The sequence below is a fragment of the Methylocaldum sp. RMAD-M genome, from assembly GCF_017832375.1.
In the GTDB taxonomy this organism is placed as follows: Bacteria; Pseudomonadota; Gammaproteobacteria; order Methylococcales; family Methylococcaceae; genus Methylocaldum.
On the sequence record NZ_JAFIBZ010000011.1, the window covers coordinates 1 to 57,671 of the forward strand.

The 57,671-nt window shown below is 60.4% G+C and carries 49 protein-coding genes (1 of these 49 running past the window's edge); 13 read left to right on the forward strand and 36 right to left on the reverse strand.

What is annotated here, in order from left to right; all coding sequences use genetic code 11:
* Window positions 1-477: 477 nt before the first annotated feature.
* From JOD69_RS12395 to JOD69_RS12425, 7 genes are all read right to left on the reverse strand, one after another.
* Window positions 478-696, reverse strand: coding sequence for an antitoxin (locus JOD69_RS12395; protein WP_245245582.1), 219 nt, complete (start codon window positions 694-696; stop codon window positions 478-480).
* 84 nt (window positions 697-780) lie between these two features.
* Complete coding sequence (locus JOD69_RS12400) at window positions 781-1,128, reverse strand: type II toxin-antitoxin system PemK/MazF family toxin (protein WP_210023957.1); 348 nt, start codon at window positions 1,126-1,128, stop codon at window positions 781-783.
* Window positions 1,118-1,348, reverse strand: coding sequence for an AbrB/MazE/SpoVT family DNA-binding domain-containing protein (locus tag JOD69_RS12405; RefSeq protein WP_210023958.1), 231 nt, complete (start codon window positions 1,346-1,348; stop codon window positions 1,118-1,120). Before JOD69_RS12405 ends, JOD69_RS12400 begins: the two co-directional genes overlap by 11 nt.
* An 884-nt stretch (window positions 1,349-2,232) precedes the next feature.
* Window positions 2,233-2,472 carry a hypothetical protein gene (locus JOD69_RS12410; RefSeq protein WP_208110016.1) on the reverse strand — a complete coding sequence of 80 codons (240 nt, stop codon included), beginning with the start codon at window positions 2,470-2,472 and terminating at the stop codon, window positions 2,233-2,235.
* Between the two features lie 302 nt (window positions 2,473-2,774).
* Window positions 2,775-2,927, reverse strand: a complete 153-nt coding sequence (locus JOD69_RS12415) for a hypothetical protein (RefSeq protein WP_210023959.1) — start codon at window positions 2,925-2,927, stop codon at window positions 2,775-2,777.
* 98 nt (window positions 2,928-3,025) lie between these two features.
* Window positions 3,026-3,349, reverse strand: coding sequence for a hypothetical protein (locus JOD69_RS12420; protein WP_210023960.1), 324 nt, complete (start codon window positions 3,347-3,349; stop codon window positions 3,026-3,028).
* A gap of 310 nt (window positions 3,350-3,659) precedes the next feature.
* Window positions 3,660-4,679: an Rpn family recombination-promoting nuclease/putative transposase gene (locus JOD69_RS12425; RefSeq protein WP_086133383.1), complete on the reverse strand. Its 1,020-nt coding sequence runs from the start codon at window positions 4,677-4,679 to the stop codon at window positions 3,660-3,662.
* Between the two features lie 1,022 nt (window positions 4,680-5,701).
* Between JOD69_RS12425 and JOD69_RS12430 the strand changes: the two genes are divergently transcribed.
* Entirely contained in the window at window positions 5,702-9,769 is a 4,068-nt protein-coding gene (locus tag JOD69_RS12430; protein WP_210023961.1) for a hypothetical protein, read from the forward strand.
* A 442-nt stretch (window positions 9,770-10,211) separates the two neighbouring features.
* Here JOD69_RS12430 and JOD69_RS12435 read toward each other — a convergent pair whose 3' ends face one another.
* Window positions 10,212-11,306, reverse strand: a complete 1,095-nt coding sequence (locus JOD69_RS12435) for an alpha/beta hydrolase (protein WP_210023962.1) — start codon at window positions 11,304-11,306, stop codon at window positions 10,212-10,214.
* 140 nt (window positions 11,307-11,446) lie between these two features.
* Here JOD69_RS12435 and JOD69_RS12440 point away from each other — a divergent pair, with 140 nt between their 5' ends.
* Window positions 11,447-13,525: a thioredoxin domain-containing protein gene (locus JOD69_RS12440; protein ID WP_210023963.1), complete on the forward strand. Its 2,079-nt coding sequence runs from the start codon at window positions 11,447-11,449 to the stop codon at window positions 13,523-13,525.
* A gap of 400 nt (window positions 13,526-13,925) precedes the next feature.
* On the forward strand, window positions 13,926-15,140 hold the full coding sequence (locus tag JOD69_RS12445; protein WP_210023964.1) for a phospholipase D-like domain-containing protein: 1,215 nt from the start codon (window positions 13,926-13,928) through the stop codon (window positions 15,138-15,140).
* A gap of 338 nt (window positions 15,141-15,478) precedes the next feature.
* Here the strand turns inward: JOD69_RS12445 and phaC are convergent, their stop codons facing one another.
* A complete protein-coding gene (gene phaC, locus JOD69_RS12450; RefSeq protein WP_077732268.1) occupies window positions 15,479-16,537 on the reverse strand; it encodes a class III poly(R)-hydroxyalkanoic acid synthase subunit PhaC in 1,059 nt (352 codons plus the stop codon).
* 18 nt (window positions 16,538-16,555) lie between these two features.
* On the reverse strand, window positions 16,556-17,824 hold the full coding sequence (phaE, locus tag JOD69_RS12455) for a class III poly(R)-hydroxyalkanoic acid synthase subunit PhaE (RefSeq protein ID WP_077732267.1): 1,269 nt from the start codon (window positions 17,822-17,824) through the stop codon (window positions 16,556-16,558).
* A gap of 386 nt (window positions 17,825-18,210) precedes the next feature.
* Here phaE and JOD69_RS12460 point away from each other — a divergent pair, with 386 nt between their 5' ends.
* The 4 genes from JOD69_RS12460 (at window position 18,211) to phaR (ending at window position 21,584) form a co-directional block, all read left to right on the forward strand.
* On the forward strand, window positions 18,211-18,759 hold the full coding sequence (locus JOD69_RS12460; RefSeq protein ID WP_077732266.1) for a phasin family protein: 549 nt from the start codon (window positions 18,211-18,213) through the stop codon (window positions 18,757-18,759).
* A gap of 116 nt (window positions 18,760-18,875) precedes the next feature.
* Window positions 18,876-20,054: an acetyl-CoA C-acetyltransferase gene (locus tag JOD69_RS12465; RefSeq protein ID WP_086133389.1), complete on the forward strand. Its 1,179-nt coding sequence runs from the start codon at window positions 18,876-18,878 to the stop codon at window positions 20,052-20,054.
* 213 nt (window positions 20,055-20,267) lie between these two features.
* Complete coding sequence (phbB, locus tag JOD69_RS12470) at window positions 20,268-21,014, forward strand: acetoacetyl-CoA reductase (protein WP_077732264.1); 747 nt, start codon at window positions 20,268-20,270, stop codon at window positions 21,012-21,014.
* Window positions 21,015-21,035: 21 nt separating this feature from the next.
* Window positions 21,036-21,584: a polyhydroxyalkanoate synthesis repressor PhaR gene (phaR, locus tag JOD69_RS12475; RefSeq protein WP_133716061.1), complete on the forward strand. Its 549-nt coding sequence runs from the start codon at window positions 21,036-21,038 to the stop codon at window positions 21,582-21,584.
* A gap of 89 nt (window positions 21,585-21,673) precedes the next feature.
* Here phaR and JOD69_RS12480 read toward each other — a convergent pair whose 3' ends face one another.
* From JOD69_RS12480 to JOD69_RS12505, 6 genes are all read right to left on the reverse strand, one after another.
* Window positions 21,674-23,038: an NAD-dependent succinate-semialdehyde dehydrogenase gene (locus JOD69_RS12480; RefSeq protein ID WP_210023965.1), complete on the reverse strand. Its 1,365-nt coding sequence runs from the start codon at window positions 23,036-23,038 to the stop codon at window positions 21,674-21,676.
* A gap of 357 nt (window positions 23,039-23,395) precedes the next feature.
* Window positions 23,396-24,523, reverse strand: a complete 1,128-nt coding sequence (locus JOD69_RS12485; protein WP_077732261.1) for a sodium ion-translocating decarboxylase subunit beta — start codon at window positions 24,521-24,523, stop codon at window positions 23,396-23,398.
* Between the two features lie 8 nt (window positions 24,524-24,531).
* Window positions 24,532-26,325 (reverse strand): sodium-extruding oxaloacetate decarboxylase subunit alpha, encoded by a 1,794-nt coding sequence (gene oadA, locus JOD69_RS12490; RefSeq protein ID WP_210023966.1) that lies wholly within the window; start codon window positions 26,323-26,325, stop codon window positions 24,532-24,534.
* Between the two features lie 30 nt (window positions 26,326-26,355).
* The gene (locus tag JOD69_RS12495) at window positions 26,356-26,604 is read right to left on the reverse strand and encodes an OadG family protein (protein WP_077732259.1); all 249 of its coding nucleotides are present in this window, start codon (window positions 26,602-26,604) and stop codon (window positions 26,356-26,358) included.
* Window positions 26,605-26,941: 337 nt separating this feature from the next.
* On the reverse strand, window positions 26,942-27,799 hold the full coding sequence (locus tag JOD69_RS12500) for a DUF2231 domain-containing protein (RefSeq protein ID WP_210023967.1): 858 nt from the start codon (window positions 27,797-27,799) through the stop codon (window positions 26,942-26,944).
* A gap of 213 nt (window positions 27,800-28,012) precedes the next feature.
* On the reverse strand, window positions 28,013-29,059 hold the full coding sequence (locus JOD69_RS12505) for a VIT1/CCC1 transporter family protein (RefSeq protein WP_210023968.1): 1,047 nt from the start codon (window positions 29,057-29,059) through the stop codon (window positions 28,013-28,015).
* Window positions 29,060-29,266: 207 nt separating this feature from the next.
* Between JOD69_RS12505 and JOD69_RS12510 the strand changes: the two genes are divergently transcribed.
* A complete protein-coding gene (locus JOD69_RS12510; RefSeq protein WP_210023969.1) occupies window positions 29,267-29,932 on the forward strand; it encodes a class I SAM-dependent methyltransferase in 666 nt (221 codons plus the stop codon).
* A gap of 166 nt (window positions 29,933-30,098) precedes the next feature.
* Here the strand turns inward: JOD69_RS12510 and hypE are convergent, their stop codons facing one another.
* The 17 genes from hypE to JOD69_RS12595 form a co-directional block, all read right to left on the reverse strand.
* Window positions 30,099-31,148 (reverse strand): hydrogenase expression/formation protein HypE, encoded by a 1,050-nt coding sequence (gene hypE / locus JOD69_RS12515; protein WP_245245583.1) that lies wholly within the window; start codon window positions 31,146-31,148, stop codon window positions 30,099-30,101.
* 4 nt (window positions 31,149-31,152) lie between these two features.
* Window positions 31,153-32,244, reverse strand: coding sequence for a hydrogenase formation protein HypD (hypD, locus tag JOD69_RS12520; protein ID WP_077732255.1), 1,092 nt, complete (start codon window positions 32,242-32,244; stop codon window positions 31,153-31,155).
* Window positions 32,231-32,479, reverse strand: coding sequence for a HypC/HybG/HupF family hydrogenase formation chaperone (locus tag JOD69_RS12525; RefSeq protein ID WP_077732254.1), 249 nt, complete (start codon window positions 32,477-32,479; stop codon window positions 32,231-32,233). Before JOD69_RS12525 ends, hypD begins: the two co-directional genes overlap by 14 nt.
* A complete protein-coding gene (hypF, locus tag JOD69_RS12530; protein ID WP_205780971.1) occupies window positions 32,470-34,776 on the reverse strand; it encodes a carbamoyltransferase HypF in 2,307 nt (768 codons plus the stop codon). The genes JOD69_RS12525 and hypF overlap by 10 nt, the downstream gene beginning before the upstream one ends.
* The gene (hypB, locus tag JOD69_RS12535) at window positions 34,773-35,645 is read right to left on the reverse strand and encodes a hydrogenase nickel incorporation protein HypB (protein ID WP_086133397.1); all 873 of its coding nucleotides are present in this window, start codon (window positions 35,643-35,645) and stop codon (window positions 34,773-34,775) included. The genes hypF and hypB overlap by 4 nt, the downstream gene beginning before the upstream one ends.
* A gap of 2 nt (window positions 35,646-35,647) precedes the next feature.
* Window positions 35,648-35,989, reverse strand: coding sequence for a hydrogenase maturation nickel metallochaperone HypA (gene hypA / locus JOD69_RS12540; protein ID WP_086133398.1), 342 nt, complete (start codon window positions 35,987-35,989; stop codon window positions 35,648-35,650).
* Window positions 35,990-36,674: 685 nt separating this feature from the next.
* A complete protein-coding gene (locus JOD69_RS12545; protein WP_210023971.1) occupies window positions 36,675-37,727 on the reverse strand; it encodes a hypothetical protein in 1,053 nt (350 codons plus the stop codon).
* Between the two features lie 422 nt (window positions 37,728-38,149).
* Window positions 38,150-39,337 (reverse strand): nickel-dependent hydrogenase large subunit, encoded by a 1,188-nt coding sequence (locus JOD69_RS12550; protein ID WP_077732675.1) that lies wholly within the window; start codon window positions 39,335-39,337, stop codon window positions 38,150-38,152.
* Between the two features lie 194 nt (window positions 39,338-39,531).
* The gene (locus tag JOD69_RS12555; protein WP_240502670.1) at window positions 39,532-39,708 is read right to left on the reverse strand and encodes a rubredoxin; all 177 of its coding nucleotides are present in this window, start codon (window positions 39,706-39,708) and stop codon (window positions 39,532-39,534) included.
* Between the two features lie 2 nt (window positions 39,709-39,710).
* On the reverse strand, window positions 39,711-40,559 hold the full coding sequence (locus tag JOD69_RS12560; RefSeq protein ID WP_168175550.1) for a hydrogenase expression/formation protein: 849 nt from the start codon (window positions 40,557-40,559) through the stop codon (window positions 39,711-39,713).
* Window positions 40,559-40,930: a hypothetical protein gene (locus JOD69_RS12565; RefSeq protein ID WP_077732677.1), complete on the reverse strand. Its 372-nt coding sequence runs from the start codon at window positions 40,928-40,930 to the stop codon at window positions 40,559-40,561. Before JOD69_RS12565 ends, JOD69_RS12560 begins: the two co-directional genes overlap by 1 nt.
* The gene (gene hypC / locus JOD69_RS12570; protein WP_346425860.1) at window positions 40,927-41,262 is read right to left on the reverse strand and encodes a HypC/HybG/HupF family hydrogenase formation chaperone; all 336 of its coding nucleotides are present in this window, start codon (window positions 41,260-41,262) and stop codon (window positions 40,927-40,929) included. The genes JOD69_RS12565 and hypC overlap by 4 nt, the downstream gene beginning before the upstream one ends.
* On the reverse strand, window positions 41,231-41,833 hold the full coding sequence (locus tag JOD69_RS12575) for a HyaD/HybD family hydrogenase maturation endopeptidase (protein ID WP_077732679.1): 603 nt from the start codon (window positions 41,831-41,833) through the stop codon (window positions 41,231-41,233). Before JOD69_RS12575 ends, hypC begins: the two co-directional genes overlap by 32 nt.
* A complete protein-coding gene (cybH, locus tag JOD69_RS12580; RefSeq protein WP_077732680.1) occupies window positions 41,830-42,516 on the reverse strand; it encodes a Ni/Fe-hydrogenase, b-type cytochrome subunit in 687 nt (228 codons plus the stop codon). Before cybH ends, JOD69_RS12575 begins: the two co-directional genes overlap by 4 nt.
* A 10-nt stretch (window positions 42,517-42,526) precedes the next feature.
* Window positions 42,527-43,114 (reverse strand): HupE/UreJ family protein, encoded by a 588-nt coding sequence (locus JOD69_RS12585; RefSeq protein ID WP_077732681.1) that lies wholly within the window; start codon window positions 43,112-43,114, stop codon window positions 42,527-42,529.
* Between the two features lie 15 nt (window positions 43,115-43,129).
* Window positions 43,130-44,923 (reverse strand): nickel-dependent hydrogenase large subunit, encoded by a 1,794-nt coding sequence (locus JOD69_RS12590; RefSeq protein ID WP_086133953.1) that lies wholly within the window; start codon window positions 44,921-44,923, stop codon window positions 43,130-43,132.
* Window positions 44,920-46,020, reverse strand: coding sequence for a hydrogenase small subunit (locus tag JOD69_RS12595; protein ID WP_086133952.1), 1,101 nt, complete (start codon window positions 46,018-46,020; stop codon window positions 44,920-44,922). Before JOD69_RS12595 ends, JOD69_RS12590 begins: the two co-directional genes overlap by 4 nt.
* A 290-nt stretch (window positions 46,021-46,310) precedes the next feature.
* Here JOD69_RS12595 and JOD69_RS12600 point away from each other — a divergent pair, with 290 nt between their 5' ends.
* The 4 genes from JOD69_RS12600 (at window position 46,311) to JOD69_RS25070 (ending at window position 53,210) form a co-directional block, all read left to right on the forward strand.
* The gene (locus tag JOD69_RS12600) at window positions 46,311-47,438 is read left to right on the forward strand and encodes a DNA repair exonuclease (RefSeq protein ID WP_077732684.1); all 1,128 of its coding nucleotides are present in this window, start codon (window positions 46,311-46,313) and stop codon (window positions 47,436-47,438) included.
* Window positions 47,435-50,089: an AAA family ATPase gene (locus tag JOD69_RS12605; RefSeq protein ID WP_077732685.1), complete on the forward strand. Its 2,655-nt coding sequence runs from the start codon at window positions 47,435-47,437 to the stop codon at window positions 50,087-50,089. The genes JOD69_RS12600 and JOD69_RS12605 overlap by 4 nt, the downstream gene beginning before the upstream one ends.
* A gap of 275 nt (window positions 50,090-50,364) precedes the next feature.
* Window positions 50,365-52,491 (forward strand): hypothetical protein, encoded by a 2,127-nt coding sequence (locus JOD69_RS12610; protein ID WP_086133951.1) that lies wholly within the window; start codon window positions 50,365-50,367, stop codon window positions 52,489-52,491.
* Window positions 52,488-53,210 carry a DUF3142 domain-containing protein gene (locus JOD69_RS25070; protein WP_168183789.1) on the forward strand — a complete coding sequence of 241 codons (723 nt, stop codon included), beginning with the start codon at window positions 52,488-52,490 and terminating at the stop codon, window positions 53,208-53,210. Before JOD69_RS12610 ends, JOD69_RS25070 begins: the two co-directional genes overlap by 4 nt.
* A 42-nt stretch (window positions 53,211-53,252) precedes the next feature.
* Here the strand turns inward: JOD69_RS25070 and JOD69_RS12620 are convergent, their stop codons facing one another.
* Both JOD69_RS12620 and JOD69_RS12625 read right to left on the reverse strand, forming a co-directional pair.
* A complete protein-coding gene (locus JOD69_RS12620) occupies window positions 53,253-54,329 on the reverse strand; it encodes a hypothetical protein (RefSeq protein WP_086133949.1) in 1,077 nt (358 codons plus the stop codon).
* 327 nt (window positions 54,330-54,656) lie between these two features.
* Window positions 54,657-55,727: a glycosyltransferase family 1 protein gene (locus JOD69_RS12625; RefSeq protein WP_240506924.1), complete on the reverse strand. Its 1,071-nt coding sequence runs from the start codon at window positions 55,725-55,727 to the stop codon at window positions 54,657-54,659.
* A 116-nt stretch (window positions 55,728-55,843) separates the two neighbouring features.
* On the opposite strand from JOD69_RS12625, the gene JOD69_RS12630 reads away from it, so the two are divergent.
* A complete protein-coding gene (locus JOD69_RS12630) occupies window positions 55,844-57,211 on the forward strand; it encodes an MFS transporter (RefSeq protein WP_086133948.1) in 1,368 nt (455 codons plus the stop codon).
* Window positions 57,212-57,237: 26 nt separating this feature from the next.
* Here JOD69_RS12630 and JOD69_RS12635 read toward each other — a convergent pair whose 3' ends face one another.
* A protein-coding gene (locus JOD69_RS12635) for an alpha/beta fold hydrolase (protein ID WP_240506921.1) crosses the window boundary here: on the reverse strand, window positions 57,238-57,671 show its 3' end. Its footprint extends 781 nt past the window's final position; 434 of the gene's 1,215 nt are visible here — the last part of the coding sequence; the start codon falls outside the window, past its right edge; it ends in the stop codon at window positions 57,238-57,240.

Genomic DNA, 57,671 nt, shown 5'->3' on the forward strand with positions numbered 1-57,671 from the left:
ACCGTGCTGGCCCGCATCGCCGAGCATCCCGTCAATCGAATCGACGAGTTCCTACCCTGGAACCTGGCCGATCAGGTGACGGAACTGACCCAGCCCATCGCGGCTTGACGCCGTCAACACGGTAAGGCTCGGACGCTTACGCTGCAACGGCACGGCGCGGGCGAGCACCTAAAACCTCTGGCGCTGCCGGAAATCGATGTGGATCTCACGGAGGTGCTGGATTGACCGTAGGGTCGGCTGTCTCAAGCGATGTGTTGATGGGCATGCTGGCGCTTCGCCCATCCTACTACTGTCTCAATTTTTTAGGCGGATCGAGGCCGTCAAGTCTTCGTCGGCAAGGGATTGCCGACCTACGATCTTCCTTCTCGACACGAACAGGTAAACCGGGGTGAAAAACGCTCTAATCCAATGCCCGGTTGAGCGAGACGGCGGGCTCGACAAGGCGTCCGGTGACGTATTTGTGAAGTATGCTGGCCATCAGTGTCTGATTGGGATTCCCTCTTCCGCGGCCTTCCCCTGAACGTCTTCGAGATCACGGGACGAGACACGTATATTGACGCGCTTGTCCGTGGCAAGCGAAGCGAAGGTAGTCGATGCATGGCGCGCGATTTCCTCCGTGAGATTGGGCACGGATCGCCACTCTTCCCTTTCGAAGGAAGCCAGAATTTCTTCTTCGAGTTTACTTTCCTGATTCATTTCAGAAGAGTTGAAGGCAGCTCCGCTGTTCCGGCGCCACGATGCTCTTTGGTTCGCTGTTCTGAATAAAAAGTGGGTGTCCCTTTATTTTGCTGTCTGCGGCAGCAGTCGGCGCAACGACTCGACGACCCGGTCGCGATCATGCGGGGCGAGTTTTCCCGCTTTTCGTATAACCAGTCGCTCGTCGAGCGTAAAAAGCTTCATTCGCACCAGGGAGGCCGAGGGCAAACCCGCACTGTCCAAATCGGCAATTTCCACATCCAGCGGCCATTCCGAATTCTTCGCGCTGGTAATCATGGCCATTGCGGCCTGGCCGACTTGCGCATTGAATCCACCTCCATCGGATAACACCAGTGCCGGCCTCCGTTTGGTAGTCGAGCGGTCGGTAAAGGGAAAAGGCACTACCACGACATCAAAAGCCTCAAAGGTCACGATAGGCCTCTTCGTCCGCCTCCGACATCCATTCGCCCAATGTCCCTTCAAGCGCTCGCGCAAAAGCAATATCGACCGGGCTGGCTTTACGCAAACGCACCTCATCCCCGTCAATATCGAACGCAACAATATCCCCCGCGCGCAAGTGCATGACCTTGCGGACGGCTTCCGGAATCGTGGCCTGATACTTGGAAGTCAGTTTGCTGGTTTCAATCCGCATGAATGTAAGCTCCGACGTGCAGTAATACGGTAATACTGGCCCGAAGGGAGGCGGATGTCAAGCTGAGCACGCGGAGTCTCGAAGGCGCATCCCTGTTTCCGGCACCACGATGCTCTTCGCGTCACGGTTCTGGAGGGGTGTCCATTCTTTGTTCGGAGGTGCTTTAAACGCCGTCGTGCTGGCGAGATTCCGCTGGCCAAAAGCCCGCGTTGCTCAGCCATGGATTGAAACCCGTCCCGAGGAACTGTTAGACGCCGTTTTCCATCGATCCCTTGCGTTGAGGAGGTCCAATCGTTATGGAAATCGTCATTCGCGTCTTGCCCGGAGACGATTTCTTTCTGGAACTCTGGTTCGATAAGCGCCACGCCACATCAGCAGTTCTCATTTTGAAGAGTATGGAAAATCAATGACTCGACTAAAGCTCAGAGTGGCGGCCTCCATCGATCAGCACCAATCCGTCATGTCGGCATGACGAGCCAAAACCATGTCAATCTTCTACTAACGCTTGATTATAAATGGAAGTCCAAAATGAGAATTGCCGCCGCCTCTTGCGCGCCTAAGTTTGGCCTATTCCGTTCCTATGGAGGATCGTCATGAATACCAATGCGGAGTCGTTTCCGCGCCGTCACCGGATCACCGTCGAGGACTACCATCGCATGGGCGAAGCCGGCATTTTTTCCGAGGATGACCGGGTGGAGCTCATCTAGGGGGGAATCATAGATATGGCGCCGATTGGTAGCAGGCATGCAAATACCGTAGACGAATTTATTCAACTGATCGCAAGACAATTACCCAAAAATGGACGTCTACGTGTGCAAAACTCCGTATCACTCAACGATGGGAGTGAGCCTCAGCCGGATATCGCAACTGTGGCCAATCGCAAGTTAGTCGGTGCGTGCTTTCCTGGCGACCTGGGCTGAACGACGCGTTGGGCTCGGTGGCGTTTCGACAAGGCGCCCCGTGACGTACTTGTGAAGTACGCTGGCCATCAGTATCTGATAGGGGATTCCTTCTTCCGCGGCCTTTGCTTGAATATCTTCGAGATCACGGGATGAGATGCGTATATTGACGCGCTTGTCCTTGGCAAGCGAAGCGGAAGCTATCGATGCATAGAGGGTTTTCATACCTACTGTGCGGGCACGCTCGAGTAGGTCGGGAATCCCTTCCAATCGCAAACGGTCGCTTTAGTCGCGACCCTTCCAATCGCAAACGGTCATCCGGGGAGCACCCGGACGACCCTTCCAATCGCAAACGGGCCTTTAATCGGCCCCTTCCAATCGCAAACGGCGTCTTCGGGAAGGGCGTGGCCGGCGCTCCCGGCCAGGCCGTTTGCGATTGGAGCGCCGAAGCCGCCCTTCCCGACGGTGCAGTTGGGCCAACGGGTTCGTCGGCAAAGGATTGCCGACCTACGAATGCTTGAATCAATTCACCCGAGCCGAAGGCGCCGACGACGTCCGCCAAGCCTGTTTTGCGATACGAGCGAGATGAAAACGCCCTCCATGAGATTGGGCACGGATCGCCACTCTTCCCTTTCGAAGGAAGCCAGAATCTCTTCTTCGAGTTTGCTTTCTTTATCCATTTCAAATGTCCTCTGTCAGATATTTGCGGGTCGCTTTCTGATGCACGCGTTCTGCCAAGTCGCAACGACTGGGCAGGGGTATCTCCGAGGATGAAGTCTTACTTTCGAGGGTGAATGCTGCAGGTTAATCCGTCGACGGTGGGCGTAATATCGCGGGGTTCCACCGGACGGAGAAAGCCGGGCGAGACAGTCCAACGATGGCCATCGTCGGTCACCACGGTTACGCTTTTCTTATTGTAGCGTACCAGCGTTCCCGTAATACGGCGAAAGTCGTCGGTATCGAAGCAGACGCGGGCGCCGATCGAGAACTTCAGCATGGTGGCGTGCGCCCGCATCTGCTGGAGAAAGCGCAGGCGCTCGACGATCCGGCGGTTGAGGTCGATGAGTTCGGCCTCGGTGAACTGATCAATGTCTATGGTCATGGAGGGTTACGGGATTCGGTGTGAAGCGACGGTTCTGAGGTTTGGGGTTGCCACCACCAGGGTAATCATTCGTCGAGTTGCCGATGAGGCCCGTAGGCAACCGGATCAGGATATCCCTCATATCGGCTCTGCAGAAAATTACGCTTAGGGAAACTCTGGACAAGCTGATGCCGTTGCCGTTGCCGTTGCCGTTGCCGTTCATGGTTCGACAGGCCCACTACAAACGGAATCAACGCTTTACCGTTCGTCCTGAACCCGTCGAAGGACCTGAGCAGAACTTCCTCAAAAATACGGAGCAAAACATGACCGCTCAACGCAAAGCTTCGTCCGGCGTTGTTGCGAACAACACCTGTTCCGACCAGCGCAGCAGGGTATCGCCGTCGGCCTGCTCGATGAGTCGACGATGTTTCTTGCTGAGTGGACCGAATTTGCGGGTCATCAGACGAAGCAACAATTCAGCCTGTCCTTCCTGCCTGCCTTCTTGTCTTCCTTCCTGTCTGCCTTCCTGTCTGCCTTCTTGTCTTCCTTCCTGTCTTCCAATAAACAATCCTTGCTGCCGACCTTGTTCGATGTAACGGTCTATAAAAGTGGGCATATAGTCCTCCAGGTTGGCAATGTCGGTGAGCAATTCGCGAATGTCGTTTTCTTCCAATATTGGATTCGCTTGCACATAGTAGCGCAATACTACTTCCAACATTTCAAGAGTGGTATCTCGATTCAGGATTTCCCGAACTAGGGGAAGAATGCCTGCCAGCGCCTGCTTCGGATTCGGGTCGAAGATGTGCTTGAGAGCGAGGAGCACCAGGCGGCTCAGCACCGCGTCGCGGACTTTCGCCGGTTCCGGCAGGGTAAGGTCGCACAGCTCGTAGTGGAAATCCGGCACATAGAACGCTAAGTCTTCGTCCAGCACGCCGAACAGGGCATGGAAACGGTCCGGTATCTGCCAGCGCTGCTGGCCATGATAAAGCACCAGCGGCACGATAGGCGGCAGATACTCGCCGGGCTTTTGCTTACGGTGCAGCTCCCAAATACGCACTTGATAACGCAGCAATTGGAGGGCCACCCAGGTGTCCGAATGACTTTTGTGCTCTACCAGCAGATAAATCTTGATTTCCCGATTGCGATGGCGGGCGCTGTACAGCAGGTCGGAAAAATGATGACGCAGGGCTTTTTCCACGAAGCTGTCCTTAGCGATGGCGAGACTCGCCCAATCGATGCGGTCCGCAACGGCCGTGGGCAGATAGTTCCGCAAAAAGCCCTCCGCCACGTCGCGACGGGAGAAGGTTTCGCGGAAAAAACGGTCATGTGGATCGGTAAAAGGCTGGGCCATGGGGCGGTATTATAGCGCTCGCGCGGAATGGTGCTCAGACCCCATGCGCGACGCTTTAATCGCGATCCTTCCGAGCCACATTGGTCGCCAAAGGATTGCTGACCTACGGCTGTTTGAACCAGTAACGATCCACCGGCAAAGCCGGTGGCTTTCGACGGCTGACCCTTCGAAGGGGCCTGACCGCCGTCGGATAAAAGCCATCTCGTCACCCCGGCAGGGAAGGGTGGCTTCGGTGCTCCAATCGCAAACGGTCATCCCAGGAGCGCTGGGATGACCCTTCCAATCGCAAACGGTCGCTTTAGTCGCGACCCTTCCAATCGCAAACGGCCTGGCCGGGAGCGCCGGCCACGCCCTTCCCGAAGACACCGTTTGCGATTGGAATGCCGGGGTCCAGACGCTATGGATGGCAGAGGCCTCTCACTTCCTTGTGCACTGGATTCATGCCGCACAGTCCCTGTGCGGCACCCTACGGGCGCTTCGCGTGCAAATCGGCCTCGCCACGCTACGCCGTCCCGCTTCGCTCGCGAGTCCTGGGCAGTCCTTCCCTGGCCTGCCCGCTCGCCGCATTGCGCCTCGCCCTGCCGATTTGTCCGGCACAAATTTGCCAGGAGCAAATTTGGACGTGCGGAGCACGGTCCGTAGGACGAACCCCAGGGATGGGGTGAGCAATCCCTGCCGGAATGACGGCTTAAGGAAGCTCTGATTAAGTCCTTCGACAGGCTCAGGACGAACGGTAAGGTATTGATTCCGCTCATGGTGAGCTTGTCGAACCATAATCGAAATCCACTTACTCAGAGCTTCCTTAACTTAATGGCATTGCGGCAGAGCCGGGGGTTTTCCCGCGATAAATAAGCCCTCACCCAACCATATCCCAACGGGAGAGGGTTCTTTCGGAGCTTTCCCCAACGCACTTCGGTCTTCTTCCTCGATAGACGTGTTTCAGGCGTTACACTACCTTTACAAATCTGATAAATGCAAACTCCGCCCCGCCTTCCTCTTACCAATTTAGATGGAGACCCTTCATGTTTCGTCGATCGGCGCTGTTGCTCCTTCCGCTTCTGCTGTTCACGGTCATCGCCCTAGCCGATCCGCTCCCGGCGGATTCGGTCCCCGACTCTCTCAAACCCTGGACCGACTGGGTCTTGCGCGGCCACGAGAATCGATTTTGCCCACAAGTACAAGGCAACCCGGAGGAACGGCGCTGCATTTGGCCGACGAGTCTCGAATTGGTTTTGGACGATCATGCCGGCCGGTTCGCGTTGAAGGCTCGCGTTTACGCGGAGAGCTGGTTGCCGCTTCCGGGCGGTGTCGAGCATTGGCCGCAACAGGTGGAGGTGGATGGAAAACCGGCCGTTGTCGCAACGGTCGAAAATAGCCCCGGAATCCGCCTCACTCCGGGAGAGCACTCCGTCAAGGGCAGCTTTGTTTGGGACCGCCTGCCGGAAAATCTCGCGGTGCCCACCGACACCGGCATCATTTCTTTGATCGTCAAGGGGCAATCCGTCCCCTTCCCTGCCTTCAACGAACAGGGACAATTGTGGATCTACCGCGAGGCGTCCGACGATACGGGGCCATCGGCGAGAGCCGAGACCGTCGACGTGCAGGTTTACCGGCGGATCATGGACAACACCCCGCTGCGCGTGGTGACGCATATCGATCTTGATGTGTCCGGCAGACAGCGCGAGATCGTTCTCTATGGGGCTCTTCCGCCCGATTCGATTCCCTTGCAGGTTTCATCTCCCCTGCCCGCCCGTCTTGAGCCAGACGGCAAGCTGCGTTTGCAGCTTCGTCCGGGGCACTGGACCGTTCAACTCGCCGCCCGCTTTCCGGGGCCGGTCGAGTCGCTTCGGCGGCCTCTAAGCGGCGAGCCCTGGCCTGCGGAAGAAATCTGGGTTTTCGACGCTCGGCCGCAATTGCGCGTGGTCGAAATCGAGGGCGTTCCCGCCATCGATCCGCGCCAAACCAATCTTCCGGATGAATGGAAGTCGCTTCCTGCCTACCGGATGGAATCCGGCGCCACGATGAATCTTAAGCTCATCCGGCGCGGCGATCCGGAACCGGAACCCGACAGCCTTACCTTGCAGCGGCGCATCTGGCTGGATTTCGATGGAGGCGGCTATACGGTGAACGATCTCGTCGGCGGGCGCATGACCCGAGATTGGCGGCTGAACGTTCGGCCGGGCGTCGATCTGGGACGTGTCGCCATCGACGGGGAGCCACAATCGATCACGCGCGAGGACGACACCGGCGCGGTCGGCGTCGAGGTCCGGCGCGGGGCGGTCGATCTTTCCGCCGACAGCCGGATCGACGGAATCCGAACGCTCTCGGCGACCGGCTGGAACAAGGATTTCCGAAGCGTGAGTGCCGAACTCAATCTTCCTCCTGGATGGCGTTTATTCGCCGCGACCGGCGTGGATCACGCACCGGGCACCTGGGTCGCGGAATGGACGCTGCTCGATCTGTTCGTGGTGCTTATCACGGCCATGGCGGTAGCGCGATTGTGGTCCTGGCCGTATGCCGCCTTTACGTTGGTTGCCCTGGCGCTCCTCTGGCACGAGCCGGGCGCGCCGCGTTACGTCTGGCTCAACATTCTGGCGGCGGCGGCCTTGCTGATGGTTTTGCCGGAAGGAAAGATCGCTTCGGCCGTTCGTATTTACCGGAATCTGGCCGTGCTGGCGCTGATTCTGATTGCCATCCCATTCATGGTCGATCAGGCCCGATTCGCGCTTTATCCGCAACTGGAACAGCCCTGGATCGCGATGCCGTCGACGACCGCCCCTTCCGAGTTTCGAAGACAGGCGGAAGAGCCCGTGGAAGCGCCGCAAACCATGGAGTCGTATGCACCCCGGTCGAAGCTGTATAAGCGAGGCGCGCCTCCGGCTGCTCCGTCCGCGGCGGATTTAGGCGGCAGAGCTTTCAAGGAGACCGATCCCAATGCGATCACCCAAACTGGTCCTGGTCTCCCGGAATGGCAGTGGAAATCGATTCCGCTCGGCTGGAGCGGTCCCGTTCTCCGCGATCAGGAAATCGGCCTGGTGCTGCTCTCACCGGCGGTCAATTTGCTGCTGAACTTTCTGCGTATTGCGGTGTTGATCGCGTTGGCCGTGCTGTTTCTGGGCGGACGGCCACGTTTTCGTCCCTTTGCCCCTCATGCGGCCATGCCGCTGTTATTGCTTCCCTTGCTCTTGTTCATACCGGATGCCAAGGCGGATTTTCCCGATCCGGCTTTGCTGGAGGAACTGAAGACGCGCCTGCTCGCACCTCCGGATTGCCTGCCGCAATGCGCCGAGATCCCGCTGCTCAAAATCGAAGCCAAGGGCTCGCAGTTGCGGCAAACCCTGGAAGTCCACGCTCAGGAACTGATCGCCCTGCCCTTGCCGGTAAACGCCGCACAGTGGACGCCCTCGAAAGTCGAGGTCGACAACGTGCCGGCGGAGGGTTTGTTCCGCAACCGGGATGGCGCGCTCTGGCTGGCCCTGATGCCGGGCCGTCATGTCGTCACGCTTTCCGGAATCTTGCCCTCGCGCGATCAGATGCAAATCCCTCTGCCGCTCAAGCCCCGGCGAGCCGAGGCTTCGGGCGAAGGCTGGCGGATCGAAGGCATTCGCGAAAACGGCGTTCCCGACGTTCAATTGCAGCTCGTGCGGGTCTCGAACGGCGACCGGCCCGCGGAGGCACTGCCGGCGCTGGAATCCCGGCCTTTGCCGCCGTTTTTGGAGGTCGAGCGCACGCTCAAGATCGGCTTGGACTGGCGCGTGGTCACGGTGGTGCGCCGCGCTTCGCCGCTGGATCGTCCGGTGGTCGTCGGCATTCCGCTCATCGAGGGAGAGTCGGTCGTCACGCCGGGACTGCAAGTCGACGACGGCAAGGTAATGGTCAATCTATTGCCGGGTCAGCATGCAACCAGCTGGGAATCGGTTCTGGCGAAAAGGCCCGCTATCGGTCTAAAGGCTCCGGATACCACCGAGTGGATCGAGATCTGGCGCGCGGACATCAGCCCGATCTGGCACATGCGCCCCGAAGGACTCGTGGTCATCCATCATCAGGACGCGGAAGGCAACTGGCTGCCGGAATGGCGTCCCTGGCCCGGCGAATCCGTTACGCTTCACTTGACTAGGCCTCAAGGTGTACCCGGCAATACGCTGACCATGGACCGCAGCCGGTTGGAATTGAATCCAGGGCTGCATGCCACGGACGCCACCCTGACGCTTAGCCTGCGAAGCTCGCAGGGCGGGCAGCATACGGTAAAACTTCCCGAGAATGCCGAACTTCAATCCGTGACCATCGACGGCGCGATGCAGCCGGTCCGGCAGCAAGAACGGCTGGTTTCGCTGCCGATTCATCCGGGCGAACAGACCGCGACTCTGGTGTGGCGCGACGGAACCGGGATTCGTAGCCGTCTGGTCTCCCCCGAAATCGATCTCGGCGCCCCCAGTGTGAACAGCGCGATTACCTTTTCGCTGGGACAGGACCGTTGGGTGCTGCTGACGGGCGGCCCGCGCTTCGGTCCGGCGGTGTTGTTCTGGGGCGTGCTCATCGTGATCCTATTGCTTTCGGTGGCATTGGGAAAACTGCCGTTGACGCCGGTCAAGGCTTGGCAATGGTTTCTGCTGTTGATCGGCCTCAGCCAGATTCCGGTGGTCGGCGGCATCGTCGTGGCCGGCTGGCTGCTGGCCTTGGGATGGCGGGCGAGCGCCGGACAAAAACTGGACGATACCCGATTCAACCTGCTCCAAGTCGCACTCGCCGTTCTGACCTTGGCCGCCCTCTCTCTTTTGCTGGAGGCGGTTCGGCATGGACTGCTGGGACTGCCCGACATGCAAATCGCCGGCAACGGCTCCGGTCCGTACGAGTTGAACTGGTATCAGGACCGCAGCGGCCCGGCGCTTCCCCGTCCCTGGATCGTGTCGGCGCCCCTCTGGGTGTATCGCATGCTGATGCTGGCCTGGGCCTTGTGGCTGGCCTATACGCTGCTGGATTGGTTGCGCTGGGGATGGAATTGCTATGCCTCGGGAGGCTTATGGCGCCCGCGGAAAAAGAAGGAAAAAGCCGAGCCGGCGAAGCTGGGGGAACCGGGACAGCCTGGTTGATACAGCTATTTGCCTATGGTTCCGAGTTGCCGGGAACGGGGCTGAAACCTTAGAGCGTTTTTCACCGCCATATAGCGGCGTGGAATTGGTCTGATTCGTAGGTTGGCAATCCTTTGCGGACCATCTTGTCGGGAAAGGATTCCCGACCTACTTCGAACGGTTACGCTGGGTCCTAAACTCCTGTTTGGGACCCCATATCTTGAAGCTAGAGCTTCTGAGGTAGGGCTCCGCAGCGAGAGCTTGGGAGCCAGGAAAGACCGGGGTTTCGTAGGGTGGGTTAGGCGCACTCCGGCGTCGACCGGCCGTGGATCACGGCGCTTCGCGTGCGCCGTAACCCACCGGAGCAACGTTCGATGGCCTTGCCGCTTCGCTTTGGTGGGTTACGGTGCGCGCCTGACTCGCCGAGCGACACGCGGATGGATGGACGCGCACCTAACCCACCCTACGATCGGCAGGCAGGTTTCGGGACGTCCGTCTTAGCGGACGCATTACGAACCTTCTTCACCATGCCATTGCCCCCGCGGACAGTTGGCAACCCCGCCCGGCCCCTTTCGGTCATAGTGTCCACCGCCAGCCAGAAACGCTTCAGGATCGCGTTTCTTTCCATCATGATTTCGTGGCGTGCTCCTTTCAATAGCTGCAGCCGTCCGTTCGGCAGTCGGCGCGCGAAGCGTTTGGCCGCGTCGGCATCGACGATCCGGTCGTCGTCGCCGATCAGGATGGTCACCGGCACGTCGATGGACTCGGGGATTCCGCGAGCATTGAGCTTGGCGATCGAGGCGAATGCCGAACGTACCCAGCGATACGTCGCGCCGCGGCGCTCCAGCAGCGGATTGGATTTGACGAGTTCCGGCAAAACCCGGAAGCGTTCGGGATCGCTGGTCAGGGCATTGCCTTCAAACCGCCGCAATGACGGGAGATGATGCCGTTCCCCGGGGGCCTGTAAGTCCGCGAATCCCATGCCGGCGACGGCGCCGACCAGTATGGGCGCGAACCAGCGCGGCCAGCCCTTGGTTTTGAGGTCGATCATGGGCGCGCAAAGCAGTGCGCCGTCGACTTTCAAGCGCCGTTCGGCCATGAACCGCAAGGCGACATGCCCGCCGGTGGAATGGGCGATGACATATCGGTTGGCTTCCGGAACGCACCACACTTCCCGGATGAACAAGGCGATGTCTTCCAGATAATCGTCGAAGGATGTCACGTCGACTTTTTTCCGACCTTTCGAGAAGCGGTCCGACATCCCCTGTCCGTGCCAGTCGAACGAATAAACATAAAGGCCCCTGGCGGTAAGGCCTTCGACGATTTCGCGATATTTCTCCAGACATTCGGCACGGCCCTGAAGCAGCAGCACGGATCCCCGTTTCAACGCATGGGCGGGGCGAGCGATACCGTAGCGGATGGTCGCTCCCTCGGCCGTCCGCAAATTCCCGACGAAGTCGAATGGCGTGGCGAACGGAAACGTACGCGTTGATCGCTTCGCCGGATGGGCAACGAATAAAGGTGGCTCTCCGTAGGAAGGAAATGATGTCGTGGCCACGATGATTCTTCCGCTGTTCGAGTGTCAAACTAGTGTTAAGGTAAAAGCCTGCCACAAGCCTGAATGACGGACCGGTGGCAACCGTCCCTATAAATGAAAATTAACCCGCCGTACCCCGGCGCCAGAAAAGGTGCAGTCTCATGGACTCCATTCACAGAAACCGTCTGAGTTCCGAAACCAGTCCCTATTTGCTGCAACATGCCGACAATCCGGTCGACTGGTACCCTTGGGGCGACGAGGCGCTCGAAAAAGCCCGCAAGGAAGACAAACCGATCTTGCTGTCCATCGGGTATTCGGCCTGCCACTGGTGCCACGTGATGGCTCATGAATCGTTCGAGGACGAGGCGACCGCGGCGGTGATGAACGAGCTGTTCGTCAACATCAAGGTGGATCGCGAGGAACGGCCGGATTTGGACAAGATCTATCAGCTAGCGCATCAAATTATCGCCCGCCGTCCCGGCGGCTGGCCGCTGACCATGTTTCTCAATCCGCACAATCAGTTACCGTTCTTCGGCGGCACCTATTTCCCGAATACCGCTCGCTATCAGTTACCGGCATTCCGTTCCTTGCTGGCCCAGGTTGCCGAATACTATCGCCGACACAAACAAGATCTCGAGGACCACGGCAAGTCTTTTGCCGACATCCTGCAATCCATTAGACAAGCAGAAGGCTCGGAAGCTCCGGATGCCGGTGTCCTTATCCGGGCGGAGCGCGAGTTGGAAGCCAATTTCGACAGCGTCAACGGCGGATTCGGCGATGCGCCGAAGTTTCCCCAATTGTCCAATCTCGAATTTCTGCTGCGTTTATGGGGCCAGAACCCGAACGAGCATGCATCCGCTCTTCGCATGGTGACGACGACGCTTACCAAGATGGCGGAAGGCGGGATTTACGATCACATCGGCGGCGGGTTCGCCCGCTATTCGGTAGACACCGCTTGGGAAATTCCCCATTTCGAGAAAATGCTGTACGACAACGGCGTTTTTTTGTCTCTGTATGCCGAGGCTTGGCGAGCGACCCAAGATCCTTTGTTCCGGAAGGTCTCGGAGGAGACGGCGGAATGGGCCGTACGGGAGATGCAATCGCCTGAAGGCGGTTTCTATTCGAGTCTGGACGCGGATTCCGAGGGTGAGGAAGGCAAGTATTACGTTTGGAATCGGGCGGAAATAAAAGACCTTCTTTCGTCCGAGGAATATGCGGTCGTGGAGCTCCATTACGGTCTGGATCGAAGCCCCAATTTCGAGGGCCATTGGCATCTGCACGTGGAAACGCCGCTTCGGGAGGTGGCCGCCCGTTTGGGCATCGATCAGGCGGAAGCCGAACGCCGACTGGCATCCGCGCGCGCTACCCTATTCCAGGCTCGCGAAAAGCGGATCACGCCGGGACGCGACGATAAGGTGCTGACGGCCTGGAACGGCTTGATGATCAAGGGACTGGCTTCCGCCGGCCGGTTGCTGGAGCGGAAGGATTGGATCGACGCGGCGGACCGGGCCTTCGAGTTTTTGCGCCGGGAGCTATGTGTCGAGGAAAGCCGGCTGCTGGCGACTTACAAGGATGGCAGAGCCCATTTGAATGGGTATTTGGACGACTACGCGTTTCTGCTCGACGCCGGTCTGGAACTCCTGCAATGCGAGTGGCGAACGGAGCGCCTCGATTGGCTCTCGAAGCTGGCCGACCAGCTTCTCGCCCGTTTCGAAGACCGGGAACAAGGCGGATTTTTCTTCACCTCGGACGATCACGAAGAACTGATCCAGCGGCCGAAAACGCTCATGGACGAATCGATGCCTTCGGGTAACGGCGTTGCTGCGCTGACCTTGCTGCGCCTCGGCCATCTGGTGGGCGAGTACCGCTACACCGAAGCCGCGGAACGTACGCTGCGGGCTGCCATGCCGTCGGTGCGCCAATATCCCCATGCCCACGGTGCCTTGCTGAATGCCATGCTGGATTGGCTATATCCGCCGCAATTCATCGTGCTGCGAGGAAGGCCGGAAGCTTTTCGGCCTTGGATCGATGCGGTCCGTGATACGCCGGCTGCCGGCGCGCAGCGCCTGGCGTTCGCGATACCCGCCGAGGAAAAGTCCTTGTCCGGCACTTTGGCCGAACGCAAGGCGGAGACGGGGGAAATCGCTTATGTGTGTTCGGGCATGACATGCCTCGCACCGATCCGCGCCTTGCCGGAGTTCATAGATTTTCTGAGAACGCCTATCGGGGCGACGTTATAGAGCGGGCTGGGTCTAATCGGATATGGTTGTTTGCTGGTGGACAAGTATTGCGTAGGTCGGCAATCCCTTGCCGACGGAGCCGCATGTCGGGAAGCTGCGTCGGGAAAGGATTCCCGACCTACCTCGCTGGTGGACAAGTATTGCGTAGGTCGGCAACCCTTTGCCGACGGAGCCGCATGTCGGGAAGCTGCGTCGGGAAAGGATTCCCGACCTACCTCGCGGTGCCGGTTCGTAGGTCGGCAATCCCTTGCCGACGGAGGCGCATGTCGGGACGCTGCGTCGGGAAAGGATTCCCGACCTACCTCGGGCGCTACGCCAAACCGGAAAATGCTCTAGCACGCCCTTGCGTGGACCCAGCACCAAACTTATCGGGAGTGTGTCATAAGCACGTTTTCGTCAAGTGAAGAAAATTAGGAGCAACCCCCATACCGTTTCATCGATAGCCGAGCTCAAGCCGGGGTCCTCCGCTGTCTATCGGCCCGATGCCGAGACGGAATCGCCGGTGGAGGAGCGGCTTTACGTTCGAGGGGATGAATTTTTCATCGATCTGGTGCGCGACATCAACGCGGCCGTCCGCGAGGTTCAGCTCGAGACCTATATTTTCGAACTGGACGCCGTCGGGCGCGCCTTCATTGCCGCGATGAGCCATGCCCATCAGCGGGGTGTCAGAGTCCGCTTCCTGGTGGATGGCGTGGGACTGCCGCTTGCCGGAGGCCGCTTGCTCGCCGCGCTCGAGGAGTCGGGATTTCCGTTCCGGATATTCCATCCGATTCCGTGGTTTTTCCGTCATTGGCGGCACATGGCGGGTGGCCGGGCGGTGCCGCCGCAATTCTTGCAGCTATTGACCCGGCTCAACAACCGCAATCACCGGAAGGTCTGCACAATAGATCGAAGGATCGCCTGGATCGGCAGTTTCAATGTCTCCGCGCTACATCTTCCGGTCGCGCACGGCGGAGAAGAATGGAGGGACACGGCGGTTCGCATCGAGAACATCGACACCCGGCCGCTCGAACAGGCGTTCCGGCGCGCATGGAATCCTTGGCGCTGGCATCCTCTCCGACATCGAACGTCACTGCGGTCTCCCTTCCGTCTGAACGACACCCGGCGCCAGCGCCGCGCACGCACGAGGGAGCTCCTGCGGCGGATCGGCCGAAGCAAGCGGCGAATCTGGATCACCAACGCGTATTTCGTTCCGGACGAGCGTCTTCTGCACGAGATTAACCGAGCCGCGAAGCGAGGGGTCGACGTTCGCATCATTCTCCCGTCGATATCCGACATCTTTTTCATGCCATGGACCTCGGCGACGTTCTACGGCAGTCTGCTGGATCACGGGGTGAAAATTTACGAGTATCAGCCGGGCGTTCTGCACGCCAAGACCATCATTATCGACGAGTGGATGACGGTGGGTTCGAGCAACATGAATTCGCGGAGTCTACGGCACGATCTGGAAGTCGATTACGTGCTGCGTCAAGCCGGTACGAAGGCGGCCCTGGCGTCTGCGTTTCTAAGGGATTTGAAGCACTCCAAGGACGTATCGCCCGAGGCTTACCCGAACCGGCCGTTATGGCAGCGCTTTCTGGCGCATTTGGTTCTGTTCGCGAAGTATTGGATTTGAAAGGGCAGTCGTCGGCAAAGGATTGCCGACCTACGTCTGCGCCGCCAAGTAGGTCGGGAATCCTTTCCCGACGCAGCGTCCCGACATGCGGCTCCGTCGGCAAGGGATTGCCGACCTACGAACCGGCTACAACTGGGCCGCCCTGTAGGTCGGCAATCCTTTCCCGACGCAACAGGTTCGTCGGCAAGGGACTGCCGACCTATATCTACACCTGTAGGGTGCAGCGGGTGGACGAACCGCACCGATCACGACCGGCGAGATTCCTTGTCGCCGAAAATTGGTCGGCGCGTTCCGCGCACTTCCCGGAGCCGGGCTTACACGCTACCGCAGCAAGCGCCTCATTCCTCAGAACGTACCTTAAGCCATTCGGCGATCGCCGGCGGGATGTCCTTCTGCGAGCGGCTGCTGACGTAGATCCCGATATGGCCGCCCTTGAAAACGATCGTGCCGTAATCCTTGGTGCCGACGTATTTCTCCAAAGGAATGGAAGCCGACGGCGGAACGAGATGGTCTTCGGTGGCGTAGACATTCAGCACCGGCATCTTGATCTGCTTGAGATCGATGGTCCGCCCGCCGATTTTCAAGGTTCCCTTGATCAACCGGTTTTCCTGATAGAAGCATTTGATGAACTGCCGGAACAGTTCGCCGGGCTGATCCGGACTATCGAAAATCCACTTCTCCATGCGCAGGAAATTCTTGAGGCGGTCCTCGTCCTCCAGAATGTCTGCCATATCCACGTATTTCTGGCCGGTCAGCCGGAACGGCTTCAAGGACAGGAAGCTCCAGTTGAGCAGCTCGCCGGGAATATTCCCCAGGGTATCGACCATGAGGTCCACATCGAGATCGCGATACCAGTGGCTCAATGTGTTGTCCGGCGTGTGGAAGTCGACCGGGGTCACCATGGTGATCAAATTGCGCACCCTTTCGGGGTGCAGGGCCGTATAGCACAGGCTCAGGGTGCCGCCTTGGCAGATCCCGAGCACGTTGATGCTGGGCAGGTCGTGCTGTTTGCAGACGAAATCGACACACCGGCGTATGTACCGGTTGACGTAGTCCTCCAGGTCGAGAAACCGGTCGGCTCCATCGGGATAACCCCAATCGATCAGGTAAACGTCGACGCCTTGATCGAGCAACCCGCGGATGATGGAACGGTCTTCCTGAAGATCCGTCATGTAAGGACGGTTCACCAAGGCATAAACGATCAGCAGCGGAACGGTCGAGACTTGTTCCCGCCGCGGGCGATAACGGTAAAGAACGAGTTTGTCCTCCCGGTAAACCGGATCCTTGGGGCTCGCTTCCACGTCGACTCGGCCGATCTTGCTGAGCGTGGTCATCCCGTTCGCGATTCGGCGGTTGAATTCAAAAAGCTCTTGAGTAATCTGTTCCGGGCGTAGCATCGCTCGCTCCTCGATAACTTAGGTAGATGTCTTGGCCCTCGTTCTGCGTGGCGCGCTGGGTGTTTCGCTCTTTTCGCCTCGCGCTTGCCCGCGCAGGTTTTCCAACTCGCGCTGCAAGGCCGAAACTTCGGCCCGAAGCTCCAGTACGCCGGATTCCTCCAGCGTCTGTTCCAACTGCCAAACCCGCCGCTGCAACTGATGAACGCGGCGGTGACTGGTGTCCAGCTCGCGGCGCGTCGGCATGTTGAATGCGCTGAGGGTCTCCTCGACCATCTTCTGTTCCTGGCGTTTTACGGCAAAGACAGCGTTGGTCAACAGGGTTTGAGCCTGGGTGAATTCATCCGAAGTCGATATATCGGTGTAGGCCTGTTCGCTACAGTCGATCCACAAGTTGTAAAGGGCGCGCAGACTGTCGAACGATTCTCTTTTTTGGGCTTTTTCGTAAAGCTCGTTGGCGAACAGATCGATGGCTTTCGCCGTTATTCCCGAAAGGGACAGAGCATACGCCTGGAGAGCCTGATAATAATCGAGCCATAGCAAGCCCCAGCGTTGCAGCTCTTCCTGCCATTCGCGGGTATAGCCGATGGTCGGCATCGACAGGAGGCCAACCATGCCCTGGTGCAAGGTTTCCGGGCCGTATGGGGAGCCGAATCCGCGTACCGCCTTCTCCATGTCGCCCGGCAAGATCGAGAACGCCGAGCAGACGCGGCGCCAGTTGTCCAAAGGCATGCCCCAGAAGGTGGCGAACCCGGACCAGGGATCCTTGGCGGCCCGAAGCTGCTCCCCGAATTGTTCGTGCATCTGCCTGACGCTGCGGCTGAGCGCATCCCACTGGCTTTCCGCGCCTTGAGCGGCCCCGTAGCTGTTGGAAAGAATCTTCCACAATCCCTCTCCCATGCGGAAATAGGCTTTATTGGCGTCCAGCAGCTTTCCGATCGATTCGCGGGAGTGTCCCGGTATCAGGGGCATCCAAAAGGTGCCCCATAGATCGAAAAGGCGTGACCACGAGTCGGCTGGCGCTTTCTCATCCGTCGCCCCGGGTTTGGATTCGAAGGTTTGCCGCGAAAGTTCGAGCCAGAGATCCCAGCTCTTCCGTTGCGTAGCGATCCAGAAATCGCCCCAGTCGAACGGACCGGGTCCAGCTTCCGGGCCTGCTCCCTCGGAAACCGCTCGAGGTTCTTCGATCGCCTTACGGGAAAGATCGGACCACGACTCCCAGTACTTGCGTTGCGTGTCTAGCCAGAGACGAGCCCAGGCATCCACTGGGGAGGAAGATTGATCAGTCATTCGAGTCTCCGTTGGTCGGATTTGTTACGGCATGACGCCGTGTCGATACTATACCAGATCAATGTTGCGACGCAGCATTGTAAACCGGAGGTGAACCGCTTGTTTCCTCGCGGCGAAGACGTGATCGAAGCGTTTCGTTTTCGATACGCATAAAAACATCTGGTCTGTCGTTTGCCAGTACGAAAATCGTCATTCAAAGACATCCGACCTGTGTTTTGCAGGCACGGTTCCCGAATCGGATCACTATTACTTTTTACACATCAATGCTCTTGCTGAATGTAAGTATTCCGGCCTATTGATCGGCTTGTCCCGCTCCGGTATGGTGCAGTGCACCACTGATACTGCCGGATTCCCAGCGTGTTTAAACCCTTGTTAAGGAGCTTGTGATGAACACTCGTCAAATGTGCGATCAATGGTTCGAGATCAACCGCGCGGCGTTCGATCCGTTGATGCGTTGGAACGAAATCGCCCTTCAGGCGGCCGAAAGGATGGCCGGTAATCGGCAAGTTTACGATCAATGGTTCGAGATGAACCGTATAGCGGTCGACCCGTTCATGCGGTGGAACGAGATTGCGTTACAGGCCGTCGAGAAAGTCGCCAAATGCAATTTGGCCATGGCTCAGGACTATTTGGAGATGGGAACGCGCCAGGCGCAATTGAATTGCGAAACGAGAGATCCCGACAAATGGAAGGACGGGGAACGGAAACTGATTTCCGAATTCGGTCAAAAGATCGCGGACCACGCAGGAGACTATCTGCGAGTGGCGAAGGAAACCCAGGACGCATTCAACGAGTGGGCCAATCAGACGGCGAAAGAAACCGCGGAGAGAGCGGCGCGCGCGGCCGAAACCACCGCGCGGGCCGGCGGCGAGACTGCCAAAGCCGCGGCCGGCGCCGAAGGGCAACAGGCACCGCGAGGAGCTCAGAAAGGATGAGTTACGGTTTGGATTGAGCGCATTTCCATCAGACCGTAAGGCGACGGGCCGGTTGTCCGCCCTCCGACACCGGCCCTTTCCTATTTCAAAATTCAGTCTCAACAAGAGGTCAATCAATGCAAGATGTAGTAATCGTAGGCGCCGTGCGTACGGCGATCGGTAAATTCGGCGGCACTCTCGCCAATATTCCGGCCGTACATCTCGGAGCCAAGCTCGTCCTGGATCTGCTTTCCAAAACCGGCCTCGAGCCGCAGCAGATCGACGAAGTCATCATGGGACAGGTGCTCACCGCCGGTACCGGGCAAAATTCGGCCCGACAAACGGCGATCAAGGCCAATCTTCCGGTCGAAGTGTCGGCCACCACGATCAACAAAGTATGCGGGAGCGGCCTCAAGGCGGTACAACTGGCCGTGCAGTCGATCCAGTGCGGGGACTCGGAAATCGTGATTGCGGGCGGTCAGGAGAACATGAGCGCGGCCCCTCACCTGCTGCCCAATTCGCGCAACGGAGTCAAAATGGGCGACTGGACGCTCATCGACAGCATGATCGTGGACGGGCTTTGGGATGCCTTCCACGACTGCCACATGGGCTGCACCGCGGAAAATATCGTCGATCAGTACGGAATATCCCGGGAAGAACAGGATGCTTTCGCCGCCGCCTCCCAGCAAAAGACGGAAGCCGCGCAAAAGGCGGGGAAATTCCGGGACGAGATCGTGCCGATCGAAGTTCCGCAGCCCAAAGGTCCGGCCATCGTGTTCGATACCGATGAATTTCCGCGTGCGGGCACCACCGCCGAAGCGCTGGCAAAGCTGAAACCCGCCTTTCGGCCGAACGGTACCGTCACGCCGGGCAACTCGTCCGGTATCAACGACGGGGCGGCTGCGGTGCTGGTGATGTCCGCGCATATGGCCGAGCGATACGGTTTGAAGCCTTTGGCCCGTATCGCGGCCTTCGGCACCGCGGGTGTCGAGCCGGCGATCATGGGAACCGGTCCGATTTCGGCGACGCGGCGTTGTCTCAACCGGGCCGGATGGACCATCGATGATCTCGATTTGATCGAAGCGAACGAAGCTTTCGCGGCCCAGGCGATCGCGGTCAACCGCGAACTTGGATGGGATACCGACAAGCTCAACGTCAACGGCGGCGCCATAGCGCTCGGGCACCCGATCGGCGCGTCCGGCGCGAGGATTCTGGTCACCCTGTTGCACGAAATGCGCCGCCGCGACGTACACAAAGGCGCCGCCACGCTTTGCATCGGCGGAGGTCAGGGCATCGCCGTCGCCGTGGAGCGGTAGACGGAGATTGGAGGTCGATAAGCCATATCGGCTTTGTCAGGATTTGTACAACTGCTGGGAGAAGCCGGACCTGAGCACATTTGTCGGCAAGGGATTGCCGACCTACGATTTTCATAATTTGTAGGCCGGGGCAAGGGGGCAGCCGATCCCGGCATTTCCGAATGGTTCGGTCCGGCCCGGCCCAGCTTTATACCTAGCACGGAGGATTTTCTCATGAATGGACGAGTGGCCGTCGTAACCGGGGGAACCGGAACTATCGGCACCGAAATATGCAGGCACCTGGCCGCGATGCCTAGCCGCGTCGTTGCCCTTTGCCGTCCGCGGGCGCTAGACTGTATCACCGACGCGTGGGAAGCGGCGCGCAAGAGCGAAGGCTACGAGATGCACGCCATGGAATGCGATGTCACGGATTTCGGGCACACCACTGCCGTGTTCGAAGACATCGCGCGCAAGTACGGCGGGGTAGACGTTCTCGTCAATGCCGCAGGCGTCACAAGCGACGCAACCTTGCGCAGAATGACGCCCGAGCAGTGGCATACGGTGCTCCGTACCAATCTCGACGGCGTGTTCAACACCACGCGCTGCATCATCGAAGGAATGCAGGATCGCGGCTTCGGCCGCATCATCAACATCTCCTCGGTGAACGGCCAAAAGGGCCAGTTCGGCCAGGCGAACTATGCCGCCAGCAAGGCCGGAATTCACGGGTTCACGATGTCCGTCGCTCGCGAAGTCGCGAAAAAGGGAGTTACCGTAAACACGGTATCGCCGGGTTATATCGAATCGCCGATGATCATGAGCGTCCCGGAAGAGCATCGCGCTAAAATCCTGGCGGAAATCCCGGTCGGCCGGTTCGGTCGGCCCTCGGAAGTCGCCCGGCTGATAAGCTTTTTGGCGGGTGATGAGGCTGGATTCATCACGGGAGCCGATTTCTCGATCAACGGCGGCCAACATATGGGGTAGGCCGCATGACAACCCCGGAATATGAGCAACGCATACAACGAACGCATCATCAAGAAATATCCCAACCGGCGCCTATACGACACGGCCATCAGTAAATACGTTACGTTTGGGGACATCCGTGGACTCGTAAGAGACGCTATCAAGTTCCGGGTGGTGGACGCGAAAACCGACGAGGACATCACCCGGAGCACTCTCTTGCAGCTGATCCTGGAAGAAGAGGAAAAAGGCCAGCCGATCTTCACCACCGAGATTCTGGAACAGATCATCCGGACCTACGGCAATGCGATGCAAGGCTTCATGACGGCCTATCTCAAGGAAAGCATGGATGTCTTTCTAAAGCAGCAAAAGCTGATGCAGGCCCAGATGGCAAATCTGATCAAGAACGCTCCCTTGTCCGTGTTTACGGAGTTGACCCGGCAGAACCTGAAGCTTTGGCAAACAATGCAGGACGGCTTTTTCTCGGCATACGGACTTGATAAAGCGAGCGGGACTAACGATGGAAAGGACGAAGAAAAGAAACGCCCTTACCCTCTTCCAGAGGGAGAGGGGACTAAAGGCGATTCGGCGTAAGTCCTTTACGGTATGGCTCGTGGCAATGCGCGCCTAACCCACCCTACAGCGGTAGGTCGGCCATCCCTTGCCGACAAACCGGTCACCCGTCAGCCGATCCACACGCTCTTGATATTGGTAAATTCCCGCAACCCGTAAATACTCAGTTCCCGCCCGTAGCCCGAATCCTTCACGCCGCCGAAAGGCATGCGCGGATCGCTCTTGACCATGCCATTAACGAAAGCGGCGCCGCATTGGAGTCGCCGCGCAAAGTCTTCGCCCCTGGCCCGATCGCGTGTCCAAACCGATGCGCCGAGGCCGTAGCGATGCCGGTTTGCGATTTCAAGCGCTTCCTTCTCATCGCTCGCCCGCAACACCACGGCGACCGGTCCGAACAGCTCTTCCTCGTATGCCGGCATTCCGGGTTGTACCCGATCCAAGATCGAGGGCCGGTAAAAATAACCCGGTCCTTCGATCGGCTCGGAGCCTGAAAGAATGACCGCTCCCTGCCGAACGGATTCGATGACCGCGCGATGGACTCCATCGCGGAGATCGCTCCTCGCCATCGGGCCGATCTGGGTTTCTTCCCGTGCAGGGTCGCCGATCGCCAGCGCGTCGACTTTTGATTTGAGCAACGCCAGGAATTCATCCGCGATGGATTCGGCCAGAATGAAGCGCTTGGCCGCGATACAGCTTTGGCCGCAATTTTGGAACCGCGCGGTTACCGCGGTCGTCGCGGCGAGTTCCAGGTCGGCGTCGGCCAGAACGACGAAGGGGTCCGAGCCTCCGAGTTCCAGAACCGTCTTCTTGAGGCTTTTTCCGGCCAAAGCCGCTATCCGCCGTCCCGCCAGTTCGCTCCCGGTCAGGCTGATCGCATGAACTCGCTTATCTTCGATGACTTTTTCGCTTTGGGCGTGAGAGATTCTGAGCCACTGAAAGACGCCGGGCGGTACTCCCGACTCCAGGAAAACCTCCTCGATCGCTTCGGCGCACTGGGGTACGTTGGAAGCGTGCTTCAGCAGGGCGCAGTTGCCCGCCGCCAGTACCGGCACGGCGAACCGGAATACCTGCCAGAAAGGAAAATTCCAGGGCATGATGCCCATCACTGTTCCGAGGGGCTGAAATGCCACGTAACTTCGGCTTGCGTCGGTCTCGACCGGTTCGTCGTGCAAAAAACTTTCGGCATTTTTAGCGAAGAACTCGCAGACCCACGCGCATTTTTCGATTTCGGCGCGCGCCTCGCGAATCGGTTTTCCCATTTCGAGGGTGATTTGCGCGGCATAAGAGTCCGAACGGTTTCGCAGCGCGGCGGCGACTTTTTCCAGCCGTTCGCAGCGGTCGGCGATTCGAGTCGATTGCCAGGCCGGCGATGCGTCCGCCGTCAGTCGCAAAGCCTGTTCGAGTTCGCTGTCGGTCCACGAGGCATAGCGCTTGATCATCTCGCCAGTTGTCGGGTTGATGCTTGTGAAGTCCATCGTTCTCCTCGCTGATAGGGAGTGAGAGCGGCGTGTTATCCAAAGGCTCTTGGAATTCGCACGCCTAATTCGGGATTTGTCCCAGTATTGGACCAGCGGTATGCGCGAGAGTTATGGCCTACGGCTAGGCCGGAAACGTCTCGCTCATTCCGGTCTTCTGGCGAGTCAGACACGTTTTTGGTAACGGATCGGTGACTGGGTTCTGTAGGCCGCGATAAGGGGCCAGGTGCTGTAGGTCGGCAATCCTTTGCCGACGCCGGGAAGGAATTCTCGGCCTGCGGCATCCAGTGGATGCTACGCCAAACCGGAAAAGTTCTAGAGCAGGACCGCCGTAAACAAGTCTCCGGCGAACCGCGGTTACTGGACCAAAGCCAAGAGAACGCCGGCCGCCACCGCCGAACCGATGACTCCGGCCACGTTCGGCCCCATGGCGTGCATGAGCAGGAAGTTGTACGGATTACTCTCCTGCCCGACCTTGTTGGCTACCCTAGCGGACATCGGCACCGCCGAAACGCCGGCCGCGCCGATGAGAGGATTGACCTTGTTTTCGCTGAACTTATTCATCATCTTCGCCATGAGCACACCGGACGCGGTGCCGAAGCTGAAGGCGATGGCTCCGAGTACCAGAATGCCCAAGGTTTCCGGCCGCAAGAACTGCGCCGCGCTCAGTTTCGATCCGACCGAAAGCCCCAGAAAGATCGTGACGATATTGATCAGCTCGTTCTGTGCAGTCTTGCTCAAACGCTCGACGACGCCGCATTCGCGCATCAGATTGCCCAGGCAGAACATACCGATCAAAGGCGCGGCCGATGGCAGCAACATCGCGGTGAGGATCAGCAAGACCACCGGAAAAATGATCTTTTCCTTGCGGCTGACGATCCGAAGCTGCGCCATCTCGATCAAGCGCTCCTCGGACGTCGTCAAGGCGCGCATGATCGGCGGCTGAATCAGGGGCACCAAAGCCATGTAGGAATAAGCCGCCACCGCGATCGCGCCCAATAGTTCCGGCGCAAGCTTGGAGGCGACGTAAATCGCCGTGGGCCCGTCCGCTCCGCCGATGATGGCGATGGCTGCGGCATCCTTGAAAGAAAAGGTGAGGCCCGGAACCAGGTTCAGCGCCAATGCCCCGAACAAGGTTCCGAAGATGCCGAATTGCGCGGCCGCTCCCAAGAGCAGGGTCTTGGGGTTCGCCAGCATGGGCCCGAAGTCGGTCATCGCGCCGACGCCCATGAAGATGAGCAGTGGGAAAATTCCCGTTTTAATGCCGTAGTAAAGATACGACAGCAGCCCCCCCTCCTCTGCGATACCGGCTACCGGAATATTGCTCAACACGGCGCCGAATCCGATGGGAAGCAGGAGCAGCGGCTCGAAACCCTTGCGAATAGCCAGGAAAATCAGGAGAAAGCCGACGCCCATCATGAGCACCTGCCCAATCTGGAAATTGGACAATCCGGTGCTTTGCCAAAGCTGGATGAAACCCTCCATCGGTTACCTCATCCCAGGGTCAGCAAGACATCGTTGGCCGCGACGGTATCGCCGACCTTGACCGCGATGTGGCCCACCGTTCCGCCTACACGCGTGCGAACCTCGGTTTCCATCTTCATGGCTTCCATCACCACCACGACCTCGCTTTCCGTAACGGTCTGGCCTTCCTTGACGTTGATCCGAAGAATATGCCCGGCCATAGGTGCCTTCACCGCTTCCCCCGTACCGATGCGAACGGCGGGCTGCACAGCCGACCCCGCGACAGGTTGCACCGACGTGATGGCGCCTCCCGGAGCGACCTCGACGTGATAAACCCTGCCGTTGACCGTGACGGTATAGGCCTTGGCCCCGTCCGAGAATGCCGCCGCCTGCGTAACTTCGGCTCTCGGAGCTTCGGACTTCGGAGTCTCTTCTGTTCCCGGCGCCGGCTCGAAAGCCGAAGGATTGCCGCGGTTCTGAAGGAAGCGCCAACCGATCTGGGGAAACAGCGCGTAAGTCAGCACGTCGTCCACTTCGTTTTCCGCCAGCTTGACCTTGTGCTCGGCAGCCATTTTCCTGAGTTCCGCCGTCAGCTTGTCCATTTCGGGCTCCAGCAGGTCCGCCGGCCGGCAAGTGATCGGCTCGGAACCTTCGAGCACCCGCTGTTGTAACTCTCTATTTACCGGAGCGGGCGTCGCCCCGTATTCGCCCCTGAGCACGCCGGCGGTTTCCTTGGCAATCGTTTTGTAGCGCTCGCCCGACAGCACATTGATCACGGCCTGGGTTCCGACGATCTGCGAGGTCGGCGTAACCAGCGGAATGAAGCCCAAATCTTCGCGAACCCGTGGAATCTCTTCCAGCACCTCGTCGAATCGGTCCAAAGCCCCCTGCTCTTTCAACTGGCTTTCCATGTTGGTCAACATGCCGCCGGGAACTTGCGCCACCAGGATGCGGCTGTCGACGCCTTTCAGGCTGCCCTCGAACTTGGCGTATTTCTTCCGGACCTCGCGGAAATAAGCGGCAATCTCTTCAAGAAGGCGCAGATCCAGACCGGTGTCCCGCTTATGCCCCTGATAGGTCGCCACGATGGCTTCGGTGGGGCTGTGGCCGTAGGTCATGCTCATCGACGAGATCGCGGTGTCAACATTATCGATGCCGGCTTCCACCGCCTTGACGATGGCAGCGGTGCTGAGCCCGGTCGTCGCATGACACTGCATGTGAATCGGAACCTTGACGGCCTTTTTCAGCTTCTTGATCAGTTCCTCGGCTACATAAGGCTTCAAGAGTCCGGCCATGTCCTTGATGCAGATGGAGTGCGCACCCATGTCCTCCAGGCGTTTCGCCAAATCGACCCACATCGGGATGGTGTGCACCGGGCTCACGGTGTAAGAGATGGTGCCCTGGGCGTGCTTGCCCGCATTGATCGTCGCTTTGATGGCTCTTTCGAAATTGCGCAGGTCGTTCAACGCGTCGAAGATGCGGAACACGTCCACGCCGTTTTCCGCCGCCCGCTCGACGAACTTGTCCACCACGTCGTCGGCGTAATGACGATAGCCGAGCAGGTTCTGCCCGCGCAGCAGCATTTGCAGTCGGGTACGAGGCAGCGCCTTTTTGAGCGCGCGCAAACGCTCCCACGGGTCTTCGCCCAAATAACGAATGCAGGCGTCGAAGGTCGCTCCCCCCCAGCTTTCGAGCGACCAGAAACCGACTTGATCCAACTTGTCGCAAATCGGCAGCATGTCCTCGAGCCGCAAACGGGTAGCCAACAGGGACTGATGCGCGTCGCGCAGAACGACGTCGGTTATGCCTAAGGGGTTAGCCATGGAACAAACTCCTAAGTTCTTCTCTGTATGTTATTGATTCTGGTACCGGTGAATGGCCGCCGTTATGGCGGCTACGATTTCGGATTGATCCGACTCGACATCCGGGGCCTGGACAGAAGCGCCTGGAGCGTGTTCCGGTTCGGGTACGTAGCGATTGAGCAATTTCGATGTAATACCGATTACCCAGACCAGCAACGCTAAAAAGAGATACACGATCGTCATGCCGATCAGCATGAGCTTGATACCGGAAAGCAGCAATTCGGCTATTGAATATTCCATGTCTCGCAAAAGCTTTGAGCAAACGGACGAATGATAATGTGCAAACCGGCGAAAGTCGAACGGGATTGTCACGGAATTGCAGCAACTCCCGAGTCCCGGAGCGCTTGACTGCACAGGGATACTCGGCCTTGCGAGCGAGGCGGGCTCGGGTGAGATTAATTCGCCGTAGGGCCGGCAGAACCGCCGCCGACGGCTTTCCGATTGCTACGAGAACTACGGATTTCGGCCATGGCCCTATCGGTCGCGCCGACCGAGTGCTATCGGCAGAGGTTGCTTGAACCCTGGTACCCTGCCCCGCTCGTCCTCCGGCCAGGAATTCCGGTTTAGACAGTTTGGATTATTTCGCCAGAGCCTTGCCGGAATGCGGTTTACCGTGGGTATGAACTGCCTTGTCGGAACCGGGTTTGCCGTGGGTATGCGCAGTTTCGTCGGAGGCCGGTTTGTCATGGGCATGCGCAGTTTCGTCGGAGGGCGGTTCGTCATGGATATGCACGGCCTCCTCGGAATCCGGTTCGCGATGAGCATCCAAAGCCATGTCCGAGCCGGCTGGGCGATGCTCGTGGCCATCGTGATGATGATGGTCGTCTGCGACCTGTAGGCTTTTTACCCCGACACCGTGCTGGTAGACCATCAATCCTCCCAAGTCCGCGGCAAAAACGATGCCGGCGAGGACGATCGCTCCCAGGAACAAGTGTAAAGTCTGGGCCATGGCGGAAAATCGTTCTCTACTGAAGAGGCGCCAAATGGCCAGGGCCGATGACAAACCTGCCACTGTCAATCCCAGCCTTTCATGCCATTCCATGATGTCGTGTACGGCGCTGCCGTGGGGAACGGTGTCTTCCGCGATCAATCCGGCAACGGCGGCCGCAATGGCTCCCAATGTTCCCAAATAAAGCATCCAGCTTGCGGCGTTTCGGAGTCCCGGTTGCCTCAGCACCACGCCTATGAGCTCGAGCAGAAAAAAACCGGTCAGAAAAGCGATCGGAAAGTGGACAATTAGCGGGTGCCAATTGGTTCCCAGCGCCTCGATGCCGGCAAACGGATTGCCGGAAGATCCGGACTCGAGCGTCCGAGACACGGTGTCGAGCGCGCTCTCGACAACCATTAGGAATCCGCCGCCATTTCCGTCGCCGGCTCCGTGCACGGCGGGGGATATGAAGTGTCCGATCAAATCCGGACCTGGAAAATTGAACATGATCGCTTCCGAATACTGAGTTGAAGGTCAAATGGGGTCGTTGCCGAACTGTCGGAGACGTTTTCTTAGTCGCCCTTTCTTAAAACAAGTTTCGCAGAGAACGCCTGGAATCGAAACCTACCCCACTTTCGCTTCGTTTTTCCGTCCGCGATCTCCTTTCGATATGGAATCTGAAAAGCCTACACCGGGTATAACGTCGCGCTGGATCGCTCATCAGGTCAGGCCCGGCGCACCTGGGGCAATCAATGAACCGATGGCATACGTCACGATGCCGGCGATGCCGCCGATCAGCACCATGCGCAGACCGCCCAACAGAGCACTCCGGCCGGTGAAGAGACTCAAGCATGCCCCAATTGCAAACAAACTGGCTCCGGCTGAGAGACCCGCGATCTGAACGCCTCTATGCATGTCGAAACCCAGGAGAAACGGGATGAGCGGGATGCTCGCGCCCCCTGAAAATGCCAGAAAAGAGAACAACGCGGCGCCCCAGGGCGAACCCAAATCGTCCGGATTGACGCCCAGTTCCTCGCGCGCCAGAAGATCCAGGGCGTTTTCGGGGTCGCTCATCATCTGTCGGGTCGCGCGGCGCGCCTGCTGCAAACTCATGCCGCGGGCCGCATAAATGACCGCCAGCTCCTCGACTTCTTCTTCCGGGAACATCGCGAACTCCGCCCGTTCGAGATCGATCTGGTATTCGAACAACTCCCGCTGCGAGCGCATCGACACATACTCCCCCGCCGCCATGGACAAAGCGCCGGCCAACAAACCGGCGATGCCGGCCATCGCCACCACCCCGGTCCCCGTGCTCGCTCCGGCCATACCCAAGATCAAGCTGGTGTTCGACAACAGTCCGTCGTTGACGCCGAATACGGCCGCCCGCAGGTTGCCGCCGGCCACCCCTTTATGGCGCCGGCCTACATCTTCGGCGCTGGTGGGCATCGCATGGCGTGTCTCCAGCCCTTGGCCCGAATAGGCGGAAAGCCCCCGGATCTTCATGCTGGCCAGAACCGGGCGCAGGGCCTTCGGGCCGAACGCCCGAACCAGGCGGCCGATCAATCGGGCCCGCGGCGTCGGCTTGAAAGGCGGTAACGCGGAACCTTCCGCCTTCAAACGGCTCTCCCAAAGCGCGGCTTGAGTGTCGGCCTGTTCGGCGAGCTTGCGAAACAAACGCCGCATCCGGCGATTGTTCTCGGCGGCGGCGATCACGCGATACAACCAGGCTGATTGCTTTTCCTGAAACCAACTGTTGAGAAGGGACATGGGTCTGGAATGATGGGAATATCGGTGTGGGACGGGCGTCGGCGTAAAACCTTGTTCGTTGCACAGCCTCCATGGGCATAATACCGACTCTGAGGACGAGAAGACATCCGGGATGTATCTTCGTTTGAAGGCCGAGTCATCACTCGAGCTCAAGCCGGTCGATCGTCCCGATTTGAGTGCGGGATTCACAACAGGGAGACAAGAGCAATGAGCTTTACCGCAGACCAGATTCACGCCGGCCAGGCCGTCTATACCCGACCTATCCTGAAAATCTACGACCTTGCCGTGCTCGGGCTATCCAACCGACTGATTTGGAAGTGCCCAACTCAGCGACTCGTAGAGCATTACAACAAACACGTCACGGCGAATCATTTGGATGTCGGCGTCGGCACCGGCTATTTTGTGGATAAGTGCCGCTTTCCGATGCTGGTACCGCGCGTTGCACTGATGGACCTCAACGAGACCTCGCTGGATTTCGCCTCCCGGCGCATCGCCCGATATCAGCCGGAAACCTATGTCCGCAACGTCCTGGCACCCATATCCATCGACGAGCCGAAATTCGATTCGGTCGGGATCAATTACCTGCTCCACTGCCTTCCGGGGCCCATCGAATCCAAGGCGGTCGCTTTCGATCACCTCAAGGCGCTGATGAATCCCGGTGCGGTCCTGTTCGGTTCGACCCTGCTCCAGGGCGGCGTTCCGCGAAGTCGATTCGCGAAGCGCCTCATGGACATCTACAACAAGAAGGGAATCATGTCGAACGAGCACGACAGTCTGGACGGACTGAAGACGGCGCTCGGTCAAAGGTTTCGCGAGGTTTCCGTCGAGGTCGTCGGATGCGTGGCTCTTTTTTCAGGGCGCGCTTGGGGCTGATGGCGGTTGGCCATCTCTACCCTGGCGCGATGGGCAAGAAGGAGAGACCTAACTTCCGCCAGCGTAGCCCGGATGAAGCCTTGCTGAATCCGGGATGATCGGTGCTCCGACCTTCCCGGATTTCACTGCGTTGCATCCGGGCTAGTTACTGAGTACTAGCGAGCACTCAACAGATCCTCGGCAGTTGTTCGCCGCTCGGAAGGTCGAGTACGCGGACGATGCCGTACGGGTTGCGCAGGCCGACTCGCCCTTCGCCCGCCGCGCCGACCCGCCCGATGAGAGACGCATCGCGCCCCAAAGGATGGGCGTGCAGCACATCCATCGCCCGGCCTACGGCGCTCGCCGGAACGAAAAGGACCATGCGGCCTTCGTTGGCCACGTAGAGCGGGTCGAAACCGAGGATTTCGCAGGCGCCCCGCACCGGCGTGGCGACCGGTATGGCGTCCTCGTTCAGCTCCATGTCGAACCCGGCATCCCTGGCTAGCTCCAGCACCGCCGCCGCCAACCCGCCGCGGGTCAGATCGCGCAGGCAATGCAGCTCGACGCCGGCCGCCAGCAATTGCATCACGAGGCCGGACAGGTCCGCGCAATCGCTTTCGACGGCGGTTTCGAAGCCCAGCCCTTCCCGCTCGGCGATGATCGCGACGCCATGGCGGCCGATGTCGCCGCTCAGCAGGATCGCATCGCCTTCCCGAATGCCGGCGGGGGCTATTTGCAGGTCATGTTCGATCAGGCCGATGCCGCTGGTCGCGATGTACAGCCCGTCCCCCTTGCCGTTTTCGACCACCTTGGTGTCGCCGGTGACGATCGCCGTTCCCGCCCCTTGCGCCGCGGCGTTCATGCTAGCCAAAACGCGCGCCAGATCATCGACCGGAAAACCTTCCTCGATCACCAGCGCGGCGCTCAGGAACAAGGGTTTCGCACCGCTCATCGCGAGATCGTTCAAGGTGCCGCACACCGCCAGCTTGCCGATGTCGCCGCCGGGGAAGAACAGCGGCTTGACCACGTAGCCGTCGGTGGTGAAGGCCAGCCGCTTGCCGCCCACGTCCAAGACCGCGCTGTCGTGGCGCTGGTCCAGGTGCGGGTTGGCGAAGGCCGGGCGCACCAGGCGCTCCAGCAATTGCTGCATCAGCCGCCCGCCTCCGCCATGGGCCATGACGATCTGGGCGTACTGGCCTATGGGCGCCGGGCAAATCAACCGGGTATCGTCGCTCATGGCTTCAGGCGGCATCGCGGCGGTAGCGGTAATAAGCGGCGCAGGCGCCTTCCGACGAAACCATGGTTGCGCCCAGGGGATGTTCCGGGGTGCAGGCCGTGCCGAAGGCGGGACACTCGAAGGGTTTCAGCCGCCCGGTCAAGACCTCTCCGCTGCGGCAGGGACCGGCGCTGGCAGTCTTCCGAACAGATAGCTCGAAGCGGCGCACCGCATCGAAATCGGCAAACTCGGGACGCAGTCCCAGGCCGCTGTCTGCGATGGCGTCCAGGCCGCGCCAGCTCAGTGTGACGGGTTCGAAAACTTGCTCCATCAGCGCCTGGGCCGGTCGATTGCCCTCCCGGCTCACCGCACGGCCATAGCGGTTCTCAACTTCGGCGCGCCCCTCTTCCAATTGCTCCACGCAGCTCAGGACGCCGCGCAGGATGTCCAGGGGCTCGAACCCGGTCACCACGATGGGCGCGCGAAAACGGGCGGCTATGGGCTCGTATTCGGTGTAGCCCATCACCGCACAAACGTGGCCCGCCGCCAGCAGACCGTTGACCCGGTTGTCGGGCGCCGATAACAAGGTTTCCACCGCAGGCGGCACCCTCACGTGGGCGACCAGCAAGGAAAAGTTCTTGATTCCGAAGCGCTGCGCCTGCAACACGGCCATCGCAGTCGTCGGCGCGGTGGTTTCGAAACCCACGGCGAAGAACACCACCTGGCGCTCCGGATGTTCGCGGGCCAGATTCAGCGCATCCAGGGGCGAATAAACCATGCGCACGTCGCCGCCGCGGGCCCTGACCGTCAACAAGTCGTGTTGCGAACCCGGCACCCGCAGCATGTCGCCGAAGGAACAGAAGATGACGTCGGGCCGGGCCGCCAATTCCAGCGCCTGGTCGATGATGGCTTCCGGGGTCACACAAACCGGGCAGCCGGGACCGTGGATCAGGCTGAGCGACGGCGGCAGCAAGCGGTCCAGGCCGTGCTTGACGATGGAATGGGTCTGCCCGCCGCAGACCTCCATCAGAGTCCAAGGCCTGGTCTGCCGGCGTGCGATGGCGTCGGCCAGGGCCTTGACCGACGCGGCGTCGCGGTATTCGTCAAGATATTTCATCGGTTATGCCCTCCAATGCGGCAATCTCCTTCAGCACCGCCTGCGCTTCGGCCTCGTCCAGGCGCGAAATCGCGAAACCGGCGTGAACGATGACATAGTCGCCAACTTCGGCTTCCGGTACATAGGCCAGGTTCACCACCTTGACCACGCCGCCGAAATCGACCCGACCGGATCGCAGCAAGGGATCGTCGGCCTGTTCGATGGAGAGGATCTGACCGGGTACGGCTAGACACATGTGAGAAGCTCCTCGGAAAATGTCGCGGCAGCGATCTGGCCCAGCGCCAGGCCGCCGTCATTGGGGGGTATCTGCTCCGGCCAGTATACCTGCAAGCCGGCATTGCGGAGCCGCTCTGCGCACAGCTCCAGCAGCAGGCGGTTCTGAAAACAGCCGCCGGCCAGGGCGACGGTGGAAATCGGTTCGGCAAGTACGACGTCGGTAATGGCGGCCGCAAGGCTGGCGTGAAACCGAAAGGCGAGAACGGCCGCCGGCACGCCGGCCGCGTGGTCGTCCAACAGCGCCCGGAACAAGGGACGCCAGTCCAGCCGTTTCGGCTCGCCGTCGATCACGGGCATCGGATAAGTCGTCCCGTCGCCCTCCCCGCTTTGCTCCGCAGAGGCCTCCAGCGCCATCGCCGCCTGCCCCTCGAAGCTGACGTCCTGACACAGTCCCAAAAGACTCGCGGCCGCGTCGAACAAGCGCCCCGCGCTGCTGCACCCGGGCGACCGCGTGCCGGTCTGCAGCAGCCGCAATAACGCAGTCAGATCAGCCGGTTTAAACCGCGGTTCCAGCATGGCCGGCAAGTAGTCCGGCGTTTGCTCGCCGTGCAGGGCGTACAACACGCTTAGGGCCGATCGCCGCGGGTCCTTGATCGCGCGTTCGCCGCCGGGAAGGCACAGCGGCAGCAGGCCGGCGATGCGGCGATGACCGTCCGGGGCGATGCGCAGGAATTCCCCGCCCCACAGCGTGCCGTCTTCGCCCAGTCCCAAGCCGTCCCAGGTCACGGCCAGAAGCGGCGGCTTCAAACTATGCTCGGCCATGCAGGCCAGCGCGTGGGCAAGATGGTGAGGCACGCGCCGCAGCGGCAGCCCGGCGGTTTCGGCCCAGCGGCCGGCGGCGTAATCGGGGTGCAGATCGCATGCGACCGACCGAGGCGGACGGCCGAACAGGCACGGAAGCAGACCGGCGGTGGCGCGATGGCGATCCAGTGACTCCGCCGTATCGAGATCGCCGAGGTGCTGGCTCAAGATCACGCGCCCGCCGTCCGCATAGGCAACCGTGTTCTTGAGATGCCCTCCGGCGGCCAGGATCGGCGGCGTATCCGCATCCAGGGTCACCGGGCGCGGCACATAACCTCGGGCGCGTCGCAACATCAGGGGCTTTCCGTCGGCGATGCGAAGCACGGAATCGTCCAAAGGCTGCCGTATCGGCCTGTCGTGCACCAGGAAACCGTCGGCGATGCCGGCCAGGCGTTGCTGAGCCTCCTCGGGCGCGATGCAGATCGGTTCGTTGCCCCGGTTGCCGCTGGTACAAACCAGCGGCGCGCCGAAATCCCGCGCCAACAGATGGTGCACGGGCGAGGCCGGTAGCATTAGCCCCAGGTGATTCTGCCCCGGCGCAATGCCGGATGCGATCGACCCGGACGCATCGCGGCGGCGCAGTAGCACGATGGGCGCTGCCGATGACGTCAGCAGCCGCGTTTCAGCGTCGGTCACATCGCAAAGCTCGCGTGCCGCCGCGAGGTCAGCCACCATCAGCGCCAGCGGCTTGTGGGGCCGGTGTTTGCGTTCGCGCAGACGCTGCACCGCTTTTTCATCCGCCGCATCGACCAGCAATTGGAATCCGCCCACCCCTTGAAGCGCCAGCACCTGTCCCTGCCGCAAGCGCTCGACGGCTTGCAACATCGCCTCGTCGCCATGCGCTAGCGTGCGACCGGCGGCGTCCCATAGAGCCAAAGTCGGGCCGCAGTTTGGACAGCAGGTGGTCTGGGCATGAAAACGCCGGTCCGAAGGATCGCGGTATTCCTCGATGCACTCGGCGCAGAGCGGAAAGCCCGCCATGGCGGTACGCTCCCGGTCGAACGGCAAGGCGTCCAGGATGCTGTAGCGGGGGCCGCAGTGGGTGCAGCTGACGAAGGGATAACGGAATCGGCGGTCGCCGGGATCGAACAGTTCCCGAAGACAGTCCGGGCATGGGGCCAGATCCGGCAGAGCGAACGGAGCGACTGCGCCATCCGCACGGCTCGCCGCGACCCGGAAATTTCGCTCGCCGACGGCGGGAACGCTTTCTACGCTGCAATCGACGATGTCGGCCTGCGGCGGGCATTCGCGCTTCAGACGGATTTCGAATGCCGCCAAAGCCGGCGCGTCGCCTTCCGCCTCGATGATGACCCCTTCCGGGCCGTTGGATACCCGGCCGGCCAAGTCCAGTTCCCGCGCCAGGCGGTACACGAAAGGCCGCATACCCACGCCCTGCACCAGACCGCTCAGCGTCAGCCGCCGGCGCTGCCGTCCGGCCTCGGCGGCAACGCTCAAATCCGCGCCCGAATCGCCGCGGCCTGACGCTCCAGTCCCGCCAGTCGTTCGGCCAACAGCGCCTTGCGGCGTCGTTCCAGCCATCCGTACCACTGGTCCATCCCTTCCCCCGTAGTGGCCGAAACACGGATCGTTTCCACGTCCGGATTGACCTGCTGCAAATAGCCGAGGCAGCGCTCGATGTCGAAACGCAGATAGGGCAACAGATCGATCTTGTTGATCAGGACCAGATCGGCGCGATGGAACATATCCGGGTATTTCAGCGGCTTGTCCTCGCCCTCGGTGACCGAGAGGATGACCACGCGGGCCGCCTCGCCCAGATCGAACATGGCCGGACAGACCAGGTTGCCGACATTCTCGATGAACAGGATGCCGTAATCGGCGGGCTTGAGATCTTGCACGCCATGGCCGACCATGTGAGCGTCCAGATGACAGCCCTTGCCGGTGTTGATCTGCAACACCGGAACGCCGGTGGCGCGTATGCGCTCCGCATCGTTCTCGGTCTGCTGGTCGCCTTCGATCACGCTGACGTCGAACCGCTCCTTAAGATCCGCGATGCTGCGCTCGAGCAGCGTGGTCTTGCCGGACCCGGGGCTCGAAAGCAGGTTCACGGTGAGAATGCCGTGGCCTTCGAAAAATTGCCGGTTGCCTCGGGCATGGGCGTCGTTGCGGCCGAGAATGTCCTGTTCGATGCGAACGATGCGCTCCTGGCTCAGACCGTCAATACTCAGTCCGGCAGCGCCTTGGCCGTGGTGATGATGGTGATGACCATGGTCATGGCCGTGATCGTGGGTATGCTCATGCTCCGAATCGTGGGCGTGAGCGTGATGGTGCTGATCGGCTTCGCCGCAGCCGCAAACGGTACACATGCTTATTCCACCTCCAAATCGAGAATTCTGAATTCCTCGCCCCCGGTCACTTTCAGGCGATGCCCGCCGCATGCGGGACACGGGTCGTAATATTGCGCGATTTCCACCGTACGATCGCAAGCAAAACACCAGGCCAGGCCCGGCGTATCGATGAATTCCAGTTCCGCTCCTTCGGCGATCGTATCCAGGCTCACCGCTTCGAAGCCGAAGCCCAAGGCTGCACGATCGACCCCCGCGAGAGGACCGACCAACAATCTGACCTTGCGCACCCGCGCAAAGTGCTGCTTTCCCGCTTCGGTCTCCAGGATATCGACGATGCCTTGGCAGAGGGAGAGTTCATGCATAGCGAATAGAAAACAATAACCTGATGAAGCAAAAAACGAAGCCCTGAAAAACCTCGACCCATGGGGAAAGAATTCTACTCGCACACGGCCGCTTTGACAGCGGCCATCGCTTGAGACAGAGGTTGCTCGTCTTTTTTTCCGGAGTTCGCCCGTCTTATCGAGCAGGGGACATATGTCCAGATTGACGCCGCCCTTCCCTAGGCGGTGCGTTGACGACGGATTAATTCCAAATCGCTTTCAATAAGGCATTAATTTTTGTAGGGTGGGTTAGGCCGCGAGGCCGTAACCCACCGAGCGACCTCGAATCGGTGGGTTACGCTGCGCTAACCCACCCTACGATTAATGTTCACTCGAATGCCGAATGGAATAACGCATCAATCAGCTGCGGGCCAAATCCGAATCCTTCCCCCGGCTCAGACCGACCCAACCCAGCTGGGCGCTGCCCATCAATATCGCGGCGGGGATTGGCACCGGGAAGGCGCACGGGAAGCGTAACCGACACGGCGTCAAGTCATTTGCGGGAGCCCTGCCGGAGTGCTGAGCGAAGCGGCGTACGTAGGCGTGGCGGACGCATGAAGGTCGCGACTAAAGTGACGTTTGCGATTGGATCGAACGCGGGCCGCCGAACACTTACACGTCGCCACAATCGCCTCCTTTCATTAACCCGGAGTCGCATAAGGTTTCCTTAAAAGCGGCGAGGCGCTCGGGTGAGCAGCACGGCGCGGTGTTGGCCGTTGATCTCGGCCTGGGCCGCGATTTGGCCGGCATCGTTGATCGCGATTGCAGAGGTAAGCGTCCAAACAGCGGCGTCCGCCGGATCGAGCAGCGCGTTGAGATCGGTCATGACGCCGTCTATCGTAACGAAAGCATGCCACTTGCCGCTGGCAGTCCTGGAGTCTCCCACCACCTGTCCGGCGTCGTTGATGTCCAGGGCACGGCTGTCGTCCCCGCCGAGCGTGCCGAGATCGGTCATCACCCCGTTCACCGTGACGAAAGCATGGTAGTCGCCGCTGCGCGTAGTATAGGACTCTCCCACCACTTGTCCGGCATTGTTGATACCCAAGGCCCAACTGTCGGACCCGCCGAGCGTGCCGAGATCAGTCATCACGCCATCCACCGTGACGAAAGCATGTTCGAACACGCTGCCGGCAGTATAGGAAGCTCCCACCACCTGTCCGGCCTCGTTGATGGCGGCGGCGCCGCCGGTGCGCCCGCCGAGCGTACCGAGATCGGTCATCACGCCGTTCTCCGCGACGAAAGGACGTATCCCGCCGCTGGCAGTACTGGACCATCCCACCACTTGTCCGGCATCGTTGATGGCGTTGGCGCGGCTGTCGCGCCCGCCGAGCGTACCGAGATCGGTCATCACGCCATCTACCATTACGAAAGCATGGTCCTCGCCGCTGGCAGTACTGGACCTTCCCACCACCTGTCCGGCATCGTTGATGCCAAAGGCATAGCTATTATCCCCGCCGAGCGTGCCGAGATCGGTCATCACGCCATCTACCATTACGAAAGCGCGGGCGCTGCCGCTGGGCGTATAGGAGTAGCCCACGACTTGTCCGACATTGTTGATGCCGGTGACAACGTCAAGGGTGCCGAGATCGGTAATCGAGTAGCGAACTGCCGCGTGAGCGTTTGAAGCGAGCCCCATCGCGGCTAGAACGGTTAACGCCTGGAGGGACGGCTTTCCGGACCAGGACCGGCCATTTCCGATCGCGTGTTTTTGTGCTTCCATGATTGCGAATACTCCTTATTGCAGAGATGCCGCGAGAGCGGCGGAAGAACGCCGAAGAATTCGGGGTCACATTTCCCATCGGCGTGGAGGAGCGCGCCCCGCCGTAATCCCGAAACCGTCGCCGAGGTTACGTAACCCCCGCGACAGCGCCATGACATGGCTGGCCGAAAATGTAACGGCAAGATCCATACCGTTCAACCCAAAAACCGCAATTGAATCTCCGAAATGCCCGCAATGTCACATCGGCCGCTCCATCCCCTCTTGAATCCTTCGGTCGACATGGGACGAACGGCCATTGGTCCAAGTTGTTCGGGGCGAGCAGGCCGGACGCTGGTCTCGACCGGCCGAAGGATCGAGCCCGGGCAACGTCGAAAGACGCGATCGACACGCTCAGGTTCAAGGTTTCCTTCCAGCGGATACGGTTACCCCTCCGCGGGCGACGCGGGGCGCTCGGCCCGTTCCAGAATCAATCGAAAATCGACGCAAGGATCGACGACATGCAGAAAAGCATCGATCCGAGCCCCGGCCGAATCCGCATCGCCGACCGTCGTGCCCAGTAGCGCCCGATACACCAGGCCGCGCGGATGAAAATTCCACTCGGTGGGCGCCAGGATGCGATAGCCGCGGACGAGACCGCCGGCTACCTCGACGCGGTGCATCAGCCGGCCGCGTGCCGCTTCCGTCTGCGCCACGCCGGTGCCGTGTCTGGGTAGCGGCGACGGGTCGGAGCCGATCGGACCGAGATGTTCGATATCCCGGATCAGCGTCCTCGCCAGGCATTTCAGTTCGACGATCCTCGCGAGCATGCGGGTGAACAAGCCGTTCCCGTAAACCGAGGAGGCTTCCCGTACCAGCCGATCGGAACTTTGGCGGACCAGGCAGCCGGTCTCGCGCGGCTCGCCGGTCCATTCGGGGGAGTCGGAATTCACGCGCGCCACTCCCGGCCCCAACGCTGCTTCCAGCATCGCGTCGGTGAACATCGGAAGCCCTTTCACGGAACAGCGGCCGAAATCGGGCCAGCCGGGCTGTAATGCGGGTCGCATCCACGCCACTGCCGCGCATGTATCGTGCTCCAGCCAATGCCGGACCGCTTCCAGGTCTGGCTGCGGCGTATGCCACAGACCGCCCAGCAAATGACTCACTAGAGCCTCGAGCTCGGTCGCCCCGACACGTAATTCAGCGGCATTCGGTTCGAAAGGCGCTGCCGGCCAGTGCACGGCATCGCCTCCGAGTGCCGCGATCAAACGCCGACACAGGGTGATCAAACGGGGCGGCCAAGGGGAAATTCGTCCGTCGGACGCCAACAGCAGATTCAGACTCAGTTCGCGAACCCGCTCCACCGTGGTCTGCAAGTCCCTAAGCCGCTCCAGATTCGGCGATACGGAAATATCCAGCGCATCTTCCAGCGCCCTAGCCGCGGCCTTGGCGTGCGCCTTCGGGCAGAGGGAAAACAGCCGCCCGAAGAGCGTGGGCACCGCTTCCGGCGGTTTGCCCAGCGCCAGGCGCTCGACCGGAAGGAGCGGCCTCGGCGTGATGCTCACGGACACGATCGTTTCGGAGGAAATGCCGCAGCGAATCAGCAGTTCCGCGGTGCCGATGTTAGTGCTCAACGGCCACCCTAGAGCAACGGTGAATCACGACCGCGCGACGGTTCGGCTATCAATAAAAACGACCGTATCAGCGCTGATCTCCCGAACAGTCGTAGGTCGGGAATCCTTTCCCGACGCAGCAGGTCGGCAAGCGGGTATTCGTCGGCAAAGGATTGCCGACCTACGAGAATCCCGGCGCCGCACGGTAAAATCCGCTAAACCTCCGAGCACGGCAGAAAGCCCGATTTCGCCCCGTCGCAACGGGGACAGCACCAGTTTTCCGGCAGGTCGGAAAAGGCGGTGCCGGGCGGAATCTGCGCCTGCACATCGCCCTCCTCCGGATCGTAGACGTGCCAGCAGACGCGGCATTCGAAGCGCGTTGCATCGGCCACGATCAGCTTTCCTTCAGCATCGCGAGCAGTTCCTCGATCCACTGCAGCGAATCCTCGAAATCCTCCTGGGTAGCCTGCGCCGCTTGCGGAATCGGGGTGATTTCCACGGTATTCAGGATCATTTGGTCGCTGGCATTGAAATACTGGACCCACCACACATTGGGCAAGCCCGTCAGACGGATGCGGCAGTCGCCGTAACCCTTGGACAATATGGACACGCCGGCCAGTCCCAGCACTTCGACCAGATAAGCCAGGTCGTTTTCGGTCATCGGCAGCAGCGACAGATTTATGACCTCGCTTTGTCCTTCCTGGAAGGCGACCGATTTGGCGAACAGCTCCGTCAATAGCGAAGGCGCGTTCATGAGGCCGTCCGGGAAAGACCGCGGCCGTTCGACGCCGGCCGTGTACGTTCCGGCATGCCGCAACACCGACGGAACCGAGCCGACTTCGAGATAGTCCCGAACGGTTCCTCCGGCGCGGAATTCGCGCAGCCGCCAAACCCCGATGAACACCGACTCGCGTATCGCCCAGCGCACATCGTCAGCATCGATCAAGGCGCTGACCTCCCCGTCGCCCAACACCTGGTCGAGAAAACGGCGGGTTTCTTCGTCGTACGAATCGAGATGGATGCGGTCCGAATCGATACCGTTCAACTCGGCGGACAAGCACTCGGCCAATCGGCGCACGACGGCGATGCCGGCCTGGCAGGCGGGAATCTCCCCCGGCAGCGGCATCGAAAAGCTGTGCATGCCTTGCGGCATCGCGAGATAGCCGCATTCGGGATCGTCAAAAGGCGTGACCGGCGCGGCGTTCTCGGTGGCCACCGGGCTGTGCTGTTCGAGCATGGTCATTAACCCTCCCCGTCCAGCCATTGCTGGATCTGACTGTGATAATCGGTCCAGGCTTGTATGCGTGCCATGATCTTGGATGTCTGGCCGTCGTTCAAGAATACCAGCGCGGGATAGACCGCAACGCCGTAGTCCCGGGCCACGGATACAACGGCCTCGGGTTTCAAGACCGCCGCTCGCAGCGACGGAAACGCGCGCAGCAGTTCCGGAAGAACCACGGCGAGATCGGCGTTCTCCGGATGGGCTTTGGGGTCGTTGAAAAAACCGACCAGGCATTGCGGATGCGCCGCGGCGAACTCGGCCAGGCCCTCTCTATCCACCAAGTTAATGGCCGGGCTGCCCGAAAGCCGATCGAACATTTCCGCCAGGGTCATGTCGGCTCCCGCAAGAAGTCGGGTAGCTGAGGCTCCCGATCCACCAGGTCGGCGAAGGCCGCGGCCGGGTCATAATGGCCGGCCATGGCGTCGCGGAGTCCCGCCAACGCGGCCTGAATTTGCGCGGCGCGCTCGGGCTCGAGAACCTCTCGGGCCGCGCCAAGAAACGTCAATACCCAGGTACCCTCCGGCTGCGATCCAACCAGACGCATGTCGACCATTCCCTCACCGTCGGCGCCCTTGCACCACGCCTGAAACGGTTCCGCTCGAACGACTTGCATCGGAACGCCTATGCACATCTCAGTCGCTCCGCAGTGCCAGAAAGCGTTCATCTCCGACTCGACAGGCCTCCCCTGCCGATGGACGCCGAGCCTCGTAGGCCGCCATGCCTAAGGGATCGGAATCCGGCCCCGCCTGCGTCCGCTTCTCGACAACGATGTCGAGTTCGGCCAGATACTGGAGGATGCGGGCCATCGCCGGTTCCAGCATGGCCTTGACCGGCTCGCTGAGACTGCCGCCGTAATCCTCCAACACGCAAGGCTGAACGCCGACGAGGTACAAATGCCGCGGCGTATGGCCGAGCAGTTCGCCCAAGGCCAGCACCTCCTGAAAGGAGACCTGATGCAGGCTCATCTTCTTTGCTCCCAAATAAGCCGGCACCTCTGCATCGCGCAATTCCACCAGCGTCCCCGGATCGCATTTGAAATCCACGGCATCGGCGATGATCAGCGTATCGGCTTCCTGCACGTAGGGCAGCAAGGCCAATCCCTGGGTGCCGCCGTCCATCAGCCGCACCGATTCGGGAAAGTCGTAGTTTCGTTGCAGCGCCTGCACGACACGCACCCCGAATCCCTCGTCGGCCCACAGTACATTGCCGATGCCGAGAATCAGAATCCGGTTCATGGCCTATCATCCCGGAAATTGCGCCAGCCGTCGATCATCGTGCCGGTCATGGATTGCCGCGACAGCCGTTGTTCGCGGATGACGACATAGACGTGGATCAAGGCGAACACGACCAGATACCACATGCCCACATGATGCCAGGTATGAACGTCCTGGCTCTGGCCGAACAGCGGAATCACCCAGCCGAACCAGCGGCTGGCCCAGCTCCCCTGCCCCAAGCCTTCGCCGTACAGCGCGAAACCGGTCACAATCATGAACAACGCGCCCAGCACGTAGAACACGAACATGGCCATGTTGGCGAGAGGATTGTGGCCCGCGTGCTTGCGCGGTTCCGGCACCAGAAACAGATACCATTTGATTTCGTGCCAGAGGCCGTCCCACCATTCGGCGCGGTGTATCGCCGGCACGAACAGCTCGCGCGCATACTGGTTGCCGACCAGCGCCCAGTAGACGCGGCCGATGAAACCGACCGCCAGTACGTAACCGGCCGCGAAATGCACGAAGCGCACATAGCCCATCAGATAGTGCTCGCTGGCTTCGCCATCCGGAGCGACCAAGGGCGAGGCGATCAAGTAACCGGTAACGGCGAGCACCACCAGGGCCAGCGCGTTAACCCAGTGCCACAGGCGCACCGGCCGTTCGTAGACATAAACCGGGTTCTGCACCGAATCGATAGCGGACATGGTAGCCCCCTCACCAGGCCTGAACGAGCAGAGCGACTCCGAACACGCTGGCGGCCCCGCCGGCGACGCGATACATGCCCGGCACCCGGAGCAGGCAACGGCCCAGCACGATGCCGAGGAGATGCAGCAAGCCCGTGGCGATCACGAATCCGGCCGCATAGGCGGCGAACGCGGCGCCTTGAGCCATTTCGAGGCCGTGGGCATAGCCATGGGCCACGGCGAAAAGGCCGACGATCATGCCAGCGAGCACGCCCGAAAGCCGAACCTTACCCAAAAGCAACAGCCCTAGCGCCAGGACCGATGCGGCAATGGCAGGCTCCGCCCCGGTGATCACCACCCCGAATGCTCCCAGCGCACCGCCCAGAACCATGGCCGCCATGAACGCCGCGGGCAATCGCCACAATCGCCCCGGCTCGGTGGTCACCAGCGCTGCCCACACGCCCACGCACACCATCGCCGCAAGATGATCGGCGCCGAGCAAGGGATGAACGAAACCGCTCGCGAATCCTTCCACCGGGTGAAAACCGGTATGGGCGACGGCCTGACCGGCGCAGATGGACAATATCAGCAATAGAAAGCTTTGTTGTTTGAAACGCATGGGATACCTCGTACGCTATCGAACACGGATTCGTGTCAGTTCCTGCCCGTCCCGGTCCATGACATGGGTCGAACAGGCCAGACAGGGATCGAAACTGTGCAGGGTACGCAGGATTTCCAGGGGTTCTTCCGCCTTTTCGACCTGTGTGTTCATCAACGCGGCTTCGAATGCGCCGATATTGCCGGCCGGATCGCGCGGGGAACCGTTCCAGGTGGTCGGCACGATGCACTGATAATTTTCGATCTTCCCGTCTTTGACTTTCACCCAATGTCCCAAGGCCCCGCGCGGCGCCTCGGTGGTGCCGACGCCACGGGCCTCGGCGGGCCAGGTTTTCGGCTCCCATTTGGCAACGTTGGCGGTGCTCAGGTCACCGGCCTTGATGTTCCTCATCAACTTGTCCTGGAAATGCCGCATCAGCCTTGCGCAATACTGAGCTTCCAGTCCTCGCGCGGCGGTACGGCCCAGGGTCGAGAACAACGCGTCCAGCGGCAGACCGAGGTCGCGCAGCAACTTGTCGACCGGTTCCTTGATTTCCGGCATTCCCTTTGCGTAGCCGACGATATAGCGGGCCAACGGGCCGACCTCCATGGCGTGGCCGCGCCAGCGAGGCGCCTTGATCCACGAGTATTTGGCACTCTCGTCCAGGTTTTCGATGTTGGTGCGGGTGCCCTTGGTGTTGCGACCGAGCACGAAGTTCGGTTCAGTCACGCCGTCGAAGGGATGCAGACCGATTTCGTCGTCCGGATAGCGATACCAGGAATGCGTCACGAACTCCTGGATCTGGGCCGGATCTCTCAGATCGACCTCGTGAATCTCCTTCAGATTGCCGTTGATGATGGCTCCGCGCGGCAAGCGCAGATTGTCGGCGGATGGGTCGTTGGCCTTTTCCGGGATATCGCCGTAGGCTAGCACATTGGTCGACGACAGGCCGCCGCCGTAGAGCCAATCCTTGTAGAAGGACGCGATGGCCTGCAAATCGGGTAGGTAAACCTGCTCGATGAACTCGATGGTCTGGTCGATGATGGACGAGACCAGGTTCAAACGTTCCATGTTGATCCCGCCGACCGCCCCGATGTCGTCCACGTTGATCGCGCACGGTACGCCGCCCACCAGCCAGTTCGGATGCGGGTTCTTGCCGCCGTAAACGGTGTGAATCTTGACGATTTCCTTCTGGAAATCGAGCGCTTCGAGGTAATGCGCAACGGCCATCAAATTGGCTTCCGGCGGCAGTTTGTAGGCCGGATTGCCCCAATAGCCGTTCGCGAACGGTCCGAGCTGGCCGCTCTCGACGAACTTCTTCAGCCGCGTGGCGATATCGTGGAAATACCCCGGCGAGGACTTCGCCCACGGCGAAATGCTCTGCGCGAGTTCCGAAGTTGCCTTCGGGTCGGCTTTCAGCGCGCTGACCACGTCCACCCAGTCCAGCGCGTGCAAATGGTAGAAATGCACCAGATGGTCGTGAACCTGCAGGGTTAGCTGCATGATGTTGCGGATCGAGTTGGCGTTCTCCGGAATGCTGATTCCAAGGGCATCCTCGACCGCGCGCACCGACGTCAGTGCATGGGTGCCGGTGCAGACGCCGCAGATCCGCTCGGTGAAGGCCCAGGCGTCGCGCGGGTCCCTGCCCTTCAGGATTACTTCCAGGCCGCGCCACATGGTGCCGCTGGACACCGCGTTGCGGATCACGTTGTTTTCGTCCAGGTTGACCTCGCAGCGCATATGGCCTTCGATACGGGTGACCGGATCGACAACGATGCGCTTGCCGCTGTCGTCCAGCTTGAAGCCGTTCGGCGTTTGAGTGACCGTCATACGTGTTCTCGCTCGTTCTTATCGTTTTCGGATTCTTTGCCTTTCACGTGCTTGCCGACGGAGACGGCGGCGTGGCCCGCGATCGCCGTACCGACCGCACCGGCCGCGATCAACCCCACGGTGTCGGCATTCGACTCGATGCCGAAGGCGTTCAAACCGGTCACGCGGTGGTAGAAAGGCCCTTTGTCCCAGAACCCGTCCTCGGAACAGCCGATGCAGCCGTGGCCCGACTGGATCGGGAACGACACGCCGCCGTTCCAGCGCACCGTGGAGCAGGCGTTATACGTGGTCGGTCCCTTGCAGCCCATTTTGTAGAGACAGTAACCCTTGCGCGCGGCCTCGTCATCCCAGGTCTCGACGAACTGTCCGGCGTCGAAGTGCGGGCGCCGATAGCATTTGTCGTGGATGCGCTGACCGTAGAACATCTTGGGACGTCCCTGGGCGTCCAGGTCCGGGAGTTTGTCGAAGGTCAGCATGTAGGTGACGACGGCGGTCATGACCTCGGCGATGGGCGGACAGCCCGGCACCTTGATCACCGGTTTGTCGGTGATCACCTTGTGCACCGGAGTGGCCTGTGTGGGATTCGGCTTGGCGGCCTGGACGCAGCCCCAGGAGGCGCAGGAGCCCCAGGCGATCACCGCGAGGCAATCCTTGGCGGCGTAACGCAACTGCTCGACGAAAGGCTTGCCGCCGATGATGCAGAACATGCCGTCCTCGTTCAGCGGCGGATTCCCCTCCACCGCGAGGATGTAGCGGCCCTTGTACTTGCGGATGGTCTCTTCGAGTATCGCCTCGGCCTGATGGCCGGCGGATACCATCAGCGTGTCGTCGTAGTCCAGCGAGAGCATCGACAGCACCACGTCCTTGGCCAGCGGATGCGCCGAGCGGATGAAGGATTCGGAACAGCAGGTGCATTCCAGGCCGTGTAGCCACAGGACCGGCGTGCGCGGCTTGTTTTCCATCGCGTGGACGATCTGGCCGACGAACTGCGGCCCCAGGGCCAGAGCCGACGCGGTCAGCCCGCAGTATTTCAGAAAACTGCGGCGACTGATGCCCTGCCGGCGCATGACATCGTAAAAGCTTTCGGAATTCACCATCCACTCCCCCTGATATTTTTGTTCGTGTGGATCGACGGATTGCGGAAATGAGCGGCCTGATCAGACGCTCGAGCGCCCGCGGGCATGGCTCAAGCATCGTTGACGCATGGTTCGGCGCGATTCGTTTCCAAAGAGTGTGCGCCGTCACTCGCCGGCGGTCCTTGCCCAGGCTTTTTAATTCCATGTGTTTTGTGAGGTTTTTACTTGAAGATAACCGAGCTTGTCAATCGGTTATTCACGTTAAACTATTCGTCGATCGTCAATAACCCTTTACAACCGGGGACATCCGTTTGATCAAGCTACTGCACACCGCCGACTGGCAGATCGGCAAGCTGTTCGGACAGTTCGAGCCCGACGATGCCGCTCTTCTCGCGGAAGCTCGATTCAAGGCCGTCGAAAGACTCGCGAGCTTGGCAACCGAAAACCGAGTCGACCTCATGCTGGTCGCGGGGGATGTTTTCGATGCGCAGGGCGTCGCAGACAAGACCATCCACCGGCTCTTCCATTCGATGGCGGGTTTCGAAGGGCCGTGGATCTTGCTTCCGGGGAACCACGATTCGGCGCTCGCCGAATCCGTCTGGACCCGCGCGCTCCGCCTCAAGGCCATTCCCGCAAATGTGACCGTCTGCCTGCAGCCGGAGCCCGTTCTGCTCGAATCGATCGGCGTCGCCGTGCTGCCGGCACCGCTGACCCAGCGCCATACCCATACCGACCTGACCGAATGGTTCGCCGGGGCCGAGACGTCCGTCGGCATGCTGAGGGTCGGACTGGCCCACGGCAGCGTTCAGGGCATCCTGCCGGAAGACATCGATTCGCCCAACCCGATCGCCCCTGAACGTGCCGAGCAGGCGCGCCTCGATTACCTCGCGCTCGGAGACTGGCACGGCACGAAACAGATCGATCCGCGCACCTGGTACAGCGGCACGCCGGAAACCGATCGCTTCAGATCCAACGAATCCGGCCGGGCGCTGCTGGTCGAACTGTCGGAACCGCGTGCAGTGCCGACGGTGACGCCGGTCGCGACTGGCCAATACCGCTGGCATTCGGAAGCGCTAGCGCTTCAGGTGCCGAGCGATGTCGAGCTAGCGTTGCCGAAAATTTCGGCTTTCGGACCGGCGGACGTCGTGCAGCTTGAACTGTCCGGACAAACCGATCTCGACGGATACCGGCGTCTTTGCGTGGCTATCGAGCAAGCCCGCGGCAACGCTCGGAGCCTCTTGGCCGATTTGTCCGCTTTACGTCTCGAACCGACCGCGGAGGACATCGACGCCTTGAAAGCGGACGGCTATCTGGGCGAAGTCATCGCCGAGCTCCGCGCAAGCCAGGACGGAGCGGACGCGGAAGTCGCACGGGAAGCGCTGGCCCTGCTGGCGGGCATCCTCGATGCTCAGCACGCGAAAGCCGGAGGTTCCTTGTGAGACTTTCCCGCATCCGTATCGAACAGTTCAAGAAGTTCCGGCAACCGATCGAGATCAAGGACCTCGAACCGGGGCTAAATTTGTTCACCGGACCGAACGAAGCCGGCAAGAGCACGATCGTCTCGGCCATCCGCGCTGCGTTCTTTGAACGGCATCGTTCCGGCAGCGTCGACGACCTGCGTCCCTGGGGCGATACATCGGCATCCCCCACCGTCGAACTGGAGTTCGCCATCGGGGATACTCATTACAGGCTCCTCAAGAGTTTTCTCGGCAAGAAGCGCTGCGAGCTGCAGATCGGCACGCAGCGGCTGGACAGTGCCGAGGCCGAAGACCATCTCGCGGAACTCCTGGGTTTTCGCTACGCCGGCCGGGGCGCCAGCGGTTCCGAGCACTGGGGCATTCCGGGGTTGTTGTGGATCCAGCAGGGAGCCGGGCACGACATTCGGGACTCGGTGACGCATGCGATAGACCACCTTCGTACTGCTCTGAACGCATCGCTGGGAGAGATAGCCAGCAGCGGCGGCGATTCGGTTCTGGCGACGGTCGAAGCCGCCCGCAACGAGTTGCTGACTCCTTCGGCCGGCAAGCCGCGGGGAGTGTATGCCGAGGCGCTCGATCAGGAGGCTGCACTGGCGAACGCCATTCGTGAACTCGACTCGGAAATCGCCGCTTATCGCCAGAAAGTCGATACGCTCGCTGCCCTGCGCCGCGAACACGCCGCCGACGAAGCCGAAAAGCCCTGGATCGGCTTTCGCGAACAGGAACGAGCCGCGGCCGAAAAGCTGGAGGCTATCGGGCGCGTCGAAGAAACCTTAGCCACCGAGAAATTGCGCGCGACCCAGGTCGACGAGCGGATCAGGCTGCTGCACGGTCAACTGGAAACCTTCGGGCGGCAGGAGAAGGAGCTCGAAACACGCGAGGCAGAACGCGAATCCATCCGGCAAAGGCTGGAAGGAGCAACCGCGCTCGTCGAGGAATGGCAGTCGAAGCGTGCCGAAGCGGAACAGCGCCACGAGGCGGCTCGCGAGACGCTGCGCCTTGCCCGTCAGGCGGATACCCGGCTCAGCCTGACACGGGAGCTTGACGCCGGCCGGCTGAAGCTGAAAAACGCCGCCGAGGCACTCGCAAGAGCCGAGACGGAGCAGGCCGCCGTGGTCGAATTGAAACGGCAAGCCGCCGTCACCGAGATCAAGCTTAAAGATCTCGAGTTGCTGCGGGATCAACACCGGCAGATTCGCGAAACGCAAATCCGGCTCGACACGGCTGCGACACGGCTGCGCTTCGCGATCGAAGACGGCCGTAGCATCGGAATCGGCGCCGAATCGGTCACCAGCAAGGGCGAAAGACTGCTGCTCGAAACGACCCCCCTCACGCTGCCGGGGCTGGGCCAACTCGAAATCGCGCCCGGCGGCTCCGACCTGTCCCAGCTTCGCGCCGAAGCGAAAGAACTCGCCGATAGACACGAAACCCTGCTGCAGCGGCTCGGCTTGCCCTCGCTGGAAGCCGCCGAAGCGCGTTATCACACCCACACTCGACAGCTTGCCGACATCAAAACGGCCGACGCCACACTGAAAGCACTCGCCCCACAGGGTATCGAGCCGCTTCGGACCGAATTGGCCGTCCAGCAAGCGCGCGTCCAAGAAATCGAAAAAGCCCTGAGCCAGCTTCCGCCCGAAACCCCGAAGGCGGCCAAACTCCCCTCCGTCGCCGAGGCGGAAACCGCCGAGGAATCCGGCCGGCAATCGCTCGCGCGGATCAACGACAGCCTGCACGAAGCGCGGCTCGCCGCCGGCAAAGAGCAGACGGCGTTCGAAACCGCGACGCGCGAACTCGCAGCCGCGCGCGCCGTAGTAGACGATCCGCAGCGGCCCGACCGAGTGGCGGCGGCAAACCGGGACCTGGTCGACGCCCGTGCCGAGCAATCCACCCTGGTCGCCCGTATCGAGGTATTGACTCGGCAATTGGCCGAAGCACGCCCCGATATTCTGAAACAGGATATCGAGCGTTTCCGCCTCAGCGCCGAGCAGCTCGAAAAGCGCTTCAACGAGCGCCGCGACCAATTGATGAGCCTACAAGTCGAGCTTCAGACGACCGGCGCCCAAGGGCTGGAAGAGCGCCGCGCGGAACTCGCCCGCGACCACGCGCAGATCCAGCGCAGGGTCGAAGAACTGCACCGCCGCGCCGACGCGCTGGACCACCTGCTGAAACTGCTGCGCGACAAGCGCCGCGCCTTGACCCAGAGGCTTCAGGCCCCACTGCAAAAACACCTCAACCGCTATCTCCAGCTCCTGTTCCCAGCCGCCTGCCTCGACATCGACGAAAACCTCTCGCCCGGCTCGCTGACGCGCGTCGGATCGAACGGATCGGAACTCGGCGACTTCGAGGACTTGAGCTTCGGCGCGCGCGAACAGATGGGCATCATCAGCCGGCTCGCCTATGCAGGGCTATTGCGCGACGCCGGCCGCCCCACCCTCATCATCCTCGACGACGCTCTCGTCCACTGCGACGAGGAGCGACTCGCGCAGATGAAACGCGTGCTGTTCGATGCCGCGACGCGGCACCAGATTCTGCTGTTTACCTGCCATCCGGCGAAGTGGCGAGATCTGGGAGTCGGGGCGAGATCGTTGGAGGCGATTCGATCCGGAACCTAAATGCCGATCCGTTTTGGAGTCTTAGCCAAGAGGGAGGATTTGCGCACTCGCGTAATCGGCATTTCCGCGGCATACACGGCGGGTTACGGCTGCCGCCTAACCCGCCCTACCGTGCTCGCAAAGTATGTAGATTTCGAAGGCTTACCTAGAATTTGTCGATAGAAGTTTCAATATCGATAAACCCAACCCTGAGAATAAGAATGAAAAACGAGCCAACCCGCCACAGCGGCGATTTTAGGGGGAAGTTTCGTTCTGATCATTCGAGGATGAGCCGAATGAAGCTGTCAGCTAAATTTCTGATTTTTCCACTCTCTTTCGCTTCCGCCGTCGCGCTGGCATCGGGCGATGGGTGCGATTTCTGGTGCGGCGAGTTTCCCAATGCCTATTTTCTTGCGCCCGACAACGATAGCCGCGGTAACCTGGGATTATTGCTCGAAGATCAGGGCGTCGTTCATTACCGGCCGAAGGCCATGCCGTTTCATTACGGCGAGTTCATGGAGCCGGCGAATCCCGCCGCGGCGGAATCTGAAAACACCGTGACTTCCCTAGCAGCCGATCTCGGTGTTGTCGGCGGCGACAGCGTTGCGAGCGATTTGCAGCGCTTGGCGGCAAGCGGTTATGGGCGCTGCCTGACCGACAATGTTCAAGCCGTCGAGGCGTTTCTCAAGGAGCTCAAGAACGCTACCCTGCCCGGCCAGGACGGGATGCTGCTGGCTCAGGAGCGCTTGCGATTTGCAGGCTTGTGCGAGAAAGCGATGGAAGGTCATCAGCCGCTTCCGGTATCGGAGGCGGCCAAGCCCTATGCCCATTATCTCGAAGCGGCGGCGAACTTCTACGCCGGCCGATATGAGCCGGCGCTAGCCCAATTCAAGGCCCTCGCGACCGACGCGCCGGACTGGGTGCGAGAAGCTTCGCTTTACATGTTGGGACGGGTGGCTTTGAACCAGGCGCAAATCCGATTCGATATGTGGAGCGAACCGAGTGCCGAGAACATCGACAAGGCGTTTTTGGACCAGGCGGCCTCCGCCTTCGGCGATTATCTGAAGACGTATCCGAAAGGACGTTATGCCGAATCCGCCAAGGGCTTGTTTCGGAAAATTCATTGGCTGGCGGCGGACAACGCGGCGCTGGCCGCGGATTATCAAGCCTGGCTGGCGACGATGGGTAACGGCACGACGAGCGAAACCGTCCTGGATTTCATCGACGAAACCGAACGCAAGGCCGATCCGGCGGGGAACATCGTTGATGCCCTCTGGCCTTCGCCGGTTCTTGCAAGTCTCGGCACGCTTGCCTCCTGGCGGCCGCAGAACGAAGGCGAGCCGTCGGTGCCTCCGGTGGATGTCGAAATGCTCGCGGCGCATCGGGGCGACTTCGCCAACGCCGGGCTCGAACCGCTCTGGTCCTACCTCGCCTTGGCGCATGCATTTTGGATGGAAAAGAATTATCCGGAGCTGATCCGGCAGACCGCATCCGAGCGCATCGCGGCAAAGCCTTCGAACCTGGCCTACAGCCGCTGGGTATTGCGGGGACTTTCCCTAATGGCGCTGCGGCAATTTCCGGAAGCCGAAAGCCATTGGCTGGAAACGCTGAAAACCGTCGAACATCCGGGGCAAAAAATACAGGCGCAATGGTTGTTGGCCTTGACCTGGAACGAAACCAGCCGATTGGACAGCGTTTATGCCAAGGACTCGCCTGTCGCCCTCCCCGAAATTCAGGATTACTTTATTCACAAGGCCAAACCGCCCTTATTGGAAAGCCTCCTCAAGCGGGAGGATCTGCCGCCCCATACAAAATCGCTCGCCTATTTCAGGCTTGTCAGCCAATGGGTGCGGCACCGCGACTTCGCCGCAGCCGAGCTGATATTGGCCGCTTATCCGCCCACCGAATTCGCATTGGCCGGAGACACGTTGGCGCCGCTGTCATCCGAGGGAGAGAAGGAAGGCTATACCTGTCCCGCGTTCAGGGAACTGCTCGCCGCCCTGCAAAAGACGCCGGATTCGGGACGCTGGCTTAACTGCATGGGGGATTTTCTCCGCACTTGGAATTGGAATGCCCCTGCTCCGGTCATCGCCGACGCAGATCCCGTCGATTTCGATCTCCATCGCTGGCATGAACCGGGCGACTACGGACTGCCGGCCACGCCGGCCGAGGATGCCTTCGGCGGGAAGACCTACACCAGCATGGATTATTACCGCGAAACCATCGAACGGCGTGGCCTGGCGCGAACGGATGACGACCTGGCCTATGCCCTGCATCGGGCCACTACCTGCTTCGCTTCGTCGGGCAATAATCATTGCGGCGATCAGGACATTCCCAAAGCGCAACGGGCGGCATGGTTCAAGCGGCTGAAAACCCAATACAAGAATTCGCCTTGGGCCACGGGGCAGAAATATTATTGGTGAGGCGGCGGCTTCGCGCCTGGGCGGCAATCGTTCTGGCCGGCTGTGCGTCGTGGTTCGGCAGCGCGCGCGCCGCTGTTGACTACTGGGCCTGGCATCCGAACGTGCATCTTGCGCGGATACTGGACGACGCTGGGAGACTCTATCTGTTCGAGGGCGAGCTTCTGGTACGCGGCGGAGATCCGTTCTTCCAGCGCCGAGGCTTCCCTCCCCCAACCGCATCGCCTCACCCCGTCGTTCTGGTGTACCGCCTCGAAGCCATGGAATGGCCGGAGCCGCTGCAACGGCAGGTGGAACGCGATCTCGCCGCATTCGAGGCAAAACGTAACCAGGTCTGGGGAATCCAGATCGATTTCGATGCCCGCACCCGAAATCTCGACCGTTACGGCGAACTGCTCGGGCAGGTCAGAGCCCGTCTGCCGGCCCGCTACCGCCTGAGCGTAACGGGCCTGATGGATTGGGCAAGCCAGGGAAAGCTGAAGGATCTAAACGCCTTGCAAGGCGTGGTGGATGAAGTCGTATTCCAGGCGTACCAAGGCACGGGACCAATAAAAGACCATCAACGCTATTTCGAGCGATTGTCCGCCCGAGGGCTGTCCGTGCCATTTAAACTTGGCCTCGTCGAGCGCGGCGACTACGACCCGGATGCCTTGGCCGCGGTACGGAAACATCCGTCATATCGAGGAACGGTGATTTTCCTGCTGCCCGATGCAAAGCGGTAGCGTGAGATAGAAAGGCGTCAGAATCATCCTGATCGCAGCCGATTAATCCCGCAAGGCCAGAGCCGATTGCTCGACGGCATGGTAGAAGACGCTCGTGTCCTCGATGAAGTAGTTGAAGAAGCCTCGCTGCACCGGAATCTCGATGGGCACCAGCTCGATTTCGTGGAATCCTTGTTCCTCCAAAGGCCCTTTCAGCCGTTGGTTCCGCAACAGACGGTTGACCAACTCGATGCGGGCGAGTTGCTGGGCATAGGCGCCGTTGAACCAAAGCTCCGTCTCCAGGTCCTGAACCTCGATAAAGCTTTCCGGCAACTCGCCCACCCATTGATACCGCTGGGGCCGCGGGATATAGATCACATGGGCGGCGCTCAACTCCGACAGAATGAACTGGCGGGCATAGGCGCCGTCGATGCGCTCTTGAGGCTTTCCATCGCGCTCGAACCCGTAAAGGCTGAGCCAGAGCGCATCCCGAACCGCGTGCGGCGTGATTTTTTCCGCCTTGACCGACGGCAGATCACCGCTCTTCCGCATCTCCTGCGTGTGCGCATCGTCTGGGCGCTTCTCCCGGCGCTCCTGCTGGACCGCGCGGTACGCCTCCCACGCGGCGGTGTTCATGTGAAGGTGCTCGGTCCCTAAACGCGGGCTGAAGCTATTGAAGAAAATCGCGATATCGCTGGCGTTGAACGCCTCTGCGATTTGGTGATAAATCTCCTCGGAGCGTGTCGGCACCAGGAGTTGCGCGGGAAACCAGAGATCGCACCACCGTTCCGGGGGAGTCCGATACCATCGGGAGAAAAGGCGCGTGAAATATTCCGGAATCGCCGGCCGGAACACGCCCTCGCCGCCATACAGATAAGCCAGCCACGATCGGAGCATGGATGGCGGCAGCTGGCGCCATATCTCCGAACGGGTATCATCGGCCGAGTTCTTGAATTCCTGTTCGAGGTCGTGCCCTTCCAGCCAGCGCCAGGTCCAGTAAATCATGCCGGACGTGCAGGAAAGCTGCGTCGGGGTTTTCCCTTCCTTTTGGGCGGCGTGCAGGAAGCCGGCCCCATGGGCGTTTGAGCCGCCTATCCCTCCGAGAGAAAACGCGATGTTCCTTTGGCCGTTTGCAGTCATATCCTGTCCTCCATGTTAAGCGAGACATAATCCATGCATCCTTTGCCTATCTGGCTGGCGCGATGCTTTCAGCCGCGTGCGCCAGACCTTGTCGTAAGCGGTGCAATCAGCTTCCAAAACGAGCATCGGCACAGACGTTCCACCCCCGGTCGCCAGCGAGCTATTGCAGGCGAATTATCTGCACCCTTCAGGCATCGTTACAGTCATGTGAAAACAATGATGAGTTAGACCCATACGGTGCCGAGTGTCACGCTCAAGGAGACAAAAAGTCCGTTGCGTTTTTGAAAACGGCGAAAAGTGGGGGATGGCTTCGTAGCCGCGCCGAATTCAATCGGCTCTCATCGCCATCGGGACCAAGTTTTCAACGAACTGTCGGGAACATGCGTCCCACGAAAATTCCTGCGCGTAACGCCGGCACTCCTGCGGATCGAGCGACAAGGCCGTAAGGGCAGCCTGCCGGAGATCGTTGTCCAAGACACCCACGCGCTCGTCCCGGATCACGTCCCGTGTGCCCCGCAACGGATAGGCCGCGACCGGAACGCCGCAGGCGAGCGCCTCCAGCATCACCAAGCCGAAGGTATCGGTCCGGCTGGGAAATATCAGGACGTCCGCCGCCGCCATGTAGCGGGCTAATTGCTCTCCGGTCCGATAGCCCACGAAGCGGACCTCGGGATATTTCATTTCCAGCTCTTTTCGTTGCGGCCCGTCGCCGACGACGTATCGGGTGCCAGGCAGATCAAGGCGGAGAAAGGCCTCGATGTTCTTTTCGATGGCGACACGGCCGGCGTACAGAAATATCGGGCGCTCGTCCCCGAGAAAATCCTTTCCCCAGGGCTGAAAGAGTTCTGTGTCGACACCCCGCGACCAGCGCACCAGCCTGCGAAACCCTTTGGAGGCCAACTCGTTCGCGAGAGATTCCGTTGCGACCATGACCCGATGGCTTCGGCTGTGGAACCAGCGGAGATACGTCCAGCTCACGCAATAGGGTATGCCGGCCCGGAGCTTCAGATATTCGTGAAAATGACTATGGTAGGACGTTGTATACGGAAATCCTTTCGCGCGGCAGTAACGGCGAGCCGCGAAGCCGATCGGCCCTTCGGTGGCTATATGCATCGCGTCCGGCTTGAAGGCTTCGATCAGAGGCCGAAGACGGGGGCCGCACAGGAAGGACAGCCCCACAGCAGGGTAACCGGGACACGGCCAGGTTCGAAACCGATCGGGCGTGATGATTTCGACCGTGTGTCCCGACTTTTCCAGCGCGCGACGGGTATTCGTCAAGGTCGTGACGACGCCATTGATTTGAGGATGCCAGGCATCGCTGATCACGATAATCCGCAAAACTTCCTCCTGGGCATGATCGGCGAAGCGCACCGTCGATTTTTCGGGCGGTGCCGGCATACGAATGAAATGCGGCCGCCCGGTTTAAAGAGACCACTGGAAACCGGACCGCTTTCCAGCATTGAAATCGTCAGCAAGGCGGGTAGACTCCGGGATTATTGTCTTTCCGCAATATCATGGACAGACCGCCGCTTCACCACAAGATCATGCTGTACTATGCGTCGCCGCATCTCACGCATGCGGTGGCGACCTTGCCGGTGGCGCTCTTTGTCCCTGCCTTTTATGCCGACGACATGGCCTTGCCGCTCGCCGGGGTAGGCGTGGCGATCGCCGCGTCGAGGGCGCTGGATATGGTCAGCGATCCCCTCATTGGCATTTTGAGCGACCGCCTCAAGACACGATGGGGCCGCCGCAAACCCTGGATTGCCATCGGGACGCCACTCCTGATGCTGTCCGCCTGGATGGTCTTCGCACCGGCCGGCAAGGTTTCGCTGCTCTATCTGTTTGTCTGGGCGAGCCTGCTCTTCTTCGCCTTCACCCTCGTGGATCTGCCCCACAAGGCATGGGGCGCCGAACTCTCGACGGACTACACCGAGCGTACGAATGTAGCGGCTTGGCGCGAAGGATTAGGCGCGCTGGGCCAGATATTGTTCCTAGGCGTGCTGTCCGTCTTGGATTATCTGGGGTACGTGGAAAACCGCGATCAGCTCCGGGTCATCGCCATCATCATCGTTGTCAGTTTGCCGCCGCTGGTAACCGTAGCGCTGTCCAAAGTGCCGGAATTTCCGTCCGAGGAACTGGCGGGCGAACGCCTCGGCGGTTGGGCGGGGCTCCGGCTGGTATTGCGCAATCAGGCTTTCATGCGGACCTTGATTACCTTGCTGCTGCTGGGTACGGCGGTCCTGATTCAAGCCACGCTGCATCGACTGGTATTGACCCATGTGGTCGGCCGCCCCGACATCTTCGCCACGATGATTCTCGCCGAAAACCTCGTCTCGCTTGCCATGGTGCCGGTTTGGATGAGTATCGCGAATCGCATCGGCAAACATCGGGCGATCATTCTCGCCGCGTTTTGGATCGGATTGTGGAGCGTGGGGTTTCCCTGGGTCGATCGCGGCGATACGGCGCTCTATGTGACCTTGATCTTATTGAGGGGCGCAAGCTTGGCTTCCATTTTCATGTTGGCGAACTCTATCGCTGCCGACGTGGTGGATCACGACATCGTCGCGTCGGGCCGGCAACGGACGGGCCTCTTTTTCGCGGTATGGGGCATAGCCATCAAACTGGCCGTCGCCCTGGGGGTTCTCTTGGGCACCGCCCTCCCCGCCGCCTTCGGTTTCGAGCCGTCCGCCCCCGCTCAAGCTCCCGAAGCGAAAAAATGGCTATTGGTGATTTACGGCTGGCTGCCGTGCCTGATCATCGTGTCGGGGCTGCCGATCATGTGGAATTTCCCGATAGACCGTATTCGACAGCGGGCGCTACGGGAACAAATCGCTGCGCGGCGAGCCGGCGTTTTCAAATCGGACATAGGCGGGGCGGCCTAAGTCGCCTCTTTAACACGCTCATGGGATCATCGCGCATTATTCGCTCTCTCGGCGGCAACTTGGTTTATGGAGCTAAGACGGCGGTCCAGCCATCCCTCGATTTTCCTGAGCAGTTCGTGACGCAATGGCGGCGCGGAAAACAGCTGTTCGTGGTGAACCTTATCGATGAGCGGCAGGATTTGGTTATCCGGGTGCTTATCGAAGGTCTTGCCGGCAAAATCGTGACTGCCCCAGGCCGGCGTGATCGGATCGCCGGCGGAATAAACGAGGAAATAAGGGGTGGCAAACCCCGCCATCTCTCGCCTGAAACGAACGATCTCCCCTTCGACCCCTTTTACGTAACGCAGGATGCTGCGGCGGATGATATAGCCGTCGGCGCGGTGGCGTGCCCTCTCCTCTTCCCAGTCGCTCAAGTAATCCGGCACCCAGCCCGGTGTCGTGGGGGAAAAGATATGCCGCA

Excerpts from the sequence above, each read along its gene's own strand:
- JOD69_RS12395 (WP_245245582.1), bottom strand. The coding sequence starts at position 696 with ATGAATCAGGAAAGTAAACTCGAAGAAGAAATTCTGGCTTCCTTCGAA.
- JOD69_RS12405 (WP_210023958.1), bottom strand. The coding sequence starts at position 1,348 with ATGCGGATTGAAACCAGCAAACTGACTTCCAAGTATCAGGCCACGATT.
- JOD69_RS12410 (WP_208110016.1), bottom strand. The coding sequence starts at position 2,472 with ATGAAAACCCTCTATGCATCGATAGCTTCCGCTTCGCTTGCCAAGGAC.
- JOD69_RS12415 (WP_210023959.1), bottom strand. The coding sequence starts at position 2,927 with ATGGATAAAGAAAGCAAACTCGAAGAAGAGATTCTGGCTTCCTTCGAA.
- JOD69_RS12420 (WP_210023960.1), bottom strand. The coding sequence starts at position 3,349 with ATGACCATAGACATTGATCAGTTCACCGAGGCCGAACTCATCGACCTC.
- JOD69_RS12425 (WP_086133383.1), bottom strand. The coding sequence starts at position 4,679 with ATGGCCCAGCCTTTTACCGATCCACATGACCGTTTTTTCCGCGAAACC.
- JOD69_RS12430 (WP_210023961.1), top strand. The coding sequence starts at position 5,702 with ATGTTTCGTCGATCGGCGCTGTTGCTCCTTCCGCTTCTGCTGTTCACG.
- JOD69_RS12440 (WP_210023963.1), top strand. The coding sequence starts at position 11,447 with ATGGACTCCATTCACAGAAACCGTCTGAGTTCCGAAACCAGTCCCTAT.
- phaC (WP_077732268.1), bottom strand. The coding sequence starts at position 16,537 with ATGCTACGCCCGGAACAGATTACTCAAGAGCTTTTTGAATTCAACCGC.
- phaE (WP_077732267.1), bottom strand. The coding sequence starts at position 17,824 with ATGACTGATCAATCTTCCTCCCCAGTGGATGCCTGGGCTCGTCTCTGG.
- JOD69_RS12460 (WP_077732266.1), top strand. The coding sequence starts at position 18,211 with ATGAACACTCGTCAAATGTGCGATCAATGGTTCGAGATCAACCGCGCG.
- JOD69_RS12465 (WP_086133389.1), top strand. The coding sequence starts at position 18,876 with ATGCAAGATGTAGTAATCGTAGGCGCCGTGCGTACGGCGATCGGTAAA.
- phbB (WP_077732264.1), top strand. The coding sequence starts at position 20,268 with ATGAATGGACGAGTGGCCGTCGTAACCGGGGGAACCGGAACTATCGGC.
- phaR (WP_133716061.1), top strand. The coding sequence starts at position 21,036 with ATGAGCAACGCATACAACGAACGCATCATCAAGAAATATCCCAACCGG.
- JOD69_RS12480 (WP_210023965.1), bottom strand. The coding sequence starts at position 23,038 with ATGGACTTCACAAGCATCAACCCGACAACTGGCGAGATGATCAAGCGC.
- JOD69_RS12485 (WP_077732261.1), bottom strand. The coding sequence starts at position 24,523 with ATGGAGGGTTTCATCCAGCTTTGGCAAAGCACCGGATTGTCCAATTTC.
- oadA (WP_210023966.1), bottom strand. The coding sequence starts at position 26,325 with ATGGCTAACCCCTTAGGCATAACCGACGTCGTTCTGCGCGACGCGCAT.
- JOD69_RS12495 (WP_077732259.1), bottom strand. The coding sequence starts at position 26,604 with ATGGAATATTCAATAGCCGAATTGCTGCTTTCCGGTATCAAGCTCATG.
- JOD69_RS12500 (WP_210023967.1), bottom strand. The coding sequence starts at position 27,799 with ATGTTCAATTTTCCAGGTCCGGATTTGATCGGACACTTCATATCCCCC.
- JOD69_RS12505 (WP_210023968.1), bottom strand. The coding sequence starts at position 29,059 with ATGTCCCTTCTCAACAGTTGGTTTCAGGAAAAGCAATCAGCCTGGTTG.
- JOD69_RS12510 (WP_210023969.1), top strand. The coding sequence starts at position 29,267 with ATGAGCTTTACCGCAGACCAGATTCACGCCGGCCAGGCCGTCTATACC.
- hypE (WP_245245583.1), bottom strand. The coding sequence starts at position 31,148 with ATGAGCGACGATACCCGGTTGATTTGCCCGGCGCCCATAGGCCAGTAC.
- hypD (WP_077732255.1), bottom strand. The coding sequence starts at position 32,244 with ATGAAATATCTTGACGAATACCGCGACGCCGCGTCGGTCAAGGCCCTG.
- JOD69_RS12525 (WP_077732254.1), bottom strand. The coding sequence starts at position 32,479 with ATGTGTCTAGCCGTACCCGGTCAGATCCTCTCCATCGAACAGGCCGAC.
- hypB (WP_086133397.1), bottom strand. The coding sequence starts at position 35,645 with ATGTGTACCGTTTGCGGCTGCGGCGAAGCCGATCAGCACCATCACGCT.
- hypA (WP_086133398.1), bottom strand. The coding sequence starts at position 35,989 with ATGCATGAACTCTCCCTCTGCCAAGGCATCGTCGATATCCTGGAGACC.
- JOD69_RS12545 (WP_210023971.1), bottom strand. The coding sequence starts at position 37,727 with ATGGAAGCACAAAAACACGCGATCGGAAATGGCCGGTCCTGGTCCGGA.
- JOD69_RS12560 (WP_168175550.1), bottom strand. The coding sequence starts at position 40,559 with ATGACCATGCTCGAACAGCACAGCCCGGTGGCCACCGAGAACGCCGCG.
- JOD69_RS12565 (WP_077732677.1), bottom strand. The coding sequence starts at position 40,930 with ATGACCCTGGCGGAAATGTTCGATCGGCTTTCGGGCAGCCCGGCCATT.
- hypC (WP_346425860.1), bottom strand. The coding sequence starts at position 41,262 with ATGAACGCTTTCTGGCACTGCGGAGCGACTGAGATGTGCATAGGCGTT.
- JOD69_RS12575 (WP_077732679.1), bottom strand. The coding sequence starts at position 41,833 with ATGAACCGGATTCTGATTCTCGGCATCGGCAATGTACTGTGGGCCGAC.
- cybH (WP_077732680.1), bottom strand. The coding sequence starts at position 42,516 with ATGTCCGCTATCGATTCGGTGCAGAACCCGGTTTATGTCTACGAACGG.
- JOD69_RS12585 (WP_077732681.1), bottom strand. The coding sequence starts at position 43,114 with ATGCGTTTCAAACAACAAAGCTTTCTATTGCTGATATTGTCCATCTGC.
- JOD69_RS12590 (WP_086133953.1), bottom strand. The coding sequence starts at position 44,923 with ATGACGGTCACTCAAACGCCGAACGGCTTCAAGCTGGACGACAGCGGC.
- JOD69_RS12595 (WP_086133952.1), bottom strand. The coding sequence starts at position 46,020 with ATGGTGAATTCCGAAAGCTTTTACGATGTCATGCGCCGGCAGGGCATC.
- JOD69_RS12610 (WP_086133951.1), top strand. The coding sequence starts at position 50,365 with ATGAAGCTGTCAGCTAAATTTCTGATTTTTCCACTCTCTTTCGCTTCC.
- JOD69_RS12620 (WP_086133949.1), bottom strand. The coding sequence starts at position 54,329 with ATGACTGCAAACGGCCAAAGGAACATCGCGTTTTCTCTCGGAGGGATA.
- JOD69_RS12625 (WP_240506924.1), bottom strand. The coding sequence starts at position 55,727 with ATGCCGGCACCGCCCGAAAAATCGACGGTGCGCTTCGCCGATCATGCC.
- JOD69_RS12630 (WP_086133948.1), top strand. The coding sequence starts at position 55,844 with ATGGACAGACCGCCGCTTCACCACAAGATCATGCTGTACTATGCGTCG.